We start from the raw sequence: 56,489 nt of genomic DNA, 5'->3' as shown, positions 1-56,489 counted from the left end.
GGAGGTGCCGCCCGGCATCGCCGAGGACGAGCTGCGCGCGCTGGCGCTGGCCTCCGACAAGGTCTCGCCCTACCTGACCGGCATGCCGCGCAAGGTGATCGTCCGGGCGCCCAAGCTGGTCAACATCGTCCCCTAGTCACCCGTTCCGGGCCGTCTGTCCGGGCCGTCTGTCCGGGCCGTCCGTCCGGGACGGCGGCCCTGGTCGTCGGGCCGGTCACAGCTCGCGCAGGGCCGGCAGCAGCTCCTTCTCCGCCCAGTCGAAGAACGGCTGCTGCTGGTCGTGCCCGATCTGCACCAGCGCCACGTGCGTGTAACCCGCGTCGGCGAACTTCTTGACCCCCTCCACCACGGCGCTCACGTCGTCGCCGCACGGCACGCTCTCCGCCACGTCCTCGGGGCGGACGGTGCCGGCGGCCGCGGCGAAGTTCACCGGTCCTGGCAGCTCCGCCATCACCTTCCAGCCGCCGACGGCCGACCAGCGCCACAGCTCGTGGGCGCGCCGCACAGCGGCGTCCCGGTCGGTGTCGTACGCGATCGGGAGCTGCCCGTAGATCGGCTTGCCCTCCCCGCCGGCCGCCTTGAACTGCCGCACCACCGCCGGCATCGGCTCGTTGACGACCAGCACGTCCCCGAACTCGGCGGCCAGCTCGGCCGACTGCCCGCCGGAGGCGGCGATGCCGATGGGGACGGGCTGCTCCGGCAGGTCGTACAGCTTGGCCGAGTCCACGTCGTAGAACTCGCCCTGCCGGGTGATGTACTCGCCGCTGAACAGCTCCCTGATGATCTGCACCGCCTCGGCGAACATCCGGTGCCGCGTGTCCACGGGCGGCCAGCCCTCGCCGATGACGTGCTCGTTGAGGTTCTCGCCCGCGCCCAGCCCCAGGGTGAACCTGCCCTTGCTGAGCACCCCCATCGTGGCCGCCTTCTGCGCCACCACGGCCGGGTGGTAACGCATGATGGGGCAGGTCACGTACGTCATGAGCGGCAGCCGCTCGGTCACCTGCGCCGCGGCGCCCAGCACCGACCAGCAATAGGGCGAGTGCCCCATCTCCTCCAGCCAGGGAAAGTAGTGGTCGGAGATGACCGCGTAGTCGAAGCCGGTCCGTTCGGCCGCGGCGGCGTAGTCGACCAGCTCGCGGGCCGGGGTCTGCTCAGACATCAAGGTGTAGCCGATTTGTACCATGGGTCCCGGCTACCCAGGGTTTGTGTGGAGTAGCGTCGAGGGACCGGAGATCAATGATGGTCGCGCTCGCGCAGCTCCTCGATCACCAGGCCGAGGCCGATGCCGAGCAGCCAGACGTCCTTGGCGACGGCCAGGCCCTGCGGGGCCGGGCGCAGGCTGCCCTCCTGCCGCATCCCCGGCGTCCGCAGATAGAGGCCGAGCAGTCCCGCCGCGAAGCCGGTCAGCGCCGCCCCGGCCAGCAGCGACGGCACGAACGGCGTCGCCAGCGCCACGCCGAGGGCGATCTCGGACTTCGACAGCAGCCGGACGAACGCCGCCGGCTCCATGCGGCCGAGGAAGGGATACGTGGTCGTCGCCATGCCGTGCGTGGCCGCGGCGCCCTGCTCGTCCGCGTGGGCCTTGCCCAGGCCGGAGTCCAGGATGATGGCCGCGGCGGCCAGGCGCGGCGGCAGCTGGTGGGCGCGAGCGAAGATCCTCATGGTTCTCCCTCTCTCCGAAAATCCGGCATTCAATCACATATCCCTCCATACCTCCGATGTGTTGCTTCCGGGTGCGGGGGACGTCCGCTGGCGGAAGAATTGATAGGCCGGGCTTGACCGCGCGCACTAGTGTGCAGCTGTGACAAATGGCGCATACCTGAGATACCCACACCTGCACGGTGACCTGGTCACTTTCGTCGCCGACGACGACGTCTGGCTCGCCCCGCTGACCGGAGGAAGAGCGTGGCGCTTCACCGCCGACCGCGTCTCCGTGTCGTACCCGAGGTTCTCGCCCGACGGCGCGCGCATCGCGTGGACCGGGTCCAGGGAGGGCGCCGCCGAGGTGTTCGCGGCCGAGATCGACGGCGGGGAGGGCGAGCGGCTGACGCACTGGGGCGGCGGTTCGACCTCGGTCCGTGGATGGACGGCGGACGGGCGGGTGCTCGCCGTCAGCGCGACCGGGCAGAGCTCCGACACCCGGCGGTGGGCGTACGCGGTGCCGCTCGACGGCGGGCCCGCCACGCGGCTGCCGTACGGGTGGGTGAGCGACGTGAGCATCGACGGGCCCATCGACGGTGCCGGAGCTGGGGCCGGCGGTGGCGCGGGCGACGGGGCCGGGAGCGGCACCGTGAGCGAGGCCGGTGGCGGTGCGCGGGTCGTCACCGTGTCGTCGATCTGGCGCGAGCCCTCGCAGTGGAAGCGGTACCGGGGCGGCACGGCCGCCAAGATCTGGGTGGACGCGGAAGGGGACGGCGAGTTCACCCGCCTGTTCGCCGACAGCGCGGCACAGTACTGGTCGGTGAGCTGGTCGGGCGACCGGATCGTCTACCTGTCCGACGTGGACGGCGTCGGCAACGTCTACTCCTGCCTGCCCGACGGGTCCGACGTGCGCCGGCACAGCTCCCACGAGGAGTTCTACGCCAGGCATGCCACCAGCGACGGCGAGCGGGTCGTCTACAGTCACGCCGGCGACCTGTGGCTGATGGAGAGCCTGGACGCGGAGCCGTACCGGCTGGACGTGACGCTCGGCGGGCCGCGGCCGGGACGCGCCAGGAGGCCGGCGCCGCTGCGGGTGGGGGCGTACGCGCCGGACGCGACCGGGCGCGCCAGCGCCGTGGAGATCCGCGGCACCGCGCACTGGGTCACCCACCGCGACGGGCCCGCGGGCGCGCTGCGGGCCGAGCCGGGCGTCCGCGTACGGCTGCCGCAGGTCCTCGACGCCGACGGCAAGGCCGTGTGGGTGTCCGACGCCACCGGCGAGGACGGCCTGGAGATCGGCACCCCGGGCGGCGAGGTCCGCACGCTGGCCGCCGGCCGGCTCGGGCGGGTGCTGGAACTGGCCGCCGCCCCCGACGGCAAGCACGTGGCCGCCGCCACGCACGACGGGCGGCTGCTCGTCATCGACCTGGACAGCGAGAACATCCGCGAGCTGGACAGGACCGAGCAGGGCGACGTGGGCGGCCTGACGTTCTCGCCCGACTCCGGCTGGCTGGCCTGGGAGCATCCGCACGACGTACGCCTGACGCAGATCAAGATGGGACGGGTGGACGGCACCTCGGTGATCGAGGTGACCCCGCCCCGCTTCGTGGACCACGATCCCGTCTTCACCAAGGACGGCAAGCACCTGGCCTTCCTGTCGGTGCGGACGTTCGACCCCGTGTACGACGCGCACGCCTTCGACCTGGCCTTCGCGTACGGGGACAAGCCGTACATCGTGCCGCTGCAGGCCGCCACGCCGTCCCCGTTCGACCCCTCACTCCAGGGCCGCGGGTTCAACGGCGAGGACGACAAGCCCGCGAAGGGGGAGAAGAAGGACGACGAGCCGCCGCGCACCGAGGTCGACCCCGACGGGATCTTCGCGCGCGTGGTGCCCGTGCCCGTGCAGGCCGGCCACTACGGCAACCTGCGCGCGGCCAAGGACGCGCTGCTCTGGCTGCGATTCCCGATCGCCGGGCGCCTCGGCGACGGCAGCGAGCAGAGCCCCGACATCGTCCTCGAACGCTACGACCTCAAGAAGCGCTCGAAGTCCGAGCTGGGCAAGGAGGTGCGCTCGTTCGAGGTCAGCGGTGACGGCTCCAGGCTCGTCACCCACGGTAAGAACGGCCTGCAGACCCGGCCCGCGAGCGAGGGCGACGACGTCGTCACCATCGACCTCGACCGCATCGCCGTGCGGATCGAGCCCGTGGCCGAGTGGCGGCAGGCCTACCGCGAGGCGGGCCGGCTCATGCGCGACCACTACTGGCGCGCCGACATGAACGGCGTCGACTGGCAGGCCGTGCTCGACCGCTACGAGCCGATGGTCGAGCGCATCGGCTCCCGCGCCGAGCTGATCGACCTGCTCTGGGAGGCGCAGGGCGAACTCGGCACCTCCCACGCCTACGCGTACGCCACCGGTGGCGGCTCCGACCCGAGACGCCGTCAAGGACTCCTCGGCGCCGACCTGACCAGGGACGACGACGGCGTCTGGCGCGTCGCCCGCATCCTGCCGGGCGAGTCGTCCGACCACGCCGCCCGCTCGCCGCTGCTCGCCCCCGGCGTCGCCGTCCGCCCCGGCGACGCGATCATCGCGGTCGGCGGCCGCCCGGTCGATCCGGTACGCGGGCCGCTGGCCCAGCTGGCCGGCACCGCGGACCGGCCCACCGAGCTGACCGTCCGGCCCGGCTCCGGCGGTGACGTGCGCCGAGTCGTCGTCACCCCGATCGCCGACGAGTCGCAGCTGCGTTACCACGAGTGGGTGGAGGGCCGGCGGGCCCACGTCAGGCAGGCGTCGGGCGGCCGCCTCGGATACCTGCACGTACCGGACATGGTGGCCAGCGGGTGGGCGCAGTTCCACCGCGACCTGCGTACCGAGATGGCCTGCGAAGGGCTCGTCGTGGACGTGCGCGAGAACGGCGGCGGGCACCTGTCCGAGCTGGTGCTGGAGAAACTGTCCCGCCGGGTCACCGGCTGGGCGCTGCCGCGCGGATATAAGCCGATGCGCTACCCGGAGGACTCGCCGCGCGGGCCGGTGGTGACGATCGCCGACGAGTTCGCGGGCTCCGACGGAGACATCGTCAGCGCGGGCATCAAGAACCGCGGGATCGGGCCGCTGGTCGGCGTACGGACGTGGGGCGGCGTGATCGGCATCGACAACCGGTACACGCTGGTGGACGGGACCGTGGTCACCCAGCCGCGGTACTCGTTCTGGCTCGAAGGGCCCGGCTGGGGCGTGGAGAACCACGGCGTCGATCCCGACGTCGAGGTGGTGATGACGCCGCAGGACCGGGTGGCGGAGCGGGACCCGCAGCTCGACAAGGCGATCGAGCTCGCGCTCGCGGCCCTCGACGAACACCCGGCGGCCACCCCGCCGGACCTGCCTCCACTGACCTGACCCCGCGTCGGCCGCAGACCCGCCCGGACCCGAACGAACCGGTCCGGGCGGGTCCCGGACCGGCCCGGATCGCCGAGGCCAGGCATCAGGCGACGCGCGTCAGGCCGTGCGCGTCAGGCCGTGCGCGTCAGGCCGTGCGCGTCAGGCCGTGCGCGTCAGGCCGTGCGCGTCAGGCCGTGCGCGTCAGGCCATGCGCGTCAGGCCATGCGCGTCAGGCAACGCGCACCCGAGGATGCGGATCAGACGATGCCTGCCGGGCGATGCGGACGGTCGAATGACGCGGATCAGCCGATGTGGGTCAACCGGTTGAGGATCTCGTCCAGGATGGCCTCGGTGGTGGCGAAGTTGAGCCGTACACAGTGCTCGCCACCGGGGCCGAACGGCGCGCCGTCGTTCAGCCGGACCCTGGCCTCTCGCTCGATCACCTCCGCCATGCCCGGCCGCCCCACCTCCAGCCAGGCCAGGTACGTCGCCTCCGGGACGCGGTAGCCGAACGCGGCGGGCAGGCGCCGTGCGAGGGTGTGCCGGTGCCGGTCGAGCAGGGCCACGGTCTCGGCCAGCCAGTCGTCCCCGTGCCGCCAGGCCGCCACCGTCGCCTCGACGCCGAAGACGCTCGGGGAGCCGTACACGAACGGGGGCTGCGCGTCCATGGCCGCGCGCAGGCCAGGATGCCCGAGGTGGGCCACCGAGCAGCGGATGCCGCCCAGGTTGAACGCCTTCGTGGCGGAGGTGAGCGTGACGGTGCGCTCGGGCAGGATCGTGGCGAACGGGATGTGCCGGTGCGGCTCGTAGACCAGGTCGGCGTGGATCTCGTCCGCGATCACGAGCAGGTCGTGGCGTTCGGCGCTCTCGGCCAGCGCGGTCAGCTCCGCGCGGGTGAACACCCGGCCGGTGGGGTTGTGCGGGTTCACCAGCAGCAGCACCCGGCAGTCCGACAGGTCGGGCAGCTCGAAGCGCCACGTGGCGCCGTCCGGCTCCATCTGGATCGGGCGCAGCGGGCGTTCCATGATCCGCAGCGTGTCCAGGAACGGATGGTAGAGCGGGGCGTGCACGGCGACTCCGTCCCCCGGCTTGGTCCAGACCTGCAGGATCGCCTGGACGGCCTGGTTGAGGTCGCTGAACGGACGTACGTGGGCGGTGTCCGGACGCCAGTCGTAGCGGGCGGTCATGCGCTCGGCGAACGCCTCGGCCAGCGGGCCGGCGTTCGGGTCCACCAGCCAGGTCGGATAGCCGAGGTCGCCGGCGGCGCGGCGCAGCAGGGCCTCGGTGACGGCGGGGGCGGTGGGCAGGTCCATGTCGGCGACCCAGGCGGGGATCACTCCAGGCTCGACCGCCGACCACTTAAGACCATCATGAGTGGATTTAAGGTCTATGGGGGGATATACGTCCTTCACTCAGCCATTCTAGGATTCGTGATTGTGATGAGGCGGTGCGGCGGATTGTGGCAGGCTGGGCGGCCATGATGCCCCACCCGAAGATCGACGCGATAGTTGAGACGTATCTCATCTTGGCCGACGCGGAGGCTCCCGGTCTGGTGGAGGGCCTCTATCTGGAGGGCTCGGCGGCGCTGGGCGACTACCGGCCCGGCACGAGCGACGTCGACTTCGTGGCGGTGACGGCCGACCCGCCGCCGGCCGGGGTGCTGGAGCGCATCCACACCAAACTCGGCGCCCACCCCCTCGAAGGCGTCTACCTCACCTGGGACGACCTCGGCCAAAACCCCTCCGACCTGGGTGAACGCCCCCAGGCCCGCGCTGGGCGGCTCGACCGGCGAGGCACCCCCAACCCCGTCACCTGGCACACCCTCGCCCGCCACGGCCTGACCTGCCGGGGCCCCAAGCCGGAGGAACTGAAGATCTGGAACGATCCCAGCGCCCTGGCCGCCTGGACCGACCGCAACCTCGACCTCTACTGGCGCCGCCTGGTCACCCGCGCCGCCCGCCCCCTCTCCCCATGGGGCCTCACCTGCCTCGGCGGCTACGGCACCGTCTGGCTGGTAACCGGCGTATCCCGCCTGCACTACACGCTGGCGACCGGCGAAATCACCTCGAAAACGGAGGCCGGCCACCACGCCCTGCAAGTCTTCCCAGAACGCTGGCACCGGGTACTGAACGAAGCCCTACGCCTCCGCGAGGAAGACACAGCCACGCCGACCGTGGCGAGCGTAGTCGCCGGCCTCGGCGACCACTTCGGCACCCCGCGCCGCTCGCTGTACGGCTCCCCGTTCGAACGCCGAAAAGACGTCCTGACCTTCGCCGACCACACCATCACCGCAGCCCACAAGCTCTACCGCACCCCCTAAACCCCACCAAACAAGCACCCAGACACCACCCCATCCCACCGCACCAAGACAGCGCTCCACCCCGCCGCCTCACGGACGATTAGTCGCACTTGGACTGGCCCGCCTGCGACGCGCACTCAAGGTACCGCTGCTCTACGGCTAATTAGCCGTATCCACGGGCCCCAAGGGACGGGCCGCCCCACCCGCCAACGGTTCTCTGAACGAGCGACCACACCCACTTGCGCCTAGAGTCCGGCCCCACCGCCGATGTCTTGGGGCGATCAGTCGCACGGACTGGCCCCCTTGCGACGCGCAGCTCAACTTCCCGATGCTCTACGAATGAGCAGCCGCATCCGCCGGCACCGGGGACGGGCTACCTGCACCGCCAATGTCCTCCGGATGATCAGCCGCAGCTGCTCGTGCCTAAGGACGGGCATCTCCACATTGCCGCCGATGTCTTGCGCCTGATCAGCCGCATCGGCCGGCACCTCGGCCACGAGCACCCCCGGATGCCTTACAGGTGGACAGTCGCACCCACCGACGTCCTTCGGACGCGTAGACCCTTTGCCGTCGAGAGCCGCGCGCACCTCGTCGGCGATGCGCGTCCTTGGGCGCGAGCAGCTGCGGCTGATCATCCGGAGGACCTTGGCGGTGCGTGGGGCGGCCCGTCCCCTGCTTTGCCCCGTCGCCGGTCCGGGCATCGTCGTTGGCCGCCGTCATTCCGGCCATTTTCGTTACGCGCTGTCGCCGGGCATCCCGAGATGACCCTGTCGCTCGCCGGGAGGAGGAGGACGTCGGGAGCGATCTACGGTCGTATGTCGGGGATGCCCGAGACAGATGGCCTGCCGCCCCCACGCCGTGGCTGTCGGCGTAGGAGCGGCGACGGACCCGTCAACCGGTGACCAGGCAAGCAGCACCGAACGCCCCTGGAGGCGCGGATGCGGCGTGCCTCATCGATCAATCATGCGGTGCGACCGTCGGCGCGGTGGCGGCGACGGGACGCACGTCTTGCGGCCTGCGACTTCTGCCGCCGCAGGCGGTGCGACACAGGAAGAACAGGACACTTGCGCCCTTCGGCCAGTGGCTCTGAACCTCAGAGGCTCGCTTTGAAACGAACCGTCGGCCTGTGGGCTCTCGAGCCCAGGAGCTCCAACCCTGGACGAACGGTCGGCCTGCGGGCTCCGAGCCTCTGGGGCTTCGACCCCGGACGAACCGTCGGTCTGCGGGCCCTGAGCCTCAGGAGCTCCGACCCCGGACGAACGGTCGGCCTGTGGCTCTGAGCCTCAGGAGCCTGACCTGGGACGAACGGGACGCATGCCTTTCGGCCTGCGGATCCCGGAGCCCAGGCGGTGTGACGTGGAGCGAACGAGACACTCGCCCGGCCACGCCTCACTGGCTGGCTAGAGCCGGCGCAGGACCGCTACGACCTTGCCCAGGACGCTGGCCTCGTCGCCCGGGATCGGCTCGTAGTTGGGGTTGTGGGGGACGAGCCAGACGTGCCCGTCCTTGCGCTTGAAGGTCTTGACCGTGGCCTCGCCCTCGATCATGGCCGCCACGATGTCGCCGCTCTCGGCCACCGGCTGCTGCCGGACCACCACCCAGTCGCCGTCGGCGATGGCGGCCTCGATCATCGAGTCACCCGTGACCTGCAGCAGGAACAGCGTGCCCTCGCCGACGAGCTGCTTCGGCAGCGCGAAGACGTCTTCGACGCTCTCCTCGGCCAGGATCGGCCCACCGGCGGCGATACGGCCCACGAGCGGGACATAGGCGGCGGTGGGGCGGTTGACCGTCGGCTCCTCGTCGCCGGCGTCGGGGTCGACCCACAGCACGGGCTCGCCCGGCAGGCGGACCTCCAGTGCGCGCGGCCGGTGCGGGTCGCGCCGCAGGTAGCCCTTGCGCTGCAACGCCGTCAGCTGGTGCGACACGCTGGACGTGCTCGTCAGCTGCACCGCCTCGCCGATCTCGCGCATGGACGGCGGATATCCGCGCTGTTGCACCGAGTCTCGGATCACTTCCAGGATCTTGCGCTGCCTGGGGGTGAGCCCCAGGGAGTCTCGCCGGCGCACCGCGAGGTCGCTGACCCCGTTTGTGCCATCCCGCTCGGTCATGCTCTTCCTCCTCCTCGCCTGGCGGCCCGCCTTACCGGCGAACCTCCCGGTCCGTGGTCCTGATGTCGCACACAGCGACCGTATCGCTGTTGAAGATCATCTTCAAACAATTGTTCGAGTCTTCCTCGAAAAAGTCGCCAGTGTGGTGTACAACATCGTACGGGAGTTCGATCGACACCGTGTTCGATTTGCTGATCTTTATTTGGCCTTTTCCTCAGGCCACACGGCAGGAGGTCATCCATGCGAACGCCCATAAATACGGACACGACCAGCGAAGATGCCAACCAGCTCACACTGATAGCCGATGCCACGCAGAGTAAGGATCGACGGGGAGACAATACGCGGGTGAAGGCCGGTGTCCGAGCGAATTCCGGTAAGAGGTTGGGGCCCCGCGCGACTGGTGGGGGAAGATCCCATTTGCGCCTCGTCCCGCCTCCGCGTACAGGGGGCGACTCCGACGCTACGGTGCCGCCCGTGAATGTCAGAACGCGAAGGGGGCGGGGGAGCGACACGCCGGACGGCACGGACGACACCGTGTCGACCCGCAAGCCTGAAGCGGTCCGAAAGTCTGAGGCAGCCCGAAAGTCTGATGCAGTCCGAAAGTCCGGGATGGCCCGCGGGCCAGGGGTGGTTCGCGAGTCTGAGACGGCCGGTGGGTCTGAGACGGCCCGCGACTCCAGGACGGCCCGCTGGTTGGGGGCGGGGCGCAAGTCCGGGACTGCCCGCGAGCAAGGGGGAGCCGACAATCCTGGTGCTGCCCGCAGGCAGGGGGAAGTCGACGAGTCTGGGATGGGGCGCGAACCAGCGGTGGGGCGTAAGTCGGCGGTAGGGCGTAAATCGGCGGTAGGGCGTAAACGAGGGGTGGGGCGCGGTCCGGTCGCTGTCGAGGGGAGCCGATCCACGATCAGCGGCAAGCAGCCATCCGCCACGAAACGATCACCGGCTGCCGGTGGACGGTGGCGGATCGGCTCGCTCATTCAGGGGGTGGGCCCGCCAGCCCAAGGGGACGAATCTCCGTCTCGGCGGAACGAATCATCACCTGGGGGAGCAGGCTCACGAATCGGATCATCGTCCGGGCGAGCAGGCTCGCGGAACGAAGCACCGTCCGGGCGAGCAGGCTCGCGGAACGAAGCACCGTCTGGGCGAGCAGAGTCGCGGAACGAAGCACCGTCTGGGCGAGCAGAGTCGCGGAACGAAACACCGTCTGGGCGAGCAGAGTCGCGGAACGAAACACCGTCCGGGCGAGCAGAGTCGCGGAACGAAGCGCCATCTCGCCGAGCCGGTGCACGGATCGGCTCACCATCTCGGCGGACCGGCTCGACCTCACGGCAGGACGAGGCCGCCGCTGCACGGGGTGGCCTGCTCTTCCGGGCGGGTGGTCGTCTCCTGCGGCGGAAAGGCTCGTCCTCCCGGGTGGGCGACGCATCGCGTCCGAACGGCCCTTCTGGTCGGCCTGCCGGTGCCGAAGTGCGGCGCATCGGCGGGAGGAAGCCCGGCGCCGAGGGGAGGTGGCGCGACAACGGAGGGCTGCGCAGTGTTTCCGGGTGGCGTGGTGCCGAGGGGCGTGATGCCGAGGGGCGTGGCGCTGAGAGGCGTGGTGCCGAGGGCCGGGGGCCTCTTCGGCCGAACCGGGATGGTGCTGCCACGGTGCGGTTGCGCCGGATCGGGGCTGTGCCGGCGCGAAACGGTGCTGCTCCTGTGCCGCCGACTCGGAACGGTGCTGCACCTGTGCGGTTGACGCGGCGGGGGCGGGTCGTGCTGGTGATCGTGGTGGCGCTGCTGGCGCTCGGGGGGTTCTGGCTGGGTACGCGGGCGGTGGGGCACGCGGACGTCCAGGTCGTGGTGACCGGGCAGGCCGGGCTGCCGTGGGTGGAGGTTCACGAGGGGGACACTTTGTGGAAAATCGCTGACGCACTTTCCGAGGGGGACGCCCCCACCGCCCTGGTGGAGGAGATCAAGCGGCTGAACGGCCTGCCCGACTCCCTCATCCGACCCGGCAGCCGACTGTACGTCCCGAACGACACCGCTGCCTTACGGTGATCGCGGGCATCACCGCAGCACCGGGTACGGCCAGGATCGCAGACACGGCGCACTCACGGGTATGGTCACGATCGCAGGCATCGCAGGCATCGCAGGCATCGCAGGCATCGCAGGCATCGCAGGCATCGCAGGCATCGCAGGCATCGCGCGGAATGCTCGGATTGCGGGCCTCGCGCGGATTGCGGGTCATTGCGGTGATCGCGGCAGTGCGCGGCCCCGAGCCGGGGTGGCTTTCAGCCTGATGACTCGTTGCGACCGTCCGATCGCGGCCGCCTGACTCTGGGTGGCCTCAGCCTGGCGGCCTGGTCCTCGTCCGCCTGATCCAACCACCTGACTCCGGGTGCCCTCAGCCTGGTGGTCTGAGCCGGCCGCCTGATCTGGGCATTCGCAGCATCGCGGGCTGACCTCCTATTACCTGCGCCTGGTCGCCTGGTCGCCTGATCCCGGTGGTCTGGTGGTCTGGTTTGCGCGGTCTGGCTGGGAATCGGATCCGTCGGGTGAGGTCAGGCAGGTTCGCGGGGTGTGTAGAGCATGATCCAGTGGTCTCTTTCCGGGGCGTGGAGGACTTCGGTGTCGAAGGTCAGCCAGCCACGGGCCGGATGGCGGAGGCGTTTGGTCAGGGAGTGGAATGATCCGACTTCGCCTCGTTCCCAGTGATCGCGGAAAGCGGCACTGGTCTCGGACAGTTCCGCGTGCAGGGACTGGAGGTACTCGTCGCCCGGGTAGCGGCTGAGCGCGGCCCGGAGCTCAGCGGTGGCCGCACGGGCGAGCTGCCCGGCGCCGTCGTCGCCGAGCACGTCGGGGACCGCCGGGGCCGTGAAGCACTGGTAGACGATGTTGCGTCCGTAGCGACCGGTGCAGGAGAGCGGCCCGAGGAGGTCGGCGGCGGCGGCGTTGTGAGCGAGCAGGTCCAGGCGTCCGTCATGGACGGTGATGGGCATGGTGTCGTCGAGGGTGCGCAGCAGGCGGAGGAGCCCGGGGCGGATCTCGCTGTCCGGGGAGAGAGGTTCTGGAGGCAGTTCGCCGGCGAGCCGGAACAGGTGGGCGCGTTCGGCGTCGGTCAGCGTGAACGCTCGCGCGAGTGCCGTGAGGACCTCGCGCGACGGGCGCGGTGCTCGGCCCTGTTCGAGGCGGGTGTAGTACTCGACCGAGATCCCCGCGATCTCGGACAACTCCTGGCGGCGTAGCCCCGGGACGCGCCGGTGCGAGGTGCGCGCGATGCCCGGCCGGTCGGGGGGTGTCAGCGCCGCGCGCCGGCGACGCAGATACTCCCCGAGGTCGGGCCGGTCGGTGTGCGGCATGTCCACCATTGTGCCGTGGGGCGCCGACCGTGCGGGCTCGCCTGCGTGGCCCTCCCGGTACCAGGCACGGCGAGGTCTTCCCCGCCCGTACGAGGCCTCGCAGAGTCGTGCGAGTGCCGATGTTTCGGCCTTTCGTACGAACATGGAGTCAGCACATGACCACAGCCACCCGCACCATAGTCATGACCGGCGCGACCAGGGGCATCGGCCTCGAAGCGGCAGCGGAGATCCTGCGCCGCAGCCCGGAGACGCACCTGGTGGTGCTCGCCCGGGAAGCCTCAGCCGCCCACGTGCTGCCACGGCTGCGGGCCGTCTCCCCGCACGTCTCCGCGATCCCCGTGGACCTCGCCGCCAAGGCGAGTGTCGAGGCCGCCGCCGCGCAGGTGGAGGACCTCGTGGACGCGGGCGCGCTCCCCCCGCTGCGGGGCGTCGTGTGCAACGCCGGCGTGCACCTGTCCGACGCCCTGCACACCAGCGCCGACGGGTACGAGCTGACCTTCGCCGTCAACGTCCTCGCCACCCACCTGCTGCTCAGGCGGCTGCACCCGCATCTCCAGGCGCCCGCGCGCATCGTGGTCTCCGTCAGCGACGCCCACTACGGCGACCTCCGGCACACCGGCGGCACCATGCCCGCGCCCCACTGGCAGGACCCGGCGATCCTCTCCCGGCCCGGCGCGTTCGGCCGTTCTGGGCGGGTTCGTTCCGGTGGCCGCCGGGCGTACACGACCAGCAAGCTCGGCGGTATCCATCTCGTGCACGAGTGGGCCAGGCGGCTCCCCGAGGGCGTCGACATCGTGGCGTACAACCCGAGCCTGGTGACGGGTACGGGGCTCGCCCGGGAGGCAGGCGGTTCGCTGCAGTTCGTGATGAAGTGGCTCATCCCGGTCCTCGAAGTGACGCCCCTCGTCGACACCCCGCCGGTCGCGGGGCGCAAGCTGGCCGACGTCGTGCTCGGCGTGACGAAGGCGTCCACCGGCTCCTACGTCCACCGCACCAGGGTCATGCGCTCGTCCGCGGAGTCGTACGACGCCGGCCGCGAACGCGTGCTCTGGGAGTGGCTGGAGAAGGCTTGAGTAAAGGCCCCGGCGGAGGGATGAGAGCGCAGGTGGGAGGGGTTGTACGTAAGGCCCGTCCGACGCGGGACGCGGGGCGTGGCGCGCGTACGTACGGGAAGAGAGGTGTGACGGAGGCTCATGAGGCGGGGCGCACGCGGTGAAGGTGTCGTTCGGTACCGTTGTGAGGTTTGTTCACGAACGAGGCCCGGAGCAACCGATGTGACGCCTCACCTGCGAGAAGATCACCTGCGGCCGGCCGACACGCCCGGGGCGGATGGGGTCAGTGGGCTGATCAGCGACTTCGGCGGGAAGGGCCGGCTCAACTTGCGTTCATGGTCGCTCGCTTCTACGGTTGGACCACAACATCTAGTAGTTACACCGATGTAGTTCACCACACCTTGTGTTTCTGTGACCGCTCCATGGGCACCCGTGGAGTGTGCGCGAGCGTCCCGTCATGGCGGGTGAGGGCGCGGGTGGTGGCCGCAGGTCTTGGAGGCGAGAAGCGTGCACTGTCCGTTCTGTCGCCACCCTGACACCAGGGTCATCGACAGCCGCTCCACGGACGACGGCGCGGCCATCCGGCGTAGGCGCACCTGTCCCGAATGCGGGCGCAGGTTCACCACGCAGGAGACCGTACTGCTCATGGTGAGCAAGCGCAGCGGAGTCACGGAACCGTTCTCGCGGGACAAGGTCGTCGCGGGCGTGCGGCGGGCGTGCCAGGGCAGGCCGGTCAGCGAGGACTCGCTGGCGCAGCTCGGGCAGCGGGTGGAGGAGGCCATCAGGGCCAAGGGCGCGGCCGAGATCCCCTCCAACGAGGTGGGCCTGGCCATCCTGGGCCCGCTGCGGGAGCTGGACGAGGTGGCCTACCTGCGGTTCGCATCGGTATATCGCGGTTTCGAGAGCCTGGCGGACTTCGAGGCCGAGATCTCACAGTTGAAGGCGGAGAAGGGGGAGTCATGACGGAGACGGCCAGCGGTTCAGTCGCGCGCGGGGGTAAGCGTCCGCGTAAGGGACTGAAGATGAAGAGGATCTTCACCAAGCCCGGTGTGCACCCGTATGACGAGATCCAGTGGGAGCGCCGCGACGTCGTCATGACGAACTGGCGCGACGGGTCGGTCAACTTTGAGCAGCGGGGTGTCGAGTTCCCCGAGTCCTGGTCGGTCAACGCGGCCAACATCGTGACGACCAAGTACTTCCGCGGCGCCGTGGGCACGCCGCAGCGTGAGTGGAGCCTGAAGCAGCTGATCGACCGGGTCGTCGGCGTCTACACCAGAACCGGCGTCGAGAACGGCTACTTCGCCGGTGAAGAGGACGCCGAGATCTTCGACCACGAGTTGAAGCACGCGCTGGCGCACCAGGTGTTCGCGTTCAACTCGCCGGTCTGGTTCAACGTGGGCACGCAGTCGCCGCAGCAGGTCAGCGCGTGTTTCATCCTCTCCGTGGACGACCAGATGGAGTCGATCCTGGAGTGGTACAAGGAAGAGGGCGTGATCTTCAAGGGCGGCTCCGGGTCGGGGGTCAACCTGTCGCGGATCCGTTCGTCGAAGGAGTTGCTCAGCAGCGGCGGCACGGCCAGCGGGCCGGTGTCGTTCATGCGCGGCGCCGACGCCTCGGCCGGGACGATCAAGTCGGGCGGCGCCACGCGCCGGGCGGCCAAGATGGTCGTGCTCGACGTCGACCACCCCGACATCGAGGAGTTCATCGAGACCAAGGCGCGCGAGGAGGACAAGGTCCGCGCGCTGCGGGACGCCGGGTTCGACATGGACCTCGGCGGCAAGGACATCGTCAGCGTCCAGTACCAGAACGCCAACAACTCCGTCCGCGTGTCCGACGAGTTCATGCGCGCGGTGGAGCAGGGCGGCGACTTCGGCCTGCGGGCCCGCCTGACCGGCGAGGTCATCGAGAAGGTCGACGCCAAGGACCTGTTCCGCAAGATGGCCAAGGCCGCCTGGGAGTGCGCCGACCCGGGTGTCCAGTACGACGACACGATCAACGACTGGCACACCACCCCCGAGACGGGGCGGATCACGGCCAGCAACCCGTGCAGCGAGTACGTCCACCTGGACAACTCCTCCTGCAACCTGGCCAGCATCAACCTGCTGAAGTTCCTGAAGGACGACAACACCTTCAACGTCGCCGACTTCGTCAAGCTGACCGAGCTGATCATCACCGCGATGGACATCTCGATCACGTTCGCCGACTTCCCGACCGAGAAGATCGGTGAGACGTCGCGGGCGTACCGGCAGCTCGGCATCGGCTACGCGAACCTGGGCGCGCTGCTCATGGCGACCGGGCACGCGTACGACTCCGACGGCGGCCGGGCCGTCGCGGCGGCGATCACGTCCCTGATGACCGGTGTGTCCTACCGGCGCAGCGCCGAGCTGGCCGCGGTCGTGGGCCCGTACGACGGATATGCCAGGAACGCCGAGCCGCACAAGCGCGTCATGCGCAAGCACGCCGCGGCCAACGACGACCTGCGCACGGTCGGCACCATGGACGCGAAGATCCACAACGAGGCGTCGCGGCAGTGGTCGGAGTGCCTCAAGCTGGGCGAGAGGAACGGCTACCGCAACGCCCAGGCCAGCCTGCTCGCGCCCACCGGCACGATCGGCCTGATGATGGACTGCGACACCACCGGCATCGAGCCGGACCTGGCGCTGGTCAAGTTCAAGAAGCTCGTCGGCGGCGGGTCCATGCAGATCGTCAACCAGACGATCCCGCGCGCGCTCAAGCAGCTCGGCTACCAGCAGGAGCAGATCGAGGCCATCGTCGAGTACATCGGCGAGCACAGCCACGTCGTCGACGCGCCCGGCCTGCGCAGGGAGCACTACGAGGTGTTCGACTGCGCGATGGGCGAGCGGGCCATCGCGCCCATGGGTCACGTGCGCATGATGGCGGCCACGCAGCCGTTCCTGTCCGGAGCCATCTCCAAGACGGTCAACCTGCCCGAGTCGGCCACCATCGACGACATCGAGCAGGTCTACCTGGAGGGCTGGAAGCTCGGCCTCAAGGCGCTGGCCGTCTACCGCGACAACTGCAAGGTGGGCCAGCCCCTGTCGGCCGGCGACGGCTCCAAGAAGCAGGAGGCCAAGGAGGCGCAGGAGCCCGAGGTCAAGGTCATCGAGGTCAACCGGCCGACCCGGCGGCGCATGCCCAACCAGCGGCCGAGCATGACCACCCGCTTCACGGTCGGCGGCGCCAAGGGTTACATGACCGCCTCGTCCTACCCCGACGACGGGCTCGGCGAGGTCTTCCTCAAGATGTCCAAGCAGGGCTCGACGCTCGCGGGCGTCATGGACGCCTTCTCGGTGGCGATCTCGATAGGGCTCCAGTACGGGGTGCCGCTGGAGACGTACATGAGCAAGTTCGTCAACATGCGCTTCGAGCCGGCCGGGATGACCGACGACCCGGACATCCGGATGGCCACCTCGGTGATGGACTACATCTTCCGCCGCCTGGCGCTCGACCACCTGCCCTACGACGAGCGGGCGGCGCTGGGCATCTTCTCGGCGGCCGAACGCGCCGCGCAGCAGCGCGGCGAGGACCCGGCGGCGCTGCAGGAGACGATGGACCGGGAGACCCTGGCCCAGTCGGCGCCGATCGAGGCCGCCCAGCCGAAGACGGAGGAGCAGCCGGTCCAGGAGCTGACCCTGGAGAGCCACCAGCGCTTCACGGCGGACGCGCCGCTGTGCATGACGTGCGGCACGAAGATGCGGCCGGCCGGCAGCTGCTACGTCTGCGAGGGCTGCGGCTCGACCAGCGGCTGCAGCTGAGGCTGAGCATCTTTCCAGGCTGCTGTTGAGAGCGGCGGGGCCGAGCGCATCGGCGCCGCCGCTCTCGTGGCGTCAGCTTTGGATGGTCGGGCGGATGGTGATGTCGCCGATCTCGACGTCGTGGGGCTGTTCGACGGCGAAGGCGATGGCGCGGGCGACCGCTTCCGGCGCGATGCCGATCTCCCCCATGTTGCGCACGATCTGCTCGCGGACCTGGGCGTCGTCGATCGAGCCGGCGAGTTCGGTGCGGACGAAGCCCGGCGACACGGCCGTCGTACGCAGCACACCGTCGGTCGATTCCTGCCGCAGACCCTCCAGCAGGGTACGGACGGCGTTCTTGGTCGCGGCGTAGATCGCCATCGTGGGAGTGATCGTCAGGCCGGCGGTCGACACCGTGGTCACCAGATGGCCGTGGCCCTGGCGGCGGAACACCGGCAGGGCGGCGGCGATGCCGTTGAGCACGCCGCGGAGATTGACGTCGATCATGGCCGACCAGCCGTCGACGTCGAGGTCGGCCACCGGCCCGATCTTGGCGATGCCCGCGTTGCCCACCAGCACGTCGAGCCGGCCGAACTCCGCCACGGCCGCGCCGACGAGTCGTTCGAGGTCCTGCCGCCGGAGGACGTCCGTGGCACAGCCGATGGCCCGTCCGCCGCGTTCGCGGATGTCCTGGGCGAGCTCGTCGAGGCGCTGGGTCCGCCGGGCACCTAGGACGACGGCCGCACCTCGCTCGGCGAGCAGACGCGCGGTGGCTTCGCCGATGCCGCTGCTCGCTCCGGTGATGGCGACGACCTTGCCGTCGATGGCTGTCATGGGGATCCCTCCATTAAAGTGGACACGTGTCCGCATGCTTGACAGCTTACCGGACACGTGTCCGCATAGAGGAACGAGCAGAGGAACCATGGACTCCACCCGCCGCCGTGCCGACGCCGCCGACAACCGCGCGCGGATCATCCAAGCCGCACGAGCGGCCATCGCGGACGCGGACGAGATCAAGCTCAACGGGATCGCCAAACAGGCGGGAGTCGGCCAGGGCACGCTCTACCGTCACTTCCCGACCCGCGAGGATCTCCTCGTCGAGGTCTACCGGGAGGACGTCGGTGAGCTCGTGGCGGCGGCTCCTGCGCTGCTCGCCGAGCATGATCCGCTCACCGCGCTGGCCCGCTGGTTCGACCGGGTGGTCGAGTACGCGCGGATCAAACGCGGAGTCTTCGCCGCGATCGAGGCCTCGGTCTGGCGCGACCTGTCCGCGCACAGCCTCGGCCCCATCGGTGACGCGCTGACCCTGCTCCTCGACGCCGGCAAGGGCGGTGGGGTCATCCGCTCCGATGCCGACGCCCGTGACGTCATTCTGCTCCTCGGCTATCTGACCCGCCTGGAGCAGGACGAATGGGACGCCAGAGCCCGCCACCTGCTCGACGTCATCCTCGACGGACTACGCCCTCGTGCGGACCTTGCTTGAAGGACGACTTGGCCCGGCGGCGTTGGGCCGGGTGCAGAACATCCCGTGGGGGATCTCCGCGGCGTGATGACGATCAGTTGCGCGAATGGTTGGTGGAGCTTGTCCGATGAGCCGGCCGCAACCCACTCGTGTTCAGCACGATTCCTTCTGCTGGATCGAAGGCTGGCGTCAGGTGAACTGCCCTCCGGAGGCGTTGCCCGCCGATCTCGTCTTCATGTTGATCTCGAGAGCAGGGCTCGACGAGATGACGGTGGCGGCGATGAGCAAGGACGAGGCCGTCGCCAGGCTGCAGAAGTACTGGATTGACGGCACCTGATTCAGGGCGACTCGGCACCCGCTGAGAGGTGCAAGGCTCCAGTATCGGGTCAGGTCGCGGCTGATCTTGTGATGAACCGTGGGATGGGCGACGGCTGGGCGGTTCAGGAGGGGCGGTTCAGAAGAGGGCGGAGCCGAGGGTGGCGGCTTCGAAGGTGAGGAGGTGGCGTTTGGTCGGGAGGCCGCCGCCGTAGCCGGTGAGGTCGCCGGTGGAGCCGATGACGCGGTGGCAGGGGACGATGATGCCGATCGGGTTCTTGCCGTTGGCCAGGCCCACGGCGCGGGACGCGGTCGGGCGGCCGATTCGGGTGGCGAGTTCGGCGTAGCTGATCGTCTCGCCGTACGGGATGTCCCGCAGGGCCGTCCAGACCTGGCGCTGGAACGGGGTGCCGGCGAAGACCAGGGGCAGGTCGAAGCTGGTCAGGCGGCCGTCGAAGTAGGCCCGGAGCTGGGCCGCGACCTCGGTGAACGGCTCCGGGTCCGGCACCCCGAAGGTCTCCTCGGGTGGGCGGTGGCGCTGGCGGCGCATGTAGAGGCCCGAGAGGGTGCCGTCGACCGCGACGAGGGTGAGCGGGCCGACGGGGCTGTCCACCACCGTGTGCGTCCTGTGTCCGGTCAGGGTCATCGTGCCGCCTCCTTTCGTTCCGCGAGGTTAGGGCCTGATTCGTTCCCTATCAGGCCAGCATCGCCGGTGGCAGGTCGTCGTGACTGGCGGAAATCGGACATGATCATCGCGCCAGGCGGCTCGGGGCGTACATGGCGGCCGGCGCTGGGACCCGTCCGGCTGCTGCGGGATGAGAGGGATGTCCGGGAGCGGACAGTGGGTGGATAGGGAGGAGCGTGCCGGGTCATGCTCCGGTTCATGAGGCGAATCGCGGTGTACGCCGTGCTGTCCGGCGCGCTGCTGTACGGGGTGCACCGGCTGGCGATGGTGGCGGTGGCGCGGCTGCTCGTGACGGTGGCCGTGACCGCGTTCGCGGTGAGCCCGTTGTCGCAGCTCTTCGTGTACGTGATCTGGCACTGGGCCGAACGCGACTACGTGGCCGTGATCGACTACGCCATGGACGCGACCGGGCTGCCGGAACGGGCGTTGATGGTGCTGCTGCTGGGGGTGTTCGCCGGCTACGCGGTGGTGTTCTGGGTGGCGCTGCGGCAGGCGTGGGACCGGGCCAGGCCGGGTCAGGCGCTGATCAGGTCGTAGAGGACGTCCGGCTTGTTGGTGATGATGCCGTCCACCCCGTGGGAGAGCATGAGGCGCATGGCCGCGGGGCTGTCGACGGTCCAGGTGAGGACGGTCATGCCGAGGGAGTGGACGCGGCGCACGTACGCGGCCGTGAGTGTGGCGTACGGCGGGTGGATGTGGTCGGCGAACGTCGCCAGGGCGGGCAGTTGCCCGGCGGACGGCGTGCCGAGCAGCCCGATCGGCGCCTCGGGCAGCAGCCGGGCGAAGGTGCGCATCGCGTCCCAGTCGAACGACTGCACCACCAGCCGGCCCGGCTCCAGCCACCAGGGGGAACGCCGCAGTTCGTCGGCGATGCGGGCCTCGATGCCGGGGTAGAGCTCGGGTGACTTGACTTCGAGCAGCAGCCCCAGCCCGGAGCCGCTCATCACGCGCAGGGCCTCGGCGAGGGTGGGGACGCGCTCGCCGTCGTACTCGCCGGACCGCCACGAACCGGCGTCCAGGCGGCGGATCTGGGCGAGGGTGAGGTCGCCGACGTTCCAGGGGGAGGAGCCGGGGAAGACCTGTTCCGCGTCGGTCGTCCTGGTCAGGGTCGTGTCGTGCATCAGGACCAGCTCGTGGTCCTTGGTCTCCTGGACGTCGAGCTCGAACATGTCGGCGCCCATCTCGGCGGCCAGCTCGAAGGCGGCGATGGTGTTCTCGGGGGCGTAGGCCGAGGCGCCGCGGTGGGCCACGACGACGGGAGCGCCCGTGGTGGTGTCCGCCTGGGCGGGCAGGGCGGTGGCGGTGGTCAGCAGGGCGAGGCAGGTCGAGACGGTGACGGCGAGTCGCCTGAACATGGGTCTCCTCAACTGGGGAGAGACAACGACTCGACGATGACAACGTCTCGTGACGTGAAGTTGAGAGAAGAGTAGCCCTGGGATGCCGTGCGGGTGAGCATTCGACACGCGGCGGCGCCGCCGGGCCGAGGCGGAAAGCCGGTGATCAGGCGGACGACGGCGCCCGCCGCGGCCTCACCCGCCGGACAAGCCCGACAGGCCAGGAAGGTCGGGCAGGCCGGGCTGATCGGGCAGGCCGGACAGAGCGGTGCCGTACAGGTTCGAGACTCGGAGCCTGATCACCAGCCGCCGGTCCGCCACCATCTGCCGCAGGAACGCCTGCGCGTCGGCGGGCGCGGCGAACGACGGCCGCATGGACAGCAGTTCGAGGCCCACCTCGTCACCCGGTTCGGCGGTCACCGGCGACAGCTCCGCCAGGCCCTCCGCCACGGCGTACGACCAGAAGTCGTCGCTGGCCACGTAGAGCGCGCAGCGCGGGTCCTCGTGCAACTGGCGGACTTTGAGCCGGTCGGCCATGGAGGAGATCCGCACGACGCGCTGCTCGGGGTCCCAGGTGTAGAGCACGGTGGACAGCTGCGGGTCCCCGCCGCCCTTGTTGGTGGACAGCGCGCCGAACTGCTGCTTGGCCAGCAGGCCCGTCAGCTCCCCGTCCCCCAGCGGTCGTGAGGCCGGGCCCGCGCCGGGGCCGTGGATCTCGGAGGACATGCACCACCCTCGTGCTCAGAAATCAGGAAATATCAACCTATACCGAGCTGTCGCATGAAGGTCTGGGCATCCGAGATCACCCAGTACTCGGCGAACCTGCCGTCCTCGGCCCGCAGGATGTCGTGACCGCTGAACGCGATCCTGGTCCCCTCCGCCGCCGTCGCCCCGGGCAGCCCGCCCCGGTACGTCCCCGCGAAGGTCCACCGCGCCGACACCAGGTCGCCGTCCTCGATCGGTCCCACGTCCAGGCCGACCTTGACGTCGGCGAACGGCGCGTGCGCCTGCTCCAGCGCCTCGATCAGCCCTTCCGGCCCGGACACCTCCATGCCGGGCCAGTGACCGGCGAAGGACGGGGTGACCAGTTCGCGGGCCAGGCCGAAGTCGCCGTTCCAGAGTTCGAGCAGCCATCGGCGGTACAGATGTGAGGTCATGGTAGGCCGCTACCCGCTCCCCGATAGGTTACGAGTCATGAATCTTGCTATTACCAGCGGATATGTCGTACCCGTCGACGGCGACCCCATCGACGGTGGAACCGTCCTCATCCAGGACGGGAAGATCACCGCGGTCGGCCGGGACGTGGCCGTCCCCGAGGGAACCACGGTCGTCGACGCCGCGGGCGGCTGGGTGCTGCCCGGCTTCGTCGAGGCCCACGGCCACCTCGGCGTCTACGAGGAGGCCGAGGGCTGGGCCGGCCAGGACACCAACGAGATGACCGACCCCAACGGCGCCCGCCTGCGCGCGCTGGACGCCATCAACCCGGCCGACCTCGCCTTCGGCGACGCGCTCTCGGGCGGCGTGACGACCGCCGTGATCAAGCCGGGCTCCGGCAACCCGATCGGCGGCCAGACGGTCGCGATCAAGTGCTGGGGCAGGTCCGTGGACGAGATGCTGCTGCGCGAGCCGGTGAGCGTCAAGAGCGCGCTCGGCGAGAACCCCAAGCGCGTGTACGGCGACCAGAAGAAGCTGCCCTCCACCCGCCAGGGCGTGGCCGCCGTGATCCGCGACGCGTTCATGAAGGCGCAGGACTACAAGGCGAAGAGGTCGGCCGCCGAGGCCGAGGGCAAGCCGTTCGACCGTGACGGCACGCTGGAGGTCCTGGTCCGCGTGCTGGACGGCGAGCTGCCGTGGTGCCAGCACACCCACCGCGCCGACGACATCGCCACCGCGCTCAGGCTGGCCGGCGAGTTCGGCTACCGCCTGGTGATCAACCACGGCACGGAGGGGCACCTGCTGGCCGACACGCTGGCCGAGCGGAACGTTCCGGTGATCATCGGCCCGCTGTTCACCAGCCGGTCGAAGGTCGAGCTGCGGCAGCGCAGCCTGCGCAACCCGGGCATCCTGGCGCGCGCCGGGGTCGAGCTGGCGATCACCACCGACCATCCCGTGGTGCCCATCCACTTCCTCGTCCACCAGGCCACGCTCGCGGTCAAGGAGGGGCTCGACCGCGACGAGGCGCTGCGCTCGATCACCGTGAACCCGGCCCGGATCATGGGCCTGGACGACCGGGTCGGCGCGCTGCGGCCGGGGCTCGACGGTGACGTGGTCATCTGGTCCGGCGATCCGCTGGACGTCATGAGCCGGGCGCTGAAGGTGTTCGTCTCCGGCCGGGAGGTGTACGCCTACACCGAGGGTGAGCCCGTGGTGGCGGACCCGTACTACCGCGAATCAAGCGATCGTTAAGCGGCTGTAGATGCGCGGCACGCATAGTGGGCGGAGCCGAGGGGAAAAGAGGCACCACCATGACTGCTCCGTTGCTCGTCCAGCGTCCCAGTAAAGCCTTGCTGATCGGACTGGTCGTCTCCGGTCTCCTCGCCCTGATCGTGCTGGCCGTCATGCTGCTCGCCGGGGGTCCCGTCGGGTTCGGCCTGTCCGCGTTGCTGGCCGTGGCGCCCCTGCCGGTGCTGCTCGCGGCCGTGCTCTCGCTCGACCGGCTCGAACCCGAGCCGAAGCTCAACCTCGCCTTCGCCTTCGCGTGGGGCGCGGGGGTGGCCATCGTGGCGGGGATCGCGCTGACGCTGGCCGGCCAGCAGTTGTTCCTGCGGGCCGGCTACGCGTCGTCCGCGGTCGAGAACATCGGCACCGTCGTGCTGGCGCCGGTGATCGAGGAGGCGCTGAAGGGCTCGGCCCTGCTGCTCCTGCTCCGCCGCCGGATCGAGATCGACGGCCTGACCGACGGCATCGTCTACGCCTCCATGGCCGGCCTCGGCTTCGCGGCCGTGGAGAACGTGGGCTACTACCTGCTCGCGTTCGGGGAGGACGGCGCGAGCGGCGCGGTCCAGCTCTTCGTGCTGCGCGGGCTGATCGACCCGCTCGGCCATCCGATCTACACCTCCATGATCGGGCTCGGCGTCGCGTACGCGCTGACCCGGCGCACGGCGTTCAGGTACGCCGCGATCCCGCTCGGCTACTGCGGCGCGGTCTTCCTGCACGGGCTGTGGAACGGCGCCGCCACCACCAACTCGCTGTCCTGGCTGGGTGGCGCCTACCTGGTGATCATGGCGGCGCTGGTGCTGCTCATCGTGGTGACCGTCGTCGAACGCCGGCACCTCGTCGCCAGGATGGCCTACTACCTGCCCGCCTACCAGCAGACCGGGCTGGTCACCGACGCCGACGTCCGGATGCTGACCACGCTGCCCGCGCGCAAGGCGGCCCGCAAGTGGGCCAGGGGAGCGGGGCTCGGCCGGGCGATGGGCGACTACCAGCAGGCGGCGACCGAGCTGACCCTGCTGCACCTGCGGGCCGAGCGCCAGGGGATGGATGCGCGCAGGTTCGCGCTGGAACGCGACGCCCTCCTCGGCGCGATGGCCCAGTCCCGCCGCTGGTGAAAGTCCTAGCCCTGGGAACGGACGAGCAGGGCGGCGAGGGCCGCTACGGCTGTGAGCGTCGCGCAGGCCGCGACCGCGATGGCCGTGCCCTGCGCCAGCCCGAAGCCCCCGACGACCGCCGCCACCCCGGCCGCACCCAGAGAGGAGCCGACATACCGGGCGGTGTTGTTCGCTCCCGACCCCATGGAGACCCGGTGCGCGGGCACGCTCTCGATGGCCAGATGCGTGATCGAGGAGTTGATCAGCCCCGACCCCACGCCGCTCACCACCAGCCCGGCGACGACCGGCGGCAGTGACAGTGACGCGCCGGTCGCCACCAGCCCGGTGAACCCGGCCGCGCTGAGCCCGAGCCCGAGGGCCAGCCGCGTGGCCGTGCCCAGCCGTACGTGCCGGGTCAGCAGCGACGACACGAACGACACCGCCGCCCAGACACCCAGCAGCAGCCCCGTCTCCAGCGGCGTCAGCCCGTGGGCCGCCTCCAGCACGGTCGGCAGGTAGCCGAGCAGCCCGACCACGGCCGCCCCCACGACCAGCGCGCCCCCGGTCGCCACCAGGAACTCCGGCCGCCCGAACAGCCGCAGGTCGAGCAGCGGCTCCGGCCGCCGCCGTTCCACCGCCACGAAGGCCGCGATCAGCACCGCGGCCAGGACGAACGCCCCCAGCACGACCGGCCGCGACCACCCCGTCCGCCCCTCGGTCACCCCCGCGACCAGCGCCGCCACGCCCAGGCTGAGCAGCACCACTCCCGGCAGGTCGAACCGGCGCGGCGCCGCCGAGCCCGACTCCTCCAAAACCCGCGCCGAGGCGAGCGCCAGCAGCAGCGCGCACAACCCCATCAGCCAGTACGTCGCCCGCCAGCTCACCACGGAGGCCCCCAGCCCCGCCACCAGCGGCCCGGCCAGCGTGCCCAGCCCGATCATGGCCCCGTACCGCCCGGTGGCCCGCACCCGCTCGGGCCCCGCCGGATAGGCGTGCCCCACGATCCCGAGGCTGGCGGCCAGCATCGCCGCGCTCGCCCCGCCCTGCACCAGCCTGGCCGCCACGAACACGGCGACGTTCGCGCTCAACGCCGCCGCCACGCTCGCGGCGGCCAGTACGCCCGTGCCCGCCACCAGCACCCGCCTGCGCCCGTAGTCGTCGGCCAGACCGCCGGCGACCAGCAGCAGCGAGGAGAGCCCGAGCGCGATCGAGCCCAGGATCCACACGGGACCCGTCGGACCGGCGCCGAGCGAGCGGGAGATCTGCGGCAGCGTCACCATCGGCAGCGTGAAACAGGTCAGCACCAGCAGCGGCGCCGACGAGGCCACGGCGAGCGTGCGCGCGGGCGCCGTCGTCGGTTCGGTCATTGAACTCATGCCGCGCACGCTACCACGGTTCAATGAATGAACTAGCATGGGGTCCATGGCGCTCGGCAAGAACTACGACGGCCAGGACTGCTCACTGGCCAGTGCCCTGGAAGTGATCGGCGAGCGGTGGACGCTGCTGGTGATCCGCGACGCCATGTACGGCGTGCGCCGCTTCGCCGACTTCCAGGCCCACCTCGACATCCCCAAGGCCGTCCTGTCCCAGCGGCTGTCGGCGCTCGTCGCGGCCGGCCTGCTCGAACGACGCCGCTACCAGGACGCGCCCCCGCGCGACGAATACGTCCTGACGCCGGTCGGCCGCGAGCTCTGGATCCCCGTGCTGTCACTGGGCCAGTGGGGCGAACGCCACCTCGCCGGGAACGGCCCGCGCCGGCTGTTCCACCACGCGACCTGCGACACCAGGCTCGACGCCGTGTCGTTCTGCGCCACCTGCCGCAGGAGCGTGCCGATCGAGGAGGTCGAGGTGCGTCCCGGCCCCGGGCTGTGCGACGACATGCGTCGGGACCAGGTGAGTCTCGCCCTGCGAAAACCCCATCGGCTGCTCGCTCCGATCCTGACAAGATAGGTGAAACACCCCGAATGGAGATCGCATGAGCTGGGCAGAGATCGAGTCGGAGGCCGAGCTGCGCGAGCTGCTCGGCGAGGTCATGCCGAGGGCCGCGACCAAGGATCGGCCCCGCCTGCACGAGCGCGACCGGGAGTGGCTGGCGGCCTCGCCGTTCTGCCTCATCGCCACGTCCGGCTCCGACGGCTCCTGCGACGTCTCGCCCAAGGGTGACCCGGCCGGGTTCGTGCACGTCATCGACGACACCACGATCGCGATCCCGGACCGTCCCGGCAACCGCAGGGCGGACGGATTCGTCAACGTGCTGAAGAACCCGCACGTCGGGCTGATCTTCCTGATCCCCGGCCGCAACGAGACGCTGCGCGTCAACGGCCGGGCCCGGCTCGTGCGCGAGGCGCCGTTCTTCGACGAGATGATCGTCAAGGGGCACCGGCCGCACCTGGCGCTCGTGGTCGAGATCGAGCAGATCTTCTTCCACTGCGCCAAGGCGTTCCTGCGCTCGTCCCTGTGGAAGCCGGACAGCTGGACCACCGACACGCTGCCGTCCCAGGCCAAGCTGATCAAGGAAGTGCAGAAGGTGGAAGAGAGCCTCGAAGAGCTCGAAACCTACTACGGCGAGGCGTACGGCAAGCGCCTGTACCGCTAACCCCGCCTGCTACCTCAGGCGGCCGGAGTGGGGCCGCCGGGGAAGCGGATGACGTTCCTGCCCGCGTAGGCGCGCAGATCGACCACCGGCTCGGTCGTCGCCGGCTCGGCGGGTTGCTTGCGGCGATCCACTGAGCGGATGTCGCGGATCTTGTGCCTGGCGATGTGTGGCGGCACTGCCACAAGCCTCTTCATCGTGCGCCCCCGTGATGTTCTTGTTACCTATGTTATCTACAGATACCCCCGTAAGTTCGGTGTAAGGAGCACCTCAGTAGGGAAGTCTGCGGCCCGACGGCGAACGCAGATCCAGCTCGACCGTCAGCCGATGCCGCCGTCTCGCGGCCGACTTCCTGATTCTGACGCGTTTCATGTGGATTCCCCCTTCCGCGCCGCGCCATTCTCGGCGCGCCGTCCGGGCGACGGCATGGCGGGCGGTCGGCACCCGCCATGCGCGTCAACCTAACCGGGCCCGGGCGTCCACTCAATGTATTTCTGCGGACTCCGCGAGGTTCACACCGGCGGCGAGACCCGCGCGGTCACGTTGATCCGGTTCCACGTGTTGATCATGGCGATGGCCACGACCAGCACCGCGAGCTGCTCCTCGCTGTAGAACTCGGCCGCGCGGCGCCAGACGTCGTCCGGCACGAGGGCGCGGTCGGCGATCCTGGTCGCCTCCTCCGTCAGCGCCAGCGCGGCGCGCTCGGCCGGGGTGAACACCGTGGCCTCCCGCCACGCCGCCACCATCCACAGCCGCTCGTCGCTCTCGCCGGCCTTCTTCATGTCCTTGCTGTGCATGTCGACGCAGTAGGCGCAGCCGTTGATCTGGCTGGCCCGCAGCTTGACCAGCTCCAGGGTGGCGGCGGGCACCTCGCTGTCGTGCAGCAGCTTCTCCACCGCGAAGAAGTGGCGGTAGATCTCGGGAACGTGCTTGGAGACGTCGACCCTCTGACTCATGGGAACCTCCGTATTCTCGTCGATGCCAGCTAGGACAGGACAGCGCGTCCCGTTGTGACGGCTCCGGCGAAAAAGGTTCGTCCCAAGACCCCTACCCCTGATCAGCCCCGGCAGTTGCCCCAGTTCGCGCGCCCGCCCGACGCCTCGACGCGGCCACGCGGATCGCGGGTCCAGCCGGCGTAGCGCACGCACTTCCAGGCGCCCTGGATGTGCCCGGTCTCGGCGTAGTAGCGGTACCTCTGCTGGTCCTCGCTCCGGCCGCCGCCCCTGACTTCTATGGAGGCGCCGGTGAGGGTACGGGTGCCGGTGTACCTCGTCTTGATCGCGGCGACGCAGTTCTTGCCGCTGCGCTTGCTGTACATCAGGTACACGTGCCCGAACACGGCCCCTCTGGAGGTCCGCATCGCCCGGTGGCCGTCCTTGACCCGGTGGAAGCCCTTGCCACAGACCCTTTCCGGGCTGTACGCGGCCGAGGCGGCGTACGCGGCGGAGGGGGTGGCGGCGATCCCGGCGGCGACCAGGCTGGCCGCGATGACCGTACGGAGGAGCACGAGCGTCCCTTCAAAGGGGGTAATAAGGGCAAGGACGATCTTTACTGTGACTTGACCGAAATATCAAGGGGTGCGGGTAAATGCCGCTGATCGCGGTCTGTGCGGTTTGGGGGGTGTTCTGGGGGTCGTGGTCGGCCCTGCTGCCCGCCGTCAAGCTGGAGCTGGGGATCTCGGCGGGCGAGCTGGGGCTGGCGCTCAGCGCCGTGCCGGTCGGGGCCCTGCCCGCGATGGCGCTGACCGGTCGGCTGGCCAGAGGCAGGGAACGGGTCTCCCTGATGGCGGCCACGGGCCTGTTCGCGCTCGCCGTCGCCGCCATCGGCCTGGCCGGCACCGCCTGGCAGCTCGCACTGGCGCTGCTGCTGGTGGGAGCGTTCAGCGGTGCCCTCGACATCGCGCTGAACCTGGCCACGGGCCGCGCCGAGCGGGAGAGCGGCCGCCGGCTCTTCCAGCCGGTGCACGCCGCCTTCCCGGTCGCGGTCATCGCGGCGGCCCCGCTCACCGGCCTGGCCCGCTCGTACGGCCTCGGCGTCGGCACGGTGCTGGTCGTGGTCGCCCTGCTGGTGGCCGCCACCGCGCTGACCCCGCTCGCGCTGCGCCTGGGCCGCGGCCTGCCCGAACCATCCGTCACCGGGACGGACCGGCGGAAGTTGTGGGGCGCCGTGATCGTGCTGGGGGCGCTGGCCGCCTGCGTCCTGATCATCGAGAACTCGGTCGAGCAGTGGTCGGTCCTGCTCCTGGAGGAGCACCGGGGCGCCACGCCGCTGGTCGCCAGCGCCGCCCCTTCGGTCTACATGGCGGCGCTGACGGCGGGCCGGCTGATCGTCCAGGCGCTGCCCAGGACGTCGCTCAGGGTGCTCTGCCTGGTGGCCGGGCTCGGCGGCGGCGCCGGCATCGCCCTGGCGGGGCTCGGGGGAGGCGTCGCGGTCTCGCTGGCCGGGTTCGCGCTGACCGGGCTGGCCCTCGGCCCGATGGTGCCCGCCCTGCTCAGCCGCGCCGCGGCCGACGACCCCAGCGGCACGATGGTGTGGGGGGTGTCCACGCTCTCCTACACGGGTTTCGTGCTCAGCCCGCTGCTCGTGGCCGGGCTGAGCGGCGCACTCGGCCTGCCCGCCGCGCTGGCCGCGCTGGGCCTCCTGGGCCTGCCGCTGGCGGCCCGCTCCGCCGTCGAGCGCCGCTGACCCGGACGGGTGGCGGAATATGGACCTTTCTTGGGGCAAAACAACCCCGGAATCGGGTATCCCCTCGGGCGGATCGACTGTGTGAGGGGATCATCATGGCTGTCTGCGAGACCTGCGGCAACGACTATGACATGGCGTTCGAGGTGCACGCGCAGGGAGCGGTGCACACCTTCGACTGCTTCCAGTGCGCGATCGAGGCCATGGCGCCCATCTGCGAGCACTGCGGCACGAAGGTCATCGGGCACGGCGTGCAGGCGGGCGAGCACTGGTACTGCTGCGCGCACTGCGCCCGCCAGGAAGGCGACAGCGGCCTCGTCGACCGCATCATGGCCGGCACCCCGTCCTGACACCCCGCCTGCCGCCTCCCGCCGGCGCTCAGCCGGTGAAGCCGATGTCCTCGTACTGGAGGTCGAAGAAGCCGCGGGCGCCCACGTTGGCCAGCGTCTCCCGTACGGCCACGTTCTGCGGCCGCTGGTACAGCGGGAGCACGTTGACCTCCTTCCAGATCAGCGCGTCGGCCGCGTTCGTCGCCGCGCGGGCCCTGACGGGGTCGAGGCTCTGCGCGGCCCGGCTCATGGCCTGGTCGACCTCGGCCGAGCCGGTACGCCCGAAGTTCGCGTTCCAGGACTTGCCGTCCTCCGCGTTGGCGTAGATCGCGTAGCTGCTGGAGACGGGGAAGGGCGTGCCGATGTAGGCGAAGGGCGTGATGTCGAAGTTGCCGGGGATGACGTACTTGCTGAAGAAGTCGTCGCTGGGCACGGCCTTGATGGTGAGCTTGACCCCGATCTGGGCGAGCATGCTCTGCGCCAGCTCACCCTCGGCCTTGCTGATCTGCACCCCTGACGGCACCACGAAGCGCAGGTCGAGTGGCTTGCCGTGCTTCTGCCTGACGGTTCCGTTGAGCTTCCAGCCGGCCGCGTCCAGCAGCTGCTTGGCCCGCTCGGGGTTGTAGGCGCCGAGGGCTCCGGCGTTGTCCTGGTAGCCCTCCTGGGTGTTCATGAAGAAGTGGTTGTTCAGCAGCGCGATCGGCCAGTCGAGGCCCTGGAGGTCGGACTGGGCGATGGCCTGGCGGTTGATGCCGAGCTGCACGGCCTGGCGGACGTTGCGGTCCTTGAGCAGCTCACTGGCGCCGTTGAAGGTGAAGTGGCGGAAGTCCGGCCCGGCGGCCTGACGCACCTGGGCGCCCACGGTGGACTTGGCGCGGGCGTAGCCGGGCGCGGACGGGCCCACGTCGATGATGTCGAGCTCGCCGTTGCCGAACGCGCCGATCAGCGAGTCCTGCTCCGACGCGCGATAGATGATCTTGTCCAGTTTGGCGCGGTTGCCCCACCAGGCGTCGTCCCGTACCAGCGTGATCGTCTTGGCCGTCTGGTCGAAGCCGCCGAACTTGAACGGCCCCGCCGTCACCGGGATCTTGTCCACCCAGGCGTTGTTGAACGCCTGCGCGCTGCGGTTGGTCGCGGCCGGCAGCAGCGGCCCGAACAGCGCCTGCCAGTCACCGAACGGCTTGCCGAACGTCACCACCACCTCGAAGTCGTCCTTGCCCCGCGCCACCTTCTCGATGTCCTGATAGCCGGTGGAGGAGGCGATGCGGAAGGCCGGATCGCGCCCGTTCAGCGCCCGCCACTGCGCCTCGTAGTCGGCCCACGTGATCGGCTTCCCGTCCGACCACTTCGCCTTCGGGTTGAGCGTGTACGTCACCACCTGCTTGGGCCGCTGGTCGCTCACCTCGGCGCTGAGCACGTAGTCGCGGTCGATCGAGATCTCGGCCTTCTCGTTGGACACGAACGGCGCGGGCAGCAGCGCGTTGCTGATCACGGCCGCCATCGCCAGGTTGCCGTCGACCTGGTTCCTGTTCCACTGCGTGGGGAACTCGTTGATGCCCCAGCGCAGCGTCCCGCCGTCCTTGACGTTCTCGCGCGGCTGCGGGTTGATGTCGAAGGCCCTGATCGTACGCTCGTCCCCAGGGCTGTCCCGGAGCCCGGAACCGCCTCCCCGGACGTTCCCGCAGCCCGCCAGCAGCAGCGAGCCCGTCACCGCGGCGGACACGACTAGACGTGATGCTTTCATCGAGCGGATTTCCTCCTGGATCGAGCGAGGTCTACACGACTTCGCGCCTGTCTGCGTAGTGGCAGGCCGCCCCCTGGTCCGCCCCCAGCGGCCGCACCTCGGGCTCGACGCCGGCGCACAGCTCGCGTTCGGCGTCGGTGAGCTCGGCACGGAACTTGGGGCATCGGGTGCGGAATCGGCAGCCCGTCGGAGGGTGGGCCGGGCTGGGCAGGTCGCCTTCGAGCAGGATCCGCGCGCGGGAGCGCTCGCGTACCGGATCGGGCAGCGGGATCGCCGACAGCAGCGCCTGCGTGTACGGATGCGCGGGGGCGCCGTAGACGGCGTCGACCTGGCCGATCTCGGCGATCCTGCCCAGGTACATGACCGCCACCCGGTCGGCGATGTGCCGGACCACGGCCAGGTCGTGCGCCACGAACAGGTAGGACAGCCCCAGCCTGGCCCTGAGCGCGTCGAGCAGGTTGATCACCCCGGCCTGGATCGACACGTCGAGCGCCGAGACCGGCTCGTCCAGCACCAGCAGCCTGGGCTCCAGCGCGAGCGCCCGCGCGATGCCGATGCGCTGCCGCTGCCCGCCGGAGAAGTCCTGCGGATAGCGGGCGGCGTGGGAGGGGTCGAGCCCGACCAGGGCGAGCAGCTCGCGCACCCGCCGCGCCGAGCCGGGCCGTCCGTGCGTGCGCAGCGGCTCGGCCAGGATGTCGTGCACGGTCATGCGCGGGTCGAGCGCCGCGAGCGGGTCCTGGAAGACGACCTGCATGTCGCGCCTGATCTCCGTGCGCTCGGAGCGGCGCAGGCGGGCGGTGTCGTGGCCGAGCACGACGACGCTGCCCTCCTGCGGTGCGGTCAGCTCCAGGATCTGCGTCAGCGTGGTCGTCTTGCCGCTGCCCGACTCGCCGACCAGCCCCAGCGTCTCGCCCTGCCGCAGGTCGAAGCTGACGCCGGCCACCGCGTGCACGGTGCCGACCCTGCGCTTGAACACCGCGCCCCTGAGCAGCGGATATTCCTTGACGAGGTTGCTGACCTCCAGCACCGTCCGCTCACCGCGCACCCGCAGGGGCGGAAGCCCGCCGGGATCCTCGGGAACGGCAGGACCGCGCGGCCGCACCTCCTCCCAGCGGATGCACGCGGCCCGATGCCCGCCGGCGACCTCCGCCAGCGGCGGCTCGGCCGCTTCGCACGGGTCGATCCGCATCGGGCAGCGCGGCGCGAACGGGCACCCGGGCGGCAGCGCGGCGGGCGAGGGCGGGTTGCCCTCGATGGGTTCGAGCGGTTGCCGCGCGCCCCGGTCGACCCGCGGGATCGACCCGAGCAGGCCCACCGTGTACGGCATCCGCGTCCGGTAGTAGATGTCGTCCACGTCGCCCACCTCGACCGGGCGGCCGGCGTACATCACCAGCACCCGGTCCGCGAACCCGGCCACCACGCCGAGATCGTGCGTGATCATGATGATCGCCGCCCCGGTCTTGGCCTGCGCCCGCTTCAGCACCTCCAGCACCTGCGCCTGGATGGTGACGTCGAGCGCCGTGGTCGGCTCGTCGCAGATGATCACGTCGGGGTCGTTCGCGATGGCCATCGCGATCACCACGCGCTGGCGCATGCCGCCGGAGAACTCGTGCGGGAAGGCCAGCGCCCGCTCGGACGGGTGGGGGATGCCGACGAGGTCGAGCAGTTCGACGGCCTTGACCAGGGCGCTCTCCCTGCTGACCCGCTGGTGCACGCGGACGGCCTCGGCGATCTGGTCGCCCACCCGGTAGACGGGGGTGAGCGCGGAGAGCGGGTCCTGGAACACCATCGACATCGACTTGCCGCGGACGGCGTTCAGCCGCCGGTCGGGGGCGCCGATCAGCTCCTGGCCGTGCAGGCGCACCGAGCCGGTGACGCGCGCCCCCGGCGGCAGCAGCCCCATCACGGCGGCCGAGGTGACCGACTTGCCGGAGCCCGACTCGCCGACGATGCCGAGGACCTCGCCGGGACGTACGGAGTAGCTCACCCCCCGCACCGCGCGTACGCCGCCGAACGACACGGTCAGGTCGCTGACCTCGAGCACCGGGGCACCCACGCCCCCTTCACCGCTGACCGGCCTCGCCGCGGCCCCGCGGACCGGGCTCATCGCGGCCTCCTCGCCGAGGTCGGGTCGAAGGCGTCACGCAGCGCGTCACCGACGAGGTTGACCGCGAGCACGGTGATCACCAGCAGCCCGGCCACGAACCAGAACGTCCACGGCGCGTACACGGCCGTCATCGACCCCTCGGCGATCAGCGTCCCGAACGACACGTCGGGCGGCTGGATGCCGAACCCGAAGTACGACAGCGAGGTCTCGGTCAGGATCGCGCTGCTGACGTTGAGCGTGGCGTCCACGATCAGCAGCGACGACAGGTTGGGGATCACGTGGCGGAAGACGATCCGCACCGGCGGCACGCCCATGTAGCGGGCGGCCTGGACGAACTCCCGCTCGCGCAGTGAGATCGCCATCCCCCGCACGATCTTGGAGGTGACCATCCACAGGAACAGCGCCAGCATGACCACGAACAGCGGCCACTGCCCCGAGCCGAACAGCGGCGACAGGATCGCCAGGACCAGGAACGCCGGCAGCACCAGCAGCAGGTCCGTCACCCAGCTCAGCACCCGGTCGGTCCAGCCCAGGAAGTAGCCGGCGAACGCCCCCACGACCGCCGCCAGCGCGGTGGACACCAGCGCCGCCAGCAGCCCCACGACCAGCGACTTCTGCATGCCGCGCAGCGTCACCGCGAAGACGTCGGAGCCCGTTTGGAGCGTTCCGAACCAGTGCCGCGACGACGGCGGCCGCATGAACGCGGTGAAGTCCTTGTCGGTGTAGGTCCACGGGCTGACCAGCGGCCCCGCGAAGGCCAGCAGGAACATCAGCGCGAGCACCGCGAACCCGATCACGCCCTGCGGGGAGCGGAAGAAGCGCCCGGCCACCGTCCGCGCCCGCGACGGCGCCCTGACCGGCGCGCCGGTGGACAGGTCCTCGGCCAGCTCCTCCTCGGACAGCGTCATCAGGCCCGGACCCTCGGGTCGAGCGCGGCGTGCAGCAGGTCGGCGGCCAGCGCGGCGAGCAGCACGGCGACGGCGGCCAGCAGGGAGATGGCGGCGACCGTGTTGACGTCGTTGCCGAAGATCGAGTCGATCAGCTGCTCGCCCAGGCCGTGCCAGCCGAAGATCTTCTCCGTGAACGTCGCCCCGGTCAGCAGCGCCCCGAACGTGAACGCGAAGTAGGTGACGACCGGGATCATCGCGGTGCGCAGCGCGTGCCGGGTCAGCGCCCGGCGCCGGCTGAGCCCCTTGGCCCTGGCCGTGCGGACGAAGTCGGCCCCGAGCACGTCGAGCATCATGTTGCGCTGGTAGCGGCTGAAGACCGCGATCAGCCCCACCGACAGCGAGATCGTCGGCAGCACGAGGTGTTGCAGCCGGTCCACCACCTGACCCCACCATCCGGTGGCCAGCCCGTCGCTGTACTCGCCGCTGACCAGCAGCAGCTGGCGGCCGAACACGTTCTGGTTGGCCCACGCCGCCAGCAGGATCAGCATGTTGGCCAGCACGACCACCGGCACGGCCAGCACCAGGAACGACAGCCCGGCCGAGAGCCGGTCGAACCAGCCGTACTGCCGCACCGCCGCCAGCGCCCCCACGAACACGCCCAGCAGGCTGCCGCAGAGCAGGCCCAGGATGACCAGCCGGAACGTCACGCCCATCCGGCGCTTGAGCTCCTCGTCGACCGGCGCGCCCGCGACCGTCTTGCCGAAGTCGCCGCGCAGCACGCCGCCGGCCCACGTGGCGTAGCGCTGCAGCAGCGGCGTCCTGTCGTTGAGGTTGAGCGCGTCGAGCTGGGCGTCGACCGCGGCGGGCGGCGGCTTGGGCGTGCGGTCGGCGTAGTTGGAGCGCGGGTCGAGAGCCGTGGCCGCCACCAGGTAGGCGAGGCTGGCCGCCAGCACGACGAGCACGGCGTAGTTGAGCAGTCTGCGGGCCAGGAACCCCGCCATCGCCCCACCTCCTGCGCGCACCCCGCACGTACGCAGCGCGGCTACACCGACCGCCACCGTCCCGTGGCTTATCGTAGTCATATAGCTACACCAGGCGAGCGCCTCCGCGCACGGAAGCGGCAAAGAAGGTCAGCGGCCGGACAGCTCGTCCACGGCGGTGCGGACGTCCTCGCTGGTGATCGTGGTCAGGTCGGCCGAGCTGGCGGACCCGCCGCGCGAGGCGTGGGCGGCCAGGCGCACGTCACGCCGCATGGCCGCGCGCTCGAACAGGGACCTGGCGAAGCGGCCGTTGCCCAGGCCGTCGATCAGCCGGTCGTCGCAGACCCAGGTGAAGACCTCGTCCAGGCGCCGCAGCGCCTCGTCGTCGAAGGTGTCGCCGGCCTTCTCCGCCAGCAGCACCGCGATCTGCGACAGCTCGCCGGGCGAGTAGCTGGGGAAGCCCACCCGCTGGTTGAACCGGCTGGCCAGGCCGGGGTTGCTGGACAGGAACGCGTCCATCTCGCGCTCGTATCCGGCCAGCACGATGACGAGCCGGTCGCGGTCGTCCTCGGCCCGCTTGAGCAGGGTCTGCACGGCCTCGGCGCCGAACGCGTCGCCGCCCTGGTAGCCGGGGTTGACCAGGCTGTAGGCCTCGTCGATGAACAGCACGCCGCCGAGCGCCCGGTCCACCAGCTCGTTGGTCTTGATCGCGGTCGAGCCGAGATGCTGGCCGACCAGGTCGGCCCGGTGCGCCTCGACCACGTCGGGCCTGGCCAGCAGGCCGAGCGCGGCGAAGATGCGGCCGAGCACCCGGGCCACCGTGGTCTTGCCGGTGCCGGGCGGGCCGAGGAAGACGAAGTGGCGCATCTGCTGCGGGGTGGGCAGCCCGCGCTCCTGCCGCATCCTGGCCACCTGGAGCTGGGCGGCGATAGCGTGCACCTGCCGCTTGACCGGCGCCAGGCCGGCCATCTTGTCCAGGTCGGCCAGCGCCTCCTCCAGCGTGGGCGTGGCAACGTAGCCGCGGAAGCGGGCGGTCAGCTCGTCGAACGCCTTGGTCACGTCGGGCGTGGTGGTCGTCACCAGGTCGTGCGTGCTCGGCGTGCCGCCCGCGCCCACCACGCGCACGTCGCGGGCCTGCGCGGCGGCCTCGACCAGGCTGCGGGCGAACCGGGCGTTGCCCAGCTCGTCGATCAGGCCGCGGCGGTGCACGTCGTCGAAGAGGCCGAGCAGCACCCGCTTGGTCTCGGCGTCCATCGTGTCGCCCCTGCGCCGCTGCAGCAGCTCGGTGACCTCGACCAGCTCGGCGGGGGAGTAGCCGGGAAAGCGTACCCGGGTGGCGAACCTGCTGGCCAGGCCGGGGTTGCTGGACAGGAACGCGCCCATCTCCTGCTCGTAGCCGGCCAGGATGATGATGACCCGGTCGCGGTCGTCCTCGGCCCGCTTGAGCAGGGTCTGCACGGCCTCGGCGCCGAACCGGTCGGGCTGCCCGTCGGAGGAGTTGACCAGCCCGTACGCCTCGTCGATGAAGAGCACGCCGCCGAGCGCCCGGTCCACCAGCTCGTTGGTCTTGATCGCGGTCGCGCCGAGGAACTCGCCCACCAGGTCGGCCCGCTGCGCCTCGACCACGTAGGGGGTCTCCAGCAGGCCGAACGCGTAGAAGATCTTGGCCAGCGCGCGGGCCACGCTGGTCTTGCCGGTGCCGGGCGGGCCGACGAAGACGAAGTGCCTGGTGGGCCTGCCGGTGGTGTAGCCGGCCTCGGCGCGCAGCCGGCTGGCCTCGATGGAGGCGGCGATGGAACGCACCTGCTCCTTGACCGGCACCAGCCCGATCATGGCCTCCAGCTCGGCGAGCGCCTCCTCGACCGAGATCTGCGGCGGCGCGCCCTGCTTGTCGCCGGGCGCGTCGGGCCTGCCCTCGCGCACCCTGACCCGCACCTGCTGCGCCTCGGCCGCGGCGCTGGCCGCCTTGACCCTGCGGGCGAGCAGGAAACGGTGGACGAGGACGGCCGCGGCGGCGGCGACGGCCACCCAGACGGCGACGCGGTCGGAGACGGCGGAGAGCGCGGCGGCCAGCAGCCCGGCCGGGGCGAGCGCCATCAGGGTGGTCACCCACGGCGTCACCCAGCGGATGAGGTGGGCCGCCCCGGCGACGGGCAGGGCGAGGAAGACCATCAGGTGCACGGTCGGCGCGCCGGGGAGGAACAGCGCGCTGAACGTGATCAGCGCCAGCATCGCCCAGCCCGCCACCACCAGCGCGGTGGCGGCGGCCCTGGGATAGCGCATGGTCAGCGCGACGAACGCGAGCAGCAGCAGCACGAGGGGGAAGGTCTGGAGCAGGTCCCACCCGAGTGCGGCGCCCAGGCCCATGGTGGCCACGAGCGCGACCACGTAGAGCACCCGGCGCGCGGCCGGGGGAATCTGGAAATAACGCTGCCGAACCTTCTCGAACAGATCCCGCACCGCGGCCCGCCCCGCGGCCTGGGCCCTGTCGGACTCACGCATCACGCCTCCCCGGTCCGCCCCCGGTTATACCGCACCAGACCGACTATTGGGCGGTCCTGACACGCTAGGCGGAGGTCACGAAAACGGCTATCTGACGGCCGAGTTCCGCGCCCGCGTCCTCCTGGAGGAAGTGGCCGGCGCCCTTGATCACGGGATGTCGCAGGCCAGCCGCCCCGCGCATGTTCGTCCGCAGAACGGGCGCCATGCCTCCCGTGATCGGATCGCTGTCGGAGAAAGCCACCAGGAACGGCCGGTCGAGTGTGGTGAGGATCGTCCAGGCAGCGCGGTTGGCGGGCGCGGCCGGGTCGTCGGGCGTGGTCGGCACGAGGCCCGGCATGGCGCGCGGTCCCGCCTTGTACGACTCGTCAGGGAACGGCGCGTCGTAGGCCGCCAGCACCTCCGGCGGGAGCTTGGTCCGGCAGCCGGCCTGCACCAGCCGGGCGACGTCCAGCGCCGGCGCCTTGCGCACCGTGTCCCTGAACCGGTGCCAGACGTCGGGCATGGGAATGTCACCCGTCGGCAAGCCCGTGTTGGCGGCCACGATCCTGGCGATGTTCGCGGGGTGCTCGGCGGCGATCCGCAGCCCGATGAGGCCGCCCCAGTCCTGGCCGACCATGGTCACGTCCTTCAGCCCGAGCGCGTCGAAGAGCAGGGAACGGGTCCACTCGACGTGCGCGGCGTAGGTGTGCGCGGCCTGGTCGGCGGGTTTGTCCGAGCGGCCGAAGCCGATCAGGTCGGGCGCGATCGCGCGCAGCCCGGCCGCGGCCAGCTCGCTCATGACGTGCCGGTAGAGGAACGACCAGCTCGGCTCGCCGTGCAGCAGCACGACGGCCGGGCCGTCCTGGGGGCCGGCCTCCACGTACGCCATGCGCAGGCCGCCGGTGACCTCGGCGTGGCGAGGCTCGTAGGGGAAGCCGGGCAGGTCCGCGAAGCGCTCTTCCGGTGTGCGCAGGATGTCCATAGAACAATGTTCTACCGGGGGATGTGGCCGCGTCCAGTGACGGGTCCGCGGACTCCGGCCCGTCAGCGGCGTTGGTGGCGGCCGGGGAACTCGCCCACGAGCACCTGCTTCGGCGTGACGCGCATGACGTCGGAGTCGGCCAGGGCGATCCCGCGCACCTCGACCCAGAACCGCCGCTGCAGCGGGTCGGAGGCGAACACCGCCACCCTGGGGTCGTCCTCGATGGCCTGCCACGCCTCGGTCTCGGCGATCAGCCGCAGCTCGCCCGACGAGGTCACCGAGGCCACCGCCCCGGCGACGCGGGGGCCGTACGCGTCGCCGTAGGCCAGGACGATGCTGCGGGCGTAGGAGAAGGTCTGGCGCACCTCAGAGTCCAGCGCGACCGACGGCTCGGCGCCCATGGGCAGGTCGCACATGAGCAGCGAAGAACGCCACGGGCCCGGGCCGCCGCGCCACCACGCGTGCAGGGCCCGCGCGACGAACACCACCGCCGCCGCCCCGAGCGCTCCCGTTCCGGCCCGCCAGGCCCAGGCCGACCCGAGCAGCCCGCCGGCCGCGCCGGCGCCGGCCGCCAGGACGACGAGCCAGGTCGCGGCGGCCAGCCACCGATCGCCGCGCCTGCGGGCGCGCAGGTAGCCGCGCACCAGCGGGTACGGCAGCACCACGGCGGCCACCGCCAGCTCCGGCCGCACCGCGAGCGCCACGGCCAGCAGCGCCACCAGCACCGACCACGTCCTGCCGAGCACGAGCCACAACGCCACCCCGGCGTTCCGCCCCGCCACCCGCCTCGCCATCCGCTCGGTTTCCCGCTCCGCCTCTCGCTCCGCCTCCCGCGACGTCTCCCCCGCACGCTCGGTCTCCGCGAGCGCGCGCAGGGGGTGGCCGCGCCAGGCCTCGGCCAGGGCGCGCAGGGCGGTCAGCGCGGGCCAGCCGAGCACGGCGATGCCCGCGAGCCCGGCCCAGACCGGGTCGAGCGAGGCCGGCAGCACGTGCACGGAACCCAGCAGCAGCCAGCCGGCGAAGGCCAGTGCCGACAGCGCGGCCGACGCCACGGAGGCGCCGAGCCACGGGTCCCGGCCGAGCATCGCCCCCGCGTACGCCCACAGACCCACCCGCCGGGCCTGCCTGACCGTCAGCGGCACCAGCAGCACGAGCACGGCGAAGCCGCAGAGCCGCGCCTGCGCGCCCCAGTCGAGCAGCAGCGCGGCCCCGGCGATCACGATCGTGGCCACGGCCACCAGCAGGCGGACCTGACGCGACCAGACCTCGAGCGCGCGCCTGGCCCGCCCCGTCTCGCGCGGGTCGACGGGCCAGGCCGGGTCGTGATGCGGCCGCGGCGGGTCGAAGCGCAGCAGCGCCAGCGCGAGGTTGACGCGGGCCTGCGGATCGGCGGGGTCGACGGCGAGCGCGGCCCGGTAGGCCCGCTCGGCCGCCTCGTGCTCGCCCCGCAGCAGGGCCAGGTCGCCCAGCATGACCTGGGGCCCGGCCCGTTCCGGCGCGAACTTCCCGGCCAGCGCCGCGTGCCCGGCCGCCTCCCTCCACCGGCCGGGCACGCGGCGCAGCGCCCCCGCCAGCCGCAGCCGGGCGGGCCATGAGCCGCCGGCCAGGTCCACGGCCCGCTCGGCTGCGGGCACCGCGTCGGCGTCGCGGCCCAGCCGCTCGTGGGCCAGGCTGATCAGCCGCTGCGGCCACTCGGCGACCGGGTCGAGCTCGGCCGCCCGCCGCGCCGCCTCCAGCGCGGACTCGGGACGCCCGGCGTCGAGCCTGGTCAGGGCCTCGTCGCACCATTCGCGTGAGGACCGGTCGGGAAGATCGCCTTTGGTGCCGCGTGCGTCGGTCCCCACACGTCCCATGATCGGCTGGCGCGTGATCGTTGGATAGATACCGACATATGGCTGTATCTCTCTAGAGAGGTGCGGGGGACCGTGGATCGACCGATACCGCTATGACAAGTCCCTGGCATGGCCTAAGCTGCCACGCAAGCCGGAGCGCCGGAGTCAGGCGGCAGAGCTCGGGAGGAGCGGGCGCCGAGCCGCGGCTTCCGACGCCACCGACCACAGCACGTGCGGGCCCTGGACAACGGATCGGCCTGCAAGGAGGGCCATGACCGTCACGCAGGCCGCACCCCTCGTACGGACCGCAGACCGACAGCACCAGGACCGCCGCTGGTCCATCCTCGTGCTGCTCTGCCTGGCGCTGCTGCTGATCACGGTCGACGCCACGGTCCTGCACATCGCGGTGCCCGCGCTCACGGCGGCGCTGGAGCCCTCCGCGGTGCAGCTGCTCTGGATCATCGACATCTACTCGCTGGTGGTCGCGCCGCTGCTGATCATGTTCGGCACGCTCGGCGACAGATACGGACGAAAACGCCTGGTCCTGTGGGGCTTCGTGCTGTTCGGCGTGGCCTCGGCCGCCGCCGCGTGCGCCCCGACCCCGCTGACGCTGATCCTGGCCAGGGCGCTGCTCGGGGTCGGCGGCGCGATGATCATGCCCGCCACCCTCTCGCTGATCCGCCAGGTGTTCACCGACAGACGCGAGCGGGCCATCGCCCTGGGCGTCTGGAGCGCGGTCGCGGCGGCCGGCGCGGCGATCGGGCCGCTCGTCGGCGGCGTGCTCGTCGGCTTCTGGTGGGGCGCGGTCTTCCTGATCAACGTGCCGATCCTGCTCGTGCTGCTGCCCGCGGCCAGACGCCTGTTGCCCGAGTCGCGCGGACGCCGCGACCGGCCGTGGGACGCGGTCAGCGCCGCGCTGTCGGTGTTCGGCATCCTGGCGCTGGCCTTCGGGCTCAAGGAGGCGGGCTCGGGCAGCCTGCTGCCGCTCTGGGCCTCGGTGCTGGTCTTCGCCGGCGGGCTGGGGCTGCTGGTCGCCTTCGTCCGGCGGCAGACCCGGCTGCCCGCGCCGTTCCTGGAGATCGGGCTCTTCCGGCGGCGCGAGTTCACGACCGGGGTCGCGGGAGTGCTGCTCGGCGTGTTCGCGCTGGTGGGGCTGCAGCTCATGCTCGCCCAATACCTGCAACTCGTCCTCGGCGACAGCCCCGTGCGGGCCGCGCTGCGGATGTTGCCCCTGGTCATCTCCGCCGTCTCCGGCGGCCTCGCCGCCGCGCACATCCTGCCCAGGGTCGGCATGCGGGCCACCATGAGCGGCGGCCTCGCGCTCGTCGCGCTCGCCCTGACGCCCACCCTGACCTGGGGGGTCGAGGGGCATCCGGTGATGCTGGCGGTCTGCTTCGTCGGGATCGGCTTCGGGGTCCAGGTGGCCCTGCTCGCCGCCTCCGACACGATCATGGCCTCGGCTCCCGAGGCCCAGGCGGGCGGGGCCGCGGCCATCGAGGAGACCGCGTACGAACTGGGTGCCGGCCTGGGCGTCGCCGTGCTCGGCACCATCACCACGATCGTGTACGCGCCCGGCCTGCCCGCCGTACCCGGCGTCTCAGAGGGCGGCATGGACCAGGCCAGGCAGTCGCTGGCCTCGGCCGCCCACGTCGCGGACCAGATCGGCGGCAACGCGGGGGGCGCGCTGCTCGACGCCGCCCGGTGGGCCTTCGTCAACGCCCTGCACACGACAGTGGTCGTGAGCGTCGTCCTGCTCAGCCTGACCGCCGTCGCGGTGGCCATGCTGCTCAGCCGTGATTGAGGTGTGCCATGTCCCGATTAGGGCAGACAACTACCGTGAAACAGGTCCTTCGTGATCTTGCCGCTTTAGTCGCCCGCATCGGTGTGGGCGGTATCTTCTTCGCCAATGGCTGGACCAAGCTCGAAGACGGTCTCATCACCACCGGCGCGAAGTTCTCGCAGCAGGGTGCCCCCGCCCCCGGCGCGTGGGCCACGGTCACCATGCTCACCGAGCTCATCGGCGGCGCGCTGCTCATCGCCGGGCTGGCCGTCTCCATCACCGGGCTGATCCTCTTCGCCGAGGCGCTGGCGGTCTTCGTGGTGGCCCCGCCGCTCAACCCCATCAGTCTGAACGAGCTCATCCTGCTCGGCGCCGCGTCCCTGCTGCTCGCCGTGGTCGGCGCGGGGCGGATCTCGGTCGATCACATGGTGGTGATCCGGCGGAGGGAATCGGAGGCGGCGGACGAGTTCGCCGCCGACTCGGAGGCCGACCAGGTCATCGCCTCACTGCGCGACCCCGACAAGCCCCGCGACTCCTCCGACAAGGCCGAGGCCGCGAGCCCCGCGTCCGAGTCCTCAACGTCCGAGTCCTCGAGCAAGGAGACCGAGTCGTCCCAGGCGTCCGAGGACACGGCCCCGCATCCCCGGCCCCGTGCGCGATCGGCGGACACCAAGCGCGGCGAGGAGCCGTCGCCTTCGCCGTCGCCCGCGCCCGGCGACACGCTGGTGGCGGGCCGCAAGAAACCCCCGGCCCGCGGCCGCCGCACCACCGCCGACTGACCGCGCAGGACTGCCCGCCGATTCGCGCCGGGAGCCGGCGGGTGGTGCGCTCAGACGGTCCCGCCGGCCCGCGCGGCCGGCGGCGGCATCGCGGGGTGGAGATCGGCTCGGCCCGGTGAATATCCTGGCCGCACAGCCGAGCGGGGAGCGTGCATGGCGGCCAGGGAAGGCAGGGCGCGCGCGACGGTGCGTGACGTCGCCGCCGAGACCGGCCTGTCCATCGCCACCGTCTCGCGCGTGCTCAACGGCCAGGCCAACGTGGCGCCGCACACCCGCGAGCTGGTGCTGCGCGCCGTCGGCCGCCTGGGGGACCAGGCGCCGCGGCCGCGCGCGGCGCCGGACGCCCACGGCCCGGTCCACGGCGGCGCCGTCTACGTACGCTGCCCGTACGTGCTGACCGATTATTTCGGGCTGATCGTCTCCTCGGTGGGCGAGACCATCGAGTTGCACGGCAGGGAGATGATCCTGGGCGCGGGGGAGGCGGCGCAGGAGAGCGCGGTGCTGCCCGGCCTGCCCGACCGGCCCGGCGTCGCGGGAGCGATCCTGATCCTGCCGCCCGAGCCCGGCGAGGCCCTCGTCCGCCTGCGCGACCGCGGCTTCCCCTTCGTCGTGATCGACCCGCGGACCCCGCCGCCCAGAGACATCGCCGCCGTGTCGGCCGCCCACTTCGCCGGCGGGCGCAAGCTGATGGCCCACGTGACGGGGCTGGGCCACCGCCGGATCGGGATCATCGGCGGCCCGGTGACGTGGCTGCCCAGCGAGGCCAGGCTGGCCGGCTACACCGCCTCCCTGGCCGACGCGGGCGTGCTGCAGGCCCCCGAGCTGCTGCGCCACGTACCGGAGCCGAACATCGAGCAGGGTTACCTGGCGGCCGGCGAACTGCTCGACCTACCCGAGCGGCCGACGGCGCTGGTGGCGTTCAACGACAAGACGGCGGTCGGCGCGCTGCGGGCGGCGGCCGAGCGCCGGCTGAGCGTGCCGGGGGACCTGTCGGTGGCGGGCTTCGACGACATCGACGTCAGCCGGGCGACCTCGCCGCCCCTGACCACGGTGCGCCAGCCGTTGCAGGAGATGGGCCGGATGGGAGTCACGCTGCTGATGAGGCTGCTCAGCAGGCACACGCTGGAGGCGTTGCACGTCTCGCTCGGCGCCGAGCTGGTCGTCAGGGGCTCGACGGGGCCGGTCCGCGGCTGATCTGTTTCATCTGTTACATCGGTTGACTGGCCGATCTGACTCGTGTTCTTCTGCTCAGTGCAAGCCGCGTTACGAGTTTGTTTCATTTGTTTCAAGGGCATCACCCCCCGCCCTGAAGGGACTCGCCGTGTCCAGGATCCTCCTCGCGCTCGCCTGCGCCGCCGCCCTGTGCCTGGCGGCGCCCGCCCCGGCACTCGCCGCGGGCGAACCCGTGAACGTCTGGCTCACCACCACCTCCGACTCCGGCGGCCGGACCGTCAGCCGTGGCCTCCAGCAGCAGTCGCCGATCGCCTTCGGGCCGCCGGGCGGCTCGGGGCACAGCGTCACCGTCGACGAGAGCAGCACGTACCAGCAGTTCGAGGGCGGTGGGGCGTCGATCACGGACACGACCGCGCACCTGCTGCGCGGCGGCGCGATCAGCGCGGCCACCAGGGACGAGGTGATGCGCAGGCTGTTCTCGCCCGCGGACGGCATCGGCCTGTCCTTCGTCCGGAACCCGATCGGCGCCTCCGACCTGTCCAGGCCCGGCATGGTCTCCCTCGACGACACCTGCTGCGACCTCGATGACTTCGGCGCCAACGGCTACGACACCGGCGTCCGCCTGCTCACCGTCCAGGCCAAGCAGCTCAACCCGGCGCTGCGGGTCAAGGGCGTGCCGTGGAGCGCGCCCGGCTGGATGAAGGACAACGGCCGGATGGACCAGATGGGCTGGCTGAAGTTCGAGCACTACGGCACGTACGCCCAGTACCTGGTCAAGTACGTACAGAGCTACCAGGCCGCCGGCGTCAAGGTCGACTACGTCTCGCTGCAGAACGAGCCCAACTGCTGCCAGGCCGCCAACCCGCCCGCGATGAACTACCCCGGCATGTCGTGGAACGCCTCCGGCCTGATCGAGCTCACCAAGAACTTCGTCTACCCGGCCTTCCGCGCGGCCGGGATCACCACCAAGGTGCTCGTCCACGACTGGAACTACGGCGACTACGCCCAGATCGGCGGCCCGATCCTGGCCGACCCGGCGGTGCGGGACGACCCGCTGTTCGGCGGCATCGCCTGGCACGGCTACTTCGGTGACCCGGCCGTCGGCACGCAGGTGCACGACCAGTACCCGTCGGTACGCCAGTTCAGCACCGAGCACTCGGGCGGCACCTGGGTCGGCAACCAGCACAACGACGACATGGCCGACATCGTGTCCTACGCCCGCAACTGGAGCGGCAGTCTGGTCAAGTGGAGCCTCGCGCTCAACCAGAACATGGGCCCGCACAACGGCGGCTGCGGCACCTGCACCGGCCTGATCACCGTGCAGGAGGGCGGGCCCCGGGCCGGTCAGGTGGACTACACGATCGAGTACTACACGACCGGCCACCTGACCAAGTTCGTCCGGCCGGGGGCGTACCGGATCGGCTCGACCACCAACGCGACCGTCCAGAACGTGGCCTACCGCAACCCCGACGGCTCCAAGGCCCTCATCGCCCACAACGGCGGCGGCTCGGCCCAGTCCGTCCGGGTGAACTGGGGCGGCCAGTCCTTCACGTACGCGCTGCCCGCCCGCACCACCGCCACCTTCACCTGGAACGGCACGCCCGGCGAGAACCCCGGCGGGGGCGGCGGCCAGGTGACCGGGCTGTCCGGCAAGTGCATGGACGTGGCCGGCGGCAGCAGCGCCGACGGCGCCGCCGTACAGCTCTACACCTGCAACGGGACCGCCGCCCAGCGCTGGACCCGCCCCGGCGACGGCACGCTGCGCGCCCTGGGCAAGTGCCTCGACGTCGTCGACCACGGCACCGCCGACGGCAGCCGGTTGCAACTGTGGTCCTGCACCGGCGCGCCCAACCAGCAGTGGACCGCCACCGCCGGCCGCGACCTGGTCAACCCGGCCGCGGGCAAGTGCGCCGACGTCACCGGCGACACCTCCGCCGACGGCACCCGCCTGCAGCTCTGGACCTGCACGGGCGCCGCCAACCAGAAGTGGACGCTCACCTGAGGTGAACCGCCCGGCTCACATCTCCGCGGTGAGCCGGGCGATCGTCCGCATCTTGTTCATCGCGTCCAGCGCCGCCACCTTGTACGACTCCGCCAGCGTCGGATAGTTGAACACCGCGTTGACCAGGTAGTCGACCGTCCCCCCGCACCCCATGACGGTCTGCCCGATGTGCACCAGCTCCGTCGCCCCCGTCCCGAACACGTGCACGCCGAGCAGCCGCCGCGTCTCCGAGCACACCAGGAGCTTGAGCATCCCGTACGAGTCGCCGATGATCTGCCCCCTGGCCAGCTCCCGGTAACGCGAGATGCCCACCTCGAACGGCACCTTGTCCCTGGTCAGCTCGTCCTCGGACCGGCCGACGAAGCTGATCTCGGGGATCGTGTAGATGCCGATGGGCGGCAGCTCGTTCAGGTCGCCGCCCGGCTCGCCGCACGCGTGCTGGGCGGCCAGCCGTCCCTGCTCCATCGACGTGGCCGCCAGCGCGGGGAAGCCGATCACGTCGCCGACGGCGTAGATGTGCGGCACCTCGGTGGCGTAGTTCTCGTCCACCTTGATCCGGCCCCGGTCGTCGGCGGCCAGGCCGGCCGCGTCCAGGCACAGCTCGGAGGTCTTGCCCTGGCGGCCGGCCGAGTACATGACGCAGTCGGCGGGGATCTTCTTGCCGCTCTCCAGCAGGGTCAGCGCCCCGCGCGGGCGGCGCTCGACGGCCGCCACGTTCTCGCCGAACCTGAAGGTCACCGCCAGGTCGCGCAGGTGGTACTTCAACGCCTCCACGATCTCCAGGTCGCAGAACTCGAGCATGCGGTCGCGCCGCTCCACCACCGTCACCTTGGTGCCGAGGGCGGCGAACATGGAGGCGTACTCGATGCCGATGACCCCGGCCCCCACCACGACCATCGTCTCGGGGACCCGGTCGAGGTGCAGGATGGCGTCGGAGTCGATGACGGTCCTGTCGTCGAACTCCACGCTGGACGGCCGCGCGGGCGACGTGCCCGTGGCGATCACGACCTTCTCGGCGGTGATCTTCGTTTCCTCGGTCTTGCCCTCGTCGTGGATGATCCCGATGGTGTGCGGGTCCAGGAAGCGGCCGGTGCCCTGCAGCACCGTCACGTGGTTGCGGGCGAGCTGGCTGCGGATGACCTGGATCTCCCGGCCGATCACGTGCTGGGTGCGCATCCCCAGGTCGGTGACCGTGATCTCGTCCTTGACGCGGTAGCTGGCGCCGTACAGCTCCCGCTGGTTCAGCCCCGTGAGATACAGGACCGCCTCACGCAGCGTCTTCGACGGAATCGTGCCCGTGTTGATGCAGACGCCGCCGATCATGTTCCGTTTCTCGATGACCGCCACGCGCCGGCCGAGTTTCGCGGCCGCGATGGCCGCCTTCTGCCCACCTGGTCCGGAACCCAGGACCACCACATCGAAATCCGCCACACCGACCAGTCTGGGGGCGGCATGTCACCGGGAAAAGACCTTCCTGGGAGACTCCTGGGTATGTTGCGCAGATTCACGCAAGTCGATGTGTTCGCCTCGGGCCCGTACACCGGCAACCCGCTCGCGGTCGTGGTGGACGGCGAAGGGCTGAGCACGGAGGAGATGCGGCGCTTCGCCCGCTGGACGAACCTGTCCGAGACCACCTTCCTGCTGCCGCCGGCCACGCCGGAGGCCGACTACCGCGTGCGGATCTTCACCGTCGAGGCCGAGCTGCCCTTCGCCGGACACCCGACGCTGGGCTCCTGTCACGCCTGGCTGGAGTCCGGCGGCCGGCCGCGCACCGAGGGCCGGGTCGTGCAGGAGTGCGGGGCCGGGCTCGTCCGGATCGCGGCCACGGACGCGGGGCTCGCCTTCCAGGCGCCGCCGCTCATCCGCTCGGGCCCGGTGGAGGAGGAGTTCCTGGACCGGATCGTCGCCTCGCTCGGGATCACGCGCGACGACGTCGTGGCGGCGGAATGGGCCGACAACGGGCCCGGCTGGGTCGGGCTGCTGCTCAAGGACGCCGAACAGGTGCTCGCGCTGCGCCCGGAGACGGTGCCGCACGACGTGGGCGTGGTGGGGCCGTACCCGGTGGGCTCGCCGGTCGCGTTCGAGGTGCGGGCGTTCTTCCCCGCTCAGGGCAGCATGGTGGAGGACCCGGTGACGGGCAGCCTGAACGCCTCGCTGGCGCAGTGGCTGCTGCGTACCGGCCGGGCCGAGGCGCCGTACCTGGCGGCCCAGGGCACCGTGATCGGCCGGACCGGCCGCGTCCGCGTCTCCGCCGACGACGAGGGCGAGGTGTGGGTCGGCGGCGACGTCCGCACCTGCGTCAGCGGCCAGGTCGAGCTGTGAACCGCACCTCGTCGCCCGGCCGCAGCTGGGCGGCGACGGGCAGGTCGGCGCCGCGCACCACGGCGATCACCGGATAGCCGCCCGTCGGGGGATGGTCGGCGAGGAAGACGATCGGCTGCCCGCTCGGCGGCACCTGCACGGCCCCCGTCACCATCCCCTCGCTGGGCAGCTCGCCCTCCCTGACCCGGGCCAGCTCGGGCCCGCGCAGGCGCACGCCGACGCGGTTGCTGTCCTGGCTCACCGTGTACGTCCCCCCGCACAGCGCGGCCATCGCCCCAGGCGCGAACCAGTCGTCGCGCGGCCCAGGCAGCACCCGCAGCACGGCGGGCCGCGGCCCCGGCGGCGGCGCGAGGTCCACGGAGATGACCCCGGACGGCGATCCGACCGGCAGCAGCGTGCCCGCCCGCAGCGGCTCGGGCCCCAGCCCCGACAGCGAGTCGGTGGACCGGCTGCCCAGCACCGGCTCCACCGCGATGCCGCCGCGTACCGCCAGATACGTGCGCAGCCCCCACGCGGTCGGGCCCAGCCGCAGCTCGCCGCCCGCAGGCACCCAGATCGGCACGCCCAGGTCCGCCCCCGACACCAGCGGCGCCCCCGCCAGCGCCACCCACGCCGCGTCCAGGAACCGCAGCCGCGCCGCGCCGAAGGTCAGCTCGATCGCCGCCAGCCCCTCGGGGTTGCCGACCAGCCGGTTGGCCAGCCGCAGGCTCGGCGCGTCGGCCGCTCCCGAGCACGGCACCCCCAGGTGGGCGAGCCCCGGCCGGCCGAGATCCTGCACGGTCGCGTACGGGCCGGGCGTCAGCACCTCGATCATGCCGGCTCGAACCGCACGCGCATGCCCGGCCGGAACAGCGAGGGCGGCTCGGCCGTGACGTCCCACACCCGCGTGGCGGTGCGCCCGAGCAGCCGCCATCCGCCGGGGGAGGCCGACGGGTAGACCGCGGAGTACGGCCCCGCCACCGCCACCGACCCGGCGGGCACCGACGTGCGCGGCGTGTCCAGCCTGGGCGTCTCCAGCACCGGATCCAGCCCGGTGAGATAGGCGAACCCCGGCGCGAACCCGAGCCACCCCACCACCAGCTCCCGCCCGGTGTGCCGGGCCACCACCTCGTCGGCCGAGATCCCCGCCAGCGCCGCCACGGAATCGAGATCCGCCCCGTCATAGACCACGGGAATCGTGACCAGCGGCTGCTCCTCGTCCGCGCCGCCGGCCGCCTTGGCCCGTTCCCGCCCCGCGAGCTCCTCCACCCGCGCCAGCAACCTGGCCTGATCCACCCCGGGAGCCACCACGAGCACCGTCTCGGGGCCTGGAACGATCTCCACCACGCCTTCGGGCCGCTCCGCCCGCAGCGCCGCGTCCAGCCGGTGCGACAGCTCCAGCGAGCCGGTCTCCACGAGCAGCCCGTGCTCGCCGGCCGCGCGGATCACGTGAACGCCTGCAGGACCACTCCGGCCGCGAGCAGTTCGTCCCGTACCCCCTGCGCCAGCCTGACCGCGTCAGGCGTGTCGCCGTGCACGCAGATGGAACGGGCAGAAATCGGGACGGAACTGCCGTCAGCGGCCGTCACAGAGCCCTCCACGACCATCTGACGCGCCCTGGCGGCCACCGCGGCGGCGTCGTGGACGACCGCGCCCGGCTCGCGCCGCGGCACCAGAGCGCCCCGGGGCGTGTAGGCCCGGTCGGCGAACGCCTCGCTCACCGTCGGCACGCCCTCGGCCGCCGCCACCTTGTGCACCACCGACCCCGGCAGCGTCAGCACCGGCAGCGAGGGGTCGTAGTCGGCCACCGCGTCGATCACCGCCGCCGCCTGCGCCTCGTCACGGCAGATCCGGTTGTAGAGCGCGCCGTGGGGCTTGACGTAGGAGACCCGCCCGCCCATCGCCCTGGCGATGCCGTCCACGGCGGCGAGCTGGTAGAGCACCTCGGCGCACAGCTCCTCCTCCTCGACGTCCATCTCCCTGCGCCCGAAGTGGGCCAGGTCGCGATAGGACACCTGCGCCCCGATGGCCACGCCGCGGTCGACGGCCGCCGCGCACGTGCGCCTGATGGTCACGGGGTCGCCCGCGTGGAAGCCGCAGGCCACGTTGGCGCTCGTGACGATGTCGAGCAGCGCGAGGTCGTCGCCGAGCCGCCAGATGCCGAAACCCTCGCCCAGGTCCGCGTTGAGGTCGATCACCATGGCACCATCATGGCGCCATCGGCTACCTCGGCGCGACGAAGAGCGTCTGCGTGGCGGCGCCGATCTCGCCGCCGGCGTCGTACAGGGTGGACCGGGTCAGCCCGCGGCCCGACGGGCCGATCACGGTGGCGGCGTCCATGCACACCCACTCACCGGCCGGCGCGCGGAACAGCGAGATCGTCAGGTCCACGTTCACGAACAGGTGGGTGCCGAAGTCGAGGGCCATGCTGACGCCGTTGCCGCTGTCGGCGAACACCGCCACCCGCTCGACCGGCGTCGGCTCCTCGCCCTCGACCAGCGGCATCGTCAGCCTGCCCCACACCGTGGCCGGCCCGGGCGCCATCGGGCCGCCGGCGACGAAACGCCAGTCCATCGCCCTGCCGTAGCCGAAGCCAGAGCCGAGCCAGGAACCGGCGTGCTCGGCGGACGGGGGCGGCACCGGCGCGGGCGGAGCCTGGACCGGCGTGGACGACGTCTCGGCCGCGCGGATGCGCCACGCGCTCGCCCTGACGTACTCGCGCCCGCCCGACGACACGCTCGCCGACAGGCACTGCACCCGCTTGCCGTCGCGCACCACGCCGGTCGTGACCTCCAGCTCGGCCACCGGCACCGGCGCGAACACGTCCACCACCAGCCTGGATAGTTCCAGCCCCGGCCGCGGGGCGGTCTGCTCCAGCTCGTGCGCGATCAGGGCGGTGACGGGCCCCATGTGCTGGGTGCGCGGGTCCCATGGGCCCTGCGTGTGCTCCGACGCCAGATAACGGCCCCGCCCGGTCCTGCTGTACATCGACATGGAACGTTTTCCCTCGTGCTCGCGGCTCCGCCGTCAGATCTCGTCGGGGATGTCGGCGATGTCGTCCAGCGCCGCCGCCAGCTCCTCGGGGTCGCCGCCGATCCGCTCCGCGATCTCGATCAGCACGTGGAGCACGTCGTGACGGTCGTGCCCGAGGTCGAGCAGGCGCTGCGCGGCCTCCCAGAGCTGCGGCGGATCGCCGTCCCACAGGCGGGTGGCGATCTCCTCGTGCCAGGCGAGGTGCTCCTGGTCGATCGCCCCGCCGTGGTCGATCTCGAGTAACGTACGCCGGTCGGCCTGGTCGGCCGGGTTGAGCCGGTCGAGCTCGATCCCGTTGTGCGTGCCCTGGAGATAGGGGAAGGCGAAGGCCCGCCTGGCCAGCGCCGACAGGTCGCCGTCCGGCAGCAGCCGCTCCAGCAGCGGCCGGTCGAGCCCGAACGACGTCGGATCCCGGTACGCCTCGGGGAACTTCCCGATCGCCTCCCACACCGCGTCCAGCGTGGCCTTGAGCCCCTGCTCGGGCAGCTGCGTGCGGGCCGCGGCGAAGCGCACCCACGCCGACAGCGCGTGCGGCATCGCCTCCTGCTCGGCCACGCTCAGCATCACCTTGCGCGGCAGCCAGTCGAGCAGGAACGTGCGGCACTTGGTCGGGCTCACCCGCAGCGGGCGGTTGAAGTCCTGCTCGCAGCCGTAGTCGATGATGTGGTCGGCGCAGCGCGAGGCCGCCGACGGGTCGGACAGGTGCTCGGCCGCGTCGGAGGCGAGGAACTCCGCCGCCAGCATGGCCCGCCGCTCCCTGCTGTAGGGGGCCTCGATGTGCAGCGGCGCCGGCCGCTTGCGGCCGGGAGGCAGCGCCTTGAGCCTGGAACGTGCGAAGGCGTGGTAGGCGCTGTAGCTGTCGCTCACCGGCGGCGGCGTCTTCGGCTCCCTGGTGGCCTTCATCGCCGACTCCAGCAGCGCCCTGGCCTGCTCGGGCTGGATCTCCTCGAACAGCAGCAGCGGGTTGCCCGCCGCCTCGGCCCTGGCCTGCTCCAGCAGCTTGTCGACGTGGGAGGACACCCAGGCGTCGCGCGCCATGCCGCTCATGTTGTAGTCGACCACCATCACCAGCGCGTGCCGGTCGATCGGCTGCTCGCTGTCGTTCCAGCGGTAGGCGAAGGTGCAGATCACCGTGTCCTCGTCGCCGTAGGCGTCGCGGGAGACGTAGCAGCCGGCCGGCTTCACCGCGCCCACCCGGTCGGCCCAGCCCGGCCGCGCCACCCCCGACTCCATCATGGCCAGCGCCGCGCCCTCGGCCTTGGCGCCCTGGCGGGCGTTGCCCAGATAGGCCAGGCAGATCAGCAGCGTCAGCGAGGCCGGCGTGCCGGCCTTGGCCGCGTAGTCGACCAGCCCCTCCCCGAGCACCTGCTCGACGTCGCCGCCGCGGACCCGCCTGCCCCACCAGGCCCCGATCATGTCGGAGACCATCAGCTCCGCGTCGAGCGGGGTGCGTACGGCCAGCAGTTCGCGGGCCGCCTGCACCATCTCCTTGAACACGTCGTCTGGCGGGGTGCTCTCCCGGGGATCTCGTCGGTGTCGGCGCACACCCTCACTCTCTCGTATTCCAGGCGCAAACGGTGCGTAGAACTCGGCCCGGTGACCCCGATGTTATCGGGAGCGGCGTTTTCGCCGGGGCAGGCCGGTATGGGCGCTCCGTACGCCGCCGGCCTGACCTCCCCGGGCGCGCTAGCGGATGCCCCGGGGCGGAGGCGCGGAGTTCACGATCGCGAGCAGGTGCTCGCGGGCGATGCGTTCCACGATCTCGGGCGTCGCTGAGATGCCCAGATGCTGCGCGCACGCGCACACGTCGGCCACACAGCGGTCGATCGTGTCCACGGGTACGGTAAGGAACTCTTCGGCCAGCCTGAGACTGACCGGTTCCCGCAGGAACCGTGTGGCCAGAGCGAGCATAGATGTGAGATTCCTCTGGAGACCGGGGGGCAAACCCCCAGGAATGCATGCAGGGCGACTTGCGCTCTCATTCCACCTTTTTGCCGCCGTGTGTCAAGGCTCCGCGACGACTGTGTTCACTTCACCCGGCGCCCTTTCATGCGAAGCTGTCTCCATGCGCATCCAGCTCGCCCAGCGGAGCGAGGCAGACGAGCTCCTCGGCCGCAGCCCGCTCGCCCTGCTCGTCGGCATGCTGCTCGATCAGCAGATCCCCATGGAATGGGCGTTCACGGGGCCTTACACCATCTCCCAGCGGCTCGGCCACGACCTCACGGCCGAGGAGATCGCCTCCTACGATCCCGAGGCGTTCGTCGCCCTCCTGGCCGACAAGCCGGCCGTGCACCGCTACCCCAAGTCCATGGCCGGCCGGGTGCAGCAGCTCGCGGCCCATCTCGTCGAACACTATGACGGGCGTCCCGAGCGGATATGGAACGATGCCGCTGACGGTCAAGAGTTGTTGAAACGACTCAGGGCCCTGCCGGGATACGGTGAGCAGAAGGCCCAGATCTTTTTGGCATTGCTGGGCAAGCAGTTGGGGGTCCAGCCGTCAGGCTGGCGTGAGGCGGCGGGAGCCTATGGCGAGGAGGGCTCACACCGATCGGTCGCCGACGTGGTCGACGGCGACTCCCTGGCCCGCGTGCGGGAGGCCAAACAGGAGGCCAAGCGCACCGCCAAGGCCCAGTAGCCGTGCCGGGGGCCGCCCCCGCGGCCCGGGAAACGGGCCCGGCAATTGGGCGCTGTAACCTGATCTTGCTGCGCAATGTGGAGCGACTTTGACAGGATGCGTAGACCCTAAAGGCGACCGGGCCGCGGCGGGGGCTTCCGTCCGTACATGCCCATCGTCGATGATGTACTGCAGAATCCGGTCGCCCGGAGCTGCGCTACGCCGATACACAGTTATGGAGATGTGCCGCGTGGGAGACCCTGGCACGCGACGGAGGTGCGGACCATGAGCGCCGAGACCTCCGTTCCCCGTCCCCGGGAGTCGGATGTGGACGTCTCAGACTCCGCCCTCTTCAAGGGCATGCTGTCGGAGGCGGAGTTCGCCTTCGCCTTCTTCGACGCCGACAGCCGCATCCAGCGGGTCAACGACGTGTTCAGCGATGTCGTCAACGTGCCCGCGGACCGCATGGTCGGCCGGCCGCCCGTCGAGGTGCTGGCCGCCGACCTCAGCCAGATCATTACTCACGCCGTGCAGGCCGTCATCGAGAGCGACGCGCCGGTCACCGAGGGCCGCGTGCGCGTCCGGTCCGCGGAGGGCGACACCCGGCACTGGTCGCTGTCGTTCTCGCCGGTTCACGACGATGCCGGCGAGCTGCGCGCCATCGCCTTGGTGGGACTGGACGTGACCGAGAGCCGTCAGACCGAAGAGGCGCTGCGCCGCAGCGAGGAGCGCTACCGCTCGCTGGTGGAGGCGCAGTCCCAGCTCGTCTGGATCACCTCGCCCACCGGAGCGGTCGTCGAGGACGCCCCGCAGTGGCGTGCCATCACCGGCCAGGGCCTCGAGGAATACCTGGCCAGCGGCTGGCTGGAGGTCGTCCACCCCGAGGAGCGCCAGCAGACCGAGGAGGCGTGGCGCGAGGCGCTGCGCGGCCGCACCATGTTCGAGTGGAACTACCGCGTGCGCACCCGTGCCAGCGGTTACCGCCACTTCGAGGTGCGCGCCGTGCCGATCATCCGCCACGGCCGGGTGGTCGAATGGGTCGGCGCCAACACCGACGTGACCCCGCAGCGCGAGGCCGAGGAGATGCGCGGCAGGCTGACCGACCAGCTCGGCGCCGCCGCCCTGCGCACCGCCCGGCTCCAGGGCGCCACCGCCATGCTGGCCGAGGCGCTCACGGTCGAGCAGGTGGTGCAGGTCATCATCGACGTCGGCCGCACCGCCCTGGCCGCCGACCGCTCGGCGGTCGCGCTGCTCGACACCGACCGCGCCGCGCTCAAGCTGATCAACGGCGA

Annotated in this window: 53 protein-coding genes (1 of these 53 running past the window's edge); 24 read left to right on the top strand and 29 right to left on the bottom strand. The window is 71.2% G+C overall.

Features of this window, described 5'->3' with window-relative positions; all coding sequences use genetic code 11:
• Positions 1-136 carry the final stretch of a leucine--tRNA ligase gene (gene leuS, locus B0I32_RS45325; RefSeq protein ID WP_181308496.1) on the top strand. It extends 2,312 nt beyond the left edge of the window, so the window shows 136 of its 2,448 coding nt (coding positions 2,313-2,448); its start codon lies beyond the left edge, outside the window; its stop codon occupies positions 134-136.
• Positions 137-214: 78 nt separating this feature from the next.
• On the opposite strand, the gene B0I32_RS45320 is transcribed toward leuS, so the two are convergent.
• Together B0I32_RS45320 and B0I32_RS45315 are read right to left on the bottom strand one after the other, a co-directional pair.
• Positions 215-1,183, bottom strand: a complete 969-nt coding sequence (locus B0I32_RS45320) for a TIGR03557 family F420-dependent LLM class oxidoreductase (protein WP_106250312.1) — start codon at positions 1,181-1,183, stop codon at positions 215-217.
• A 50-nt stretch (positions 1,184-1,233) separates the two neighbouring features.
• Positions 1,234-1,662 carry a hypothetical protein gene (locus B0I32_RS45315; protein ID WP_106250311.1) on the bottom strand — a complete coding sequence of 143 codons (429 nt, stop codon included), beginning with the start codon at positions 1,660-1,662 and terminating at the stop codon, positions 1,234-1,236.
• A 139-nt stretch (positions 1,663-1,801) separates the two neighbouring features.
• On the opposite strand from B0I32_RS45315, the gene B0I32_RS45310 reads away from it, so the two are divergent.
• Entirely contained in the window at positions 1,802-5,032 is a 3,231-nt protein-coding gene (locus B0I32_RS45310) for a S41 family peptidase (RefSeq protein ID WP_106250309.1), read from the top strand.
• A 284-nt stretch (positions 5,033-5,316) separates the two neighbouring features.
• On the opposite strand, the gene B0I32_RS45305 is transcribed toward B0I32_RS45310, so the two are convergent.
• Entirely contained in the window at positions 5,317-6,351 is a 1,035-nt protein-coding gene (locus B0I32_RS45305; protein ID WP_245956476.1) for a MalY/PatB family protein, read from the bottom strand.
• Positions 6,352-6,491: 140 nt separating this feature from the next.
• Between B0I32_RS45305 and B0I32_RS45300 the strand changes: the two genes are divergently transcribed.
• Positions 6,492-7,334, top strand: coding sequence for a nucleotidyltransferase domain-containing protein (locus B0I32_RS45300; protein WP_106250308.1), 843 nt, complete (start codon positions 6,492-6,494; stop codon positions 7,332-7,334).
• Between the two features lie 1,379 nt (positions 7,335-8,713).
• On the opposite strand, the gene lexA is transcribed toward B0I32_RS45300, so the two are convergent.
• Positions 8,714-9,421, bottom strand: coding sequence for a transcriptional repressor LexA (gene lexA / locus B0I32_RS45295; protein ID WP_106250306.1), 708 nt, complete (start codon positions 9,419-9,421; stop codon positions 8,714-8,716).
• A 973-nt stretch (positions 9,422-10,394) separates the two neighbouring features.
• Positions 10,395-10,709, bottom strand: a complete 315-nt coding sequence (locus B0I32_RS58340; RefSeq protein WP_181308494.1) for a hypothetical protein — start codon at positions 10,707-10,709, stop codon at positions 10,395-10,397.
• 440 nt (positions 10,710-11,149) lie between these two features.
• On the opposite strand from B0I32_RS58340, the gene B0I32_RS58335 reads away from it, so the two are divergent.
• Positions 11,150-11,461 (top strand): LysM peptidoglycan-binding domain-containing protein, encoded by a 312-nt coding sequence (locus B0I32_RS58335; protein WP_181308492.1) that lies wholly within the window; start codon positions 11,150-11,152, stop codon positions 11,459-11,461.
• A 61-nt stretch (positions 11,462-11,522) separates the two neighbouring features.
• The gene (locus tag B0I32_RS56905) at positions 11,523-11,738 is read left to right on the top strand and encodes a hypothetical protein (protein WP_146178549.1); all 216 of its coding nucleotides are present in this window, start codon (positions 11,523-11,525) and stop codon (positions 11,736-11,738) included.
• A gap of 226 nt (positions 11,739-11,964) precedes the next feature.
• Here B0I32_RS56905 and B0I32_RS45285 read toward each other — a convergent pair whose 3' ends face one another.
• On the bottom strand, positions 11,965-12,762 hold the full coding sequence (locus B0I32_RS45285) for a helix-turn-helix transcriptional regulator (protein ID WP_106250510.1): 798 nt from the start codon (positions 12,760-12,762) through the stop codon (positions 11,965-11,967).
• Between the two features lie 155 nt (positions 12,763-12,917).
• Between B0I32_RS45285 and B0I32_RS45280 the strand changes: the two genes are divergently transcribed.
• From B0I32_RS45280 to B0I32_RS45270, 3 genes are all read left to right on the top strand, one after another.
• Positions 12,918-13,835 (top strand): SDR family NAD(P)-dependent oxidoreductase, encoded by a 918-nt coding sequence (locus tag B0I32_RS45280; protein WP_106250305.1) that lies wholly within the window; start codon positions 12,918-12,920, stop codon positions 13,833-13,835.
• A gap of 486 nt (positions 13,836-14,321) precedes the next feature.
• Positions 14,322-14,777: a transcriptional regulator NrdR gene (gene nrdR / locus B0I32_RS45275; RefSeq protein WP_090941385.1), complete on the top strand. Its 456-nt coding sequence runs from the start codon at positions 14,322-14,324 to the stop codon at positions 14,775-14,777.
• Positions 14,774-17,590 (top strand): vitamin B12-dependent ribonucleotide reductase, encoded by a 2,817-nt coding sequence (locus tag B0I32_RS45270; protein WP_106250303.1) that lies wholly within the window; start codon positions 14,774-14,776, stop codon positions 17,588-17,590. Before nrdR ends, B0I32_RS45270 begins: the two co-directional genes overlap by 4 nt.
• Before the next feature lie 72 nt (positions 17,591-17,662).
• On the opposite strand, the gene B0I32_RS45265 is transcribed toward B0I32_RS45270, so the two are convergent.
• Entirely contained in the window at positions 17,663-18,403 is a 741-nt protein-coding gene (locus B0I32_RS45265) for an SDR family oxidoreductase (protein ID WP_106250301.1), read from the bottom strand.
• A gap of 88 nt (positions 18,404-18,491) precedes the next feature.
• On the opposite strand from B0I32_RS45265, the gene B0I32_RS45260 reads away from it, so the two are divergent.
• Positions 18,492-19,052, top strand: a complete 561-nt coding sequence (locus B0I32_RS45260) for a TetR/AcrR family transcriptional regulator (protein WP_106250300.1) — start codon at positions 18,492-18,494, stop codon at positions 19,050-19,052.
• 106 nt (positions 19,053-19,158) lie between these two features.
• The gene (locus B0I32_RS45255; protein ID WP_106250298.1) at positions 19,159-19,368 is read left to right on the top strand and encodes a hypothetical protein; all 210 of its coding nucleotides are present in this window, start codon (positions 19,159-19,161) and stop codon (positions 19,366-19,368) included.
• Positions 19,369-19,485: 117 nt separating this feature from the next.
• Here B0I32_RS45255 and B0I32_RS45250 read toward each other — a convergent pair whose 3' ends face one another.
• Positions 19,486-19,992: a methylated-DNA--[protein]-cysteine S-methyltransferase gene (locus B0I32_RS45250; protein WP_106250296.1), complete on the bottom strand. Its 507-nt coding sequence runs from the start codon at positions 19,990-19,992 to the stop codon at positions 19,486-19,488.
• Positions 19,993-20,229: 237 nt separating this feature from the next.
• Between B0I32_RS45250 and B0I32_RS45245 the strand changes: the two genes are divergently transcribed.
• Positions 20,230-20,568: a hypothetical protein gene (locus B0I32_RS45245; RefSeq protein WP_146178548.1), complete on the top strand. Its 339-nt coding sequence runs from the start codon at positions 20,230-20,232 to the stop codon at positions 20,566-20,568.
• Here B0I32_RS45245 and B0I32_RS45240 read toward each other — a convergent pair.
• The 3 genes from B0I32_RS45240 to B0I32_RS45230 form a co-directional block, all read right to left on the bottom strand.
• The gene (locus B0I32_RS45240) at positions 20,547-21,386 is read right to left on the bottom strand and encodes a glycerophosphodiester phosphodiesterase (RefSeq protein ID WP_106250293.1); all 840 of its coding nucleotides are present in this window, start codon (positions 21,384-21,386) and stop codon (positions 20,547-20,549) included. The two genes, B0I32_RS45245 and B0I32_RS45240, sit on opposite strands and share 22 nt — an antisense overlap.
• A 174-nt stretch (positions 21,387-21,560) precedes the next feature.
• The gene (locus B0I32_RS45235; protein ID WP_106250291.1) at positions 21,561-22,091 is read right to left on the bottom strand and encodes a TIGR03618 family F420-dependent PPOX class oxidoreductase; all 531 of its coding nucleotides are present in this window, start codon (positions 22,089-22,091) and stop codon (positions 21,561-21,563) included.
• Positions 22,092-22,123: 32 nt separating this feature from the next.
• A complete protein-coding gene (locus tag B0I32_RS45230; protein WP_106250290.1) occupies positions 22,124-22,522 on the bottom strand; it encodes an ester cyclase in 399 nt (132 codons plus the stop codon).
• Between the two features lie 37 nt (positions 22,523-22,559).
• On the opposite strand from B0I32_RS45230, the gene B0I32_RS45225 reads away from it, so the two are divergent.
• The gene (locus B0I32_RS45225; protein WP_106250288.1) at positions 22,560-23,771 is read left to right on the top strand and encodes an amidohydrolase; all 1,212 of its coding nucleotides are present in this window, start codon (positions 22,560-22,562) and stop codon (positions 23,769-23,771) included.
• A 59-nt stretch (positions 23,772-23,830) separates the two neighbouring features.
• Entirely contained in the window at positions 23,831-24,916 is a 1,086-nt protein-coding gene (locus B0I32_RS45220) for a PrsW family intramembrane metalloprotease (RefSeq protein ID WP_106250287.1), read from the top strand.
• 5 nt (positions 24,917-24,921) lie between these two features.
• On the opposite strand, the gene B0I32_RS45215 is transcribed toward B0I32_RS45220, so the two are convergent.
• Positions 24,922-26,271, bottom strand: a complete 1,350-nt coding sequence (locus tag B0I32_RS45215; RefSeq protein WP_181308490.1) for an MFS transporter — start codon at positions 26,269-26,271, stop codon at positions 24,922-24,924.
• Positions 26,272-26,317: 46 nt separating this feature from the next.
• Here B0I32_RS45215 and B0I32_RS45210 point away from each other — a divergent pair, with 46 nt between their 5' ends.
• A complete protein-coding gene (locus B0I32_RS45210; RefSeq protein WP_181308488.1) occupies positions 26,318-26,845 on the top strand; it encodes a winged helix-turn-helix transcriptional regulator in 528 nt (175 codons plus the stop codon).
• 25 nt (positions 26,846-26,870) lie between these two features.
• The gene (locus tag B0I32_RS45205; protein ID WP_106250283.1) at positions 26,871-27,491 is read left to right on the top strand and encodes a pyridoxamine 5'-phosphate oxidase family protein; all 621 of its coding nucleotides are present in this window, start codon (positions 26,871-26,873) and stop codon (positions 27,489-27,491) included.
• A gap of 14 nt (positions 27,492-27,505) precedes the next feature.
• On the opposite strand, the gene B0I32_RS58330 is transcribed toward B0I32_RS45205, so the two are convergent.
• The 3 genes from B0I32_RS58330 to B0I32_RS45195 form a co-directional block, all read right to left on the bottom strand.
• Entirely contained in the window at positions 27,506-27,667 is a 162-nt protein-coding gene (locus B0I32_RS58330) for a hypothetical protein (RefSeq protein ID WP_245956469.1), read from the bottom strand.
• Positions 27,668-28,000: 333 nt separating this feature from the next.
• Complete coding sequence (locus tag B0I32_RS45200; RefSeq protein WP_106250282.1) at positions 28,001-28,444, bottom strand: carboxymuconolactone decarboxylase family protein; 444 nt, start codon at positions 28,442-28,444, stop codon at positions 28,001-28,003.
• A gap of 101 nt (positions 28,445-28,545) precedes the next feature.
• Positions 28,546-28,995, bottom strand: a complete 450-nt coding sequence (locus B0I32_RS45195) for a hypothetical protein (protein WP_106250280.1) — start codon at positions 28,993-28,995, stop codon at positions 28,546-28,548.
• Between the two features lie 80 nt (positions 28,996-29,075).
• Here B0I32_RS45195 and B0I32_RS45190 point away from each other — a divergent pair, with 80 nt between their 5' ends.
• Both B0I32_RS45190 and B0I32_RS45185 read left to right on the top strand, forming a co-directional pair.
• Positions 29,076-30,173, top strand: coding sequence for an MFS transporter (locus tag B0I32_RS45190; protein ID WP_106250279.1), 1,098 nt, complete (start codon positions 29,076-29,078; stop codon positions 30,171-30,173).
• A 95-nt stretch (positions 30,174-30,268) separates the two neighbouring features.
• Positions 30,269-30,520, top strand: a complete 252-nt coding sequence (locus B0I32_RS45185) for a hypothetical protein (protein ID WP_106250277.1) — start codon at positions 30,269-30,271, stop codon at positions 30,518-30,520.
• Positions 30,521-30,548: 28 nt separating this feature from the next.
• Here B0I32_RS45185 and B0I32_RS45180 read toward each other — a convergent pair whose 3' ends face one another.
• From B0I32_RS45180 to B0I32_RS45150, 7 genes are all read right to left on the bottom strand, one after another.
• Positions 30,549-32,243, bottom strand: coding sequence for an ABC transporter family substrate-binding protein (locus B0I32_RS45180; RefSeq protein ID WP_245956468.1), 1,695 nt, complete (start codon positions 32,241-32,243; stop codon positions 30,549-30,551).
• Between the two features lie 31 nt (positions 32,244-32,274).
• Positions 32,275-34,350, bottom strand: a complete 2,076-nt coding sequence (locus B0I32_RS45175) for a dipeptide ABC transporter ATP-binding protein (protein WP_106250275.1) — start codon at positions 34,348-34,350, stop codon at positions 32,275-32,277.
• Positions 34,347-35,258: an ABC transporter permease gene (locus B0I32_RS45170; protein WP_106250273.1), complete on the bottom strand. Its 912-nt coding sequence runs from the start codon at positions 35,256-35,258 to the stop codon at positions 34,347-34,349. Before B0I32_RS45170 ends, B0I32_RS45175 begins: the two co-directional genes overlap by 4 nt.
• Complete coding sequence (locus B0I32_RS45165; protein ID WP_106250272.1) at positions 35,258-36,241, bottom strand: ABC transporter permease; 984 nt, start codon at positions 36,239-36,241, stop codon at positions 35,258-35,260. Before B0I32_RS45165 ends, B0I32_RS45170 begins: the two co-directional genes overlap by 1 nt.
• 129 nt (positions 36,242-36,370) lie before the next feature.
• Positions 36,371-38,722 (bottom strand): AAA family ATPase, encoded by a 2,352-nt coding sequence (locus tag B0I32_RS45160; protein ID WP_106250270.1) that lies wholly within the window; start codon positions 38,720-38,722, stop codon positions 36,371-36,373.
• A 64-nt stretch (positions 38,723-38,786) separates the two neighbouring features.
• Positions 38,787-39,683, bottom strand: coding sequence for a haloalkane dehalogenase (locus tag B0I32_RS45155; protein WP_106250268.1), 897 nt, complete (start codon positions 39,681-39,683; stop codon positions 38,787-38,789).
• Positions 39,684-39,745: 62 nt separating this feature from the next.
• Positions 39,746-41,536, bottom strand: coding sequence for a hypothetical protein (locus B0I32_RS45150; RefSeq protein ID WP_245956465.1), 1,791 nt, complete (start codon positions 41,534-41,536; stop codon positions 39,746-39,748).
• A 250-nt stretch (positions 41,537-41,786) separates the two neighbouring features.
• Here B0I32_RS45150 and B0I32_RS45145 point away from each other — a divergent pair, with 250 nt between their 5' ends.
• From B0I32_RS45145 to B0I32_RS45130, 4 genes are all read left to right on the top strand, one after another.
• Complete coding sequence (locus tag B0I32_RS45145) at positions 41,787-43,316, top strand: MFS transporter (RefSeq protein WP_106250264.1); 1,530 nt, start codon at positions 41,787-41,789, stop codon at positions 43,314-43,316.
• Positions 43,317-43,351: 35 nt separating this feature from the next.
• On the top strand, positions 43,352-44,074 hold the full coding sequence (locus tag B0I32_RS45140) for a DoxX family protein (protein WP_181308484.1): 723 nt from the start codon (positions 43,352-43,354) through the stop codon (positions 44,072-44,074).
• A 153-nt stretch (positions 44,075-44,227) separates the two neighbouring features.
• On the top strand, positions 44,228-45,268 hold the full coding sequence (locus B0I32_RS45135) for a LacI family DNA-binding transcriptional regulator (RefSeq protein WP_106250261.1): 1,041 nt from the start codon (positions 44,228-44,230) through the stop codon (positions 45,266-45,268).
• A 127-nt stretch (positions 45,269-45,395) separates the two neighbouring features.
• Positions 45,396-47,249 carry a ricin-type beta-trefoil lectin domain protein gene (locus tag B0I32_RS45130; protein WP_181308483.1) on the top strand — a complete coding sequence of 618 codons (1,854 nt, stop codon included), beginning with the start codon at positions 45,396-45,398 and terminating at the stop codon, positions 47,247-47,249.
• Positions 47,250-47,264: 15 nt separating this feature from the next.
• Here B0I32_RS45130 and sthA read toward each other — a convergent pair whose 3' ends face one another.
• Entirely contained in the window at positions 47,265-48,680 is a 1,416-nt protein-coding gene (gene sthA / locus B0I32_RS45125; protein WP_106250260.1) for a Si-specific NAD(P)(+) transhydrogenase, read from the bottom strand.
• Positions 48,681-48,740: 60 nt separating this feature from the next.
• Between sthA and B0I32_RS45120 the strand changes: the two genes are divergently transcribed.
• Positions 48,741-49,571 (top strand): PhzF family phenazine biosynthesis protein, encoded by an 831-nt coding sequence (locus B0I32_RS45120; protein ID WP_106250258.1) that lies wholly within the window; start codon positions 48,741-48,743, stop codon positions 49,569-49,571.
• Here B0I32_RS45120 and B0I32_RS45115 read toward each other — a convergent pair.
• The 6 genes from B0I32_RS45115 to B0I32_RS45090 all read right to left on the bottom strand — a co-directional run bounded on the left by B0I32_RS45115 (position 49,549) and on the right by B0I32_RS45090 (position 54,494).
• On the bottom strand, positions 49,549-50,385 hold the full coding sequence (locus B0I32_RS45115) for a 5-oxoprolinase subunit C family protein (RefSeq protein ID WP_106250257.1): 837 nt from the start codon (positions 50,383-50,385) through the stop codon (positions 49,549-49,551). The genes B0I32_RS45120 and B0I32_RS45115 overlap by 23 nt on opposite strands.
• On the bottom strand, positions 50,382-50,999 hold the full coding sequence (locus B0I32_RS45110; RefSeq protein ID WP_106250255.1) for a 5-oxoprolinase subunit B family protein: 618 nt from the start codon (positions 50,997-50,999) through the stop codon (positions 50,382-50,384). The genes B0I32_RS45115 and B0I32_RS45110 overlap by 4 nt, the downstream gene beginning before the upstream one ends.
• A complete protein-coding gene (locus B0I32_RS45105) occupies positions 50,996-51,751 on the bottom strand; it encodes a LamB/YcsF family protein (RefSeq protein ID WP_106250254.1) in 756 nt (251 codons plus the stop codon). The genes B0I32_RS45110 and B0I32_RS45105 overlap by 4 nt, the downstream gene beginning before the upstream one ends.
• A gap of 22 nt (positions 51,752-51,773) precedes the next feature.
• A complete protein-coding gene (locus tag B0I32_RS45100) occupies positions 51,774-52,544 on the bottom strand; it encodes a thioesterase family protein (protein ID WP_106250252.1) in 771 nt (256 codons plus the stop codon).
• 33 nt (positions 52,545-52,577) lie between these two features.
• Positions 52,578-54,068: a hypothetical protein gene (locus B0I32_RS45095; RefSeq protein WP_245956517.1), complete on the bottom strand. Its 1,491-nt coding sequence runs from the start codon at positions 54,066-54,068 to the stop codon at positions 52,578-52,580.
• A 201-nt stretch (positions 54,069-54,269) separates the two neighbouring features.
• On the bottom strand, positions 54,270-54,494 hold the full coding sequence (locus B0I32_RS45090; protein WP_106250249.1) for a hypothetical protein: 225 nt from the start codon (positions 54,492-54,494) through the stop codon (positions 54,270-54,272).
• A gap of 154 nt (positions 54,495-54,648) precedes the next feature.
• On the opposite strand from B0I32_RS45090, the gene B0I32_RS45085 reads away from it, so the two are divergent.
• On the top strand, positions 54,649-55,218 hold the full coding sequence (locus tag B0I32_RS45085; protein ID WP_106250247.1) for an HhH-GPD-type base excision DNA repair protein: 570 nt from the start codon (positions 54,649-54,651) through the stop codon (positions 55,216-55,218).
• Between the two features lie 264 nt (positions 55,219-55,482).
• Positions 55,483-56,489, top strand: a 1,007-nt coding sequence (locus B0I32_RS45080; RefSeq protein ID WP_146178547.1) for a PAS domain-containing protein, incomplete at its 3' end; no start/stop codon positions are given.

The sequence above is a fragment of the Nonomuraea fuscirosea genome (assembly GCF_003001935.1).
GTDB lineage: Bacteria > Actinomycetota > Actinomycetes > Streptosporangiales > Streptosporangiaceae > Nonomuraea > Nonomuraea fuscirosea.
This window is presented reverse-complemented; position numbering and strand designations above follow the sequence as displayed.

Bases quoted from the DNA above. Each gene is read 5' to 3' on its own strand.
- B0I32_RS45320 (WP_106250312.1), bottom strand. From the start codon at position 1,183: ATGGTACAAATCGGCTACACCTTGATGTCTGAGCAGACCCCGGCCCGC.
- B0I32_RS45315 (WP_106250311.1), bottom strand. From the start codon at position 1,662: ATGAGGATCTTCGCTCGCGCCCACCAGCTGCCGCCGCGCCTGGCCGCC.
- B0I32_RS45300 (WP_106250308.1), top strand. From the start codon at position 6,492: ATGATGCCCCACCCGAAGATCGACGCGATAGTTGAGACGTATCTCATC.
- lexA (WP_106250306.1), bottom strand. From the start codon at position 9,421: ATGACCGAGCGGGATGGCACAAACGGGGTCAGCGACCTCGCGGTGCGC.
- B0I32_RS56905 (WP_146178549.1), top strand. From the start codon at position 11,523: ATGGTCACGATCGCAGGCATCGCAGGCATCGCAGGCATCGCAGGCATC.
- B0I32_RS45285 (WP_106250510.1), bottom strand. From the start codon at position 12,762: ATGCCGCACACCGACCGGCCCGACCTCGGGGAGTATCTGCGTCGCCGG.
- B0I32_RS45280 (WP_106250305.1), top strand. From the start codon at position 12,918: ATGACCACAGCCACCCGCACCATAGTCATGACCGGCGCGACCAGGGGC.
- B0I32_RS45270 (WP_106250303.1), top strand. From the start codon at position 14,774: ATGACGGAGACGGCCAGCGGTTCAGTCGCGCGCGGGGGTAAGCGTCCG.
- B0I32_RS45265 (WP_106250301.1), bottom strand. From the start codon at position 18,403: ATGACAGCCATCGACGGCAAGGTCGTCGCCATCACCGGAGCGAGCAGC.
- B0I32_RS45260 (WP_106250300.1), top strand. From the start codon at position 18,492: ATGGACTCCACCCGCCGCCGTGCCGACGCCGCCGACAACCGCGCGCGG.
- B0I32_RS45255 (WP_106250298.1), top strand. From the start codon at position 19,159: ATGAGCCGGCCGCAACCCACTCGTGTTCAGCACGATTCCTTCTGCTGG.
- B0I32_RS45250 (WP_106250296.1), bottom strand. From the start codon at position 19,992: ATGACCCTGACCGGACACAGGACGCACACGGTGGTGGACAGCCCCGTC.
- B0I32_RS45245 (WP_146178548.1), top strand. From the start codon at position 20,230: ATGAGGCGAATCGCGGTGTACGCCGTGCTGTCCGGCGCGCTGCTGTAC.
- B0I32_RS45240 (WP_106250293.1), bottom strand. From the start codon at position 21,386: ATGTTCAGGCGACTCGCCGTCACCGTCTCGACCTGCCTCGCCCTGCTG.
- B0I32_RS45235 (WP_106250291.1), bottom strand. From the start codon at position 22,091: ATGTCCTCCGAGATCCACGGCCCCGGCGCGGGCCCGGCCTCACGACCG.
- B0I32_RS45230 (WP_106250290.1), bottom strand. From the start codon at position 22,522: ATGACCTCACATCTGTACCGCCGATGGCTGCTCGAACTCTGGAACGGC.
- B0I32_RS45225 (WP_106250288.1), top strand. From the start codon at position 22,560: ATGAATCTTGCTATTACCAGCGGATATGTCGTACCCGTCGACGGCGAC.
- B0I32_RS45220 (WP_106250287.1), top strand. From the start codon at position 23,831: ATGACTGCTCCGTTGCTCGTCCAGCGTCCCAGTAAAGCCTTGCTGATC.
- B0I32_RS45215 (WP_181308490.1), bottom strand. From the start codon at position 26,271: ATGAGTTCAATGACCGAACCGACGACGGCGCCCGCGCGCACGCTCGCC.
- B0I32_RS45210 (WP_181308488.1), top strand. From the start codon at position 26,318: ATGGCGCTCGGCAAGAACTACGACGGCCAGGACTGCTCACTGGCCAGT.
- B0I32_RS45205 (WP_106250283.1), top strand. From the start codon at position 26,871: ATGAGCTGGGCAGAGATCGAGTCGGAGGCCGAGCTGCGCGAGCTGCTC.
- B0I32_RS45200 (WP_106250282.1), bottom strand. From the start codon at position 28,444: ATGAGTCAGAGGGTCGACGTCTCCAAGCACGTTCCCGAGATCTACCGC.
- B0I32_RS45190 (WP_106250279.1), top strand. From the start codon at position 29,076: ATGCCGCTGATCGCGGTCTGTGCGGTTTGGGGGGTGTTCTGGGGGTCG.
- B0I32_RS45185 (WP_106250277.1), top strand. From the start codon at position 30,269: ATGGCTGTCTGCGAGACCTGCGGCAACGACTATGACATGGCGTTCGAG.
- B0I32_RS45180 (WP_245956468.1), bottom strand. From the start codon at position 32,243: ATGAAAGCATCACGTCTAGTCGTGTCCGCCGCGGTGACGGGCTCGCTG.
- B0I32_RS45175 (WP_106250275.1), bottom strand. From the start codon at position 34,350: ATGAGCCCGGTCCGCGGGGCCGCGGCGAGGCCGGTCAGCGGTGAAGGG.
- B0I32_RS45170 (WP_106250273.1), bottom strand. From the start codon at position 35,258: ATGACGCTGTCCGAGGAGGAGCTGGCCGAGGACCTGTCCACCGGCGCG.
- B0I32_RS45165 (WP_106250272.1), bottom strand. From the start codon at position 36,241: ATGGCGGGGTTCCTGGCCCGCAGACTGCTCAACTACGCCGTGCTCGTC.
- B0I32_RS45160 (WP_106250270.1), bottom strand. From the start codon at position 38,722: ATGCGTGAGTCCGACAGGGCCCAGGCCGCGGGGCGGGCCGCGGTGCGG.
- B0I32_RS45155 (WP_106250268.1), bottom strand. From the start codon at position 39,683: ATGGACATCCTGCGCACACCGGAAGAGCGCTTCGCGGACCTGCCCGGC.
- B0I32_RS45150 (WP_245956465.1), bottom strand. From the start codon at position 41,536: ATGGGACGTGTGGGGACCGACGCACGCGGCACCAAAGGCGATCTTCCC.
- B0I32_RS45145 (WP_106250264.1), top strand. From the start codon at position 41,787: ATGACCGTCACGCAGGCCGCACCCCTCGTACGGACCGCAGACCGACAG.
- B0I32_RS45135 (WP_106250261.1), top strand. From the start codon at position 44,228: ATGGCGGCCAGGGAAGGCAGGGCGCGCGCGACGGTGCGTGACGTCGCC.
- B0I32_RS45120 (WP_106250258.1), top strand. From the start codon at position 48,741: ATGTTGCGCAGATTCACGCAAGTCGATGTGTTCGCCTCGGGCCCGTAC.
- B0I32_RS45115 (WP_106250257.1), bottom strand. From the start codon at position 50,385: ATGATCGAGGTGCTGACGCCCGGCCCGTACGCGACCGTGCAGGATCTC.
- B0I32_RS45105 (WP_106250254.1), bottom strand. From the start codon at position 51,751: ATGGTGATCGACCTCAACGCGGACCTGGGCGAGGGTTTCGGCATCTGG.
- B0I32_RS45100 (WP_106250252.1), bottom strand. From the start codon at position 52,544: ATGTCGATGTACAGCAGGACCGGGCGGGGCCGTTATCTGGCGTCGGAG.
- B0I32_RS45095 (WP_245956517.1), bottom strand. From the start codon at position 54,068: ATGGTGCAGGCGGCCCGCGAACTGCTGGCCGTACGCACCCCGCTCGAC.
- B0I32_RS45090 (WP_106250249.1), bottom strand. From the start codon at position 54,494: ATGCTCGCTCTGGCCACACGGTTCCTGCGGGAACCGGTCAGTCTCAGG.
- B0I32_RS45085 (WP_106250247.1), top strand. From the start codon at position 54,649: ATGCGCATCCAGCTCGCCCAGCGGAGCGAGGCAGACGAGCTCCTCGGC.